This is a genomic window from Nocardia sp. NPDC046763 (assembly GCF_040645495.1).
Lineage (GTDB): Bacteria > Actinomycetota > Actinomycetes > Mycobacteriales > Mycobacteriaceae > Nocardia.
This window is the reverse complement of record NZ_JBEYYI010000018.1, coordinates 1-56,013: the sequence shown is the minus strand read 5'-3', so window position 1 is coordinate 56,013 and position 56,013 is coordinate 1. Positions and strand designations below refer to the sequence as shown.

At 65.8% G+C, this 56,013-nt stretch carries 60 protein-coding genes and 4 pseudogenes; 38 read left to right on the top strand and 26 right to left on the bottom strand.

What is annotated here, in order from left to right; translation table 11 throughout:
- Positions 1-133: 133 nt before the first annotated feature.
- Together ABZ909_RS27000 and ABZ909_RS26995 are read right to left on the bottom strand one after the other, a co-directional pair.
- Positions 134-556, bottom strand: coding sequence for a GNAT family N-acetyltransferase (locus tag ABZ909_RS27000; RefSeq protein ID WP_357004560.1), 423 nt, complete (start codon positions 554-556; stop codon positions 134-136).
- A gap of 411 nt (positions 557-967) precedes the next feature.
- On the bottom strand, positions 968-1,345 hold the full coding sequence (locus tag ABZ909_RS26995) for a MerR family transcriptional regulator (RefSeq protein ID WP_357004558.1): 378 nt from the start codon (positions 1,343-1,345) through the stop codon (positions 968-970).
- A gap of 62 nt (positions 1,346-1,407) precedes the next feature.
- On the opposite strand from ABZ909_RS26995, the gene ABZ909_RS26990 reads away from it, so the two are divergent.
- On the top strand, positions 1,408-2,589 hold the full coding sequence (locus ABZ909_RS26990; RefSeq protein WP_357004555.1) for an MFS transporter: 1,182 nt from the start codon (positions 1,408-1,410) through the stop codon (positions 2,587-2,589).
- Positions 2,590-2,694: 105 nt separating this feature from the next.
- On the opposite strand, the gene fdxA is transcribed toward ABZ909_RS26990, so the two are convergent.
- Positions 2,695-3,030: a ferredoxin gene (fdxA, locus tag ABZ909_RS26985; protein ID WP_357004552.1), complete on the bottom strand. Its 336-nt coding sequence runs from the start codon at positions 3,028-3,030 to the stop codon at positions 2,695-2,697.
- Between the two features lie 111 nt (positions 3,031-3,141).
- Here fdxA and ABZ909_RS26980 point away from each other — a divergent pair.
- Positions 3,142-4,072 (top strand): annotated as a pseudogene (locus ABZ909_RS26980) (LysR family transcriptional regulator).
- Positions 4,073-4,161: 89 nt separating this feature from the next.
- Here the strand turns inward: ABZ909_RS26980 and ABZ909_RS26975 are convergent.
- From ABZ909_RS26975 to ABZ909_RS26965, 3 genes are all read right to left on the bottom strand, one after another.
- Positions 4,162-4,863, bottom strand: a complete 702-nt coding sequence (locus ABZ909_RS26975) for a hypothetical protein (protein WP_357004551.1) — start codon at positions 4,861-4,863, stop codon at positions 4,162-4,164.
- 110 nt (positions 4,864-4,973) lie between these two features.
- Entirely contained in the window at positions 4,974-5,846 is an 873-nt protein-coding gene (locus ABZ909_RS26970; RefSeq protein ID WP_357004549.1) for an alpha/beta fold hydrolase, read from the bottom strand.
- Between the two features lie 452 nt (positions 5,847-6,298).
- Positions 6,299-7,195 carry a LysR family transcriptional regulator gene (locus tag ABZ909_RS26965; RefSeq protein WP_357004547.1) on the bottom strand — a complete coding sequence of 299 codons (897 nt, stop codon included), beginning with the start codon at positions 7,193-7,195 and terminating at the stop codon, positions 6,299-6,301.
- Positions 7,196-7,423: 228 nt separating this feature from the next.
- Between ABZ909_RS26965 and ABZ909_RS26960 the strand changes: the two genes are divergently transcribed.
- Both ABZ909_RS26960 and ABZ909_RS26955 read left to right on the top strand, forming a co-directional pair.
- Positions 7,424-7,909, top strand: a complete 486-nt coding sequence (locus ABZ909_RS26960) for a MarR family winged helix-turn-helix transcriptional regulator (protein ID WP_357004545.1) — start codon at positions 7,424-7,426, stop codon at positions 7,907-7,909.
- 24 nt (positions 7,910-7,933) lie between these two features.
- Positions 7,934-9,229 carry an FAD-dependent monooxygenase gene (locus ABZ909_RS26955; RefSeq protein WP_357004543.1) on the top strand — a complete coding sequence of 432 codons (1,296 nt, stop codon included), beginning with the start codon at positions 7,934-7,936 and terminating at the stop codon, positions 9,227-9,229.
- 433 nt (positions 9,230-9,662) lie between these two features.
- On the opposite strand, the gene ABZ909_RS26950 is transcribed toward ABZ909_RS26955, so the two are convergent.
- Complete coding sequence (locus ABZ909_RS26950; protein ID WP_357004540.1) at positions 9,663-10,217, bottom strand: phosphotransferase; 555 nt, start codon at positions 10,215-10,217, stop codon at positions 9,663-9,665.
- Between the two features lie 237 nt (positions 10,218-10,454).
- On the opposite strand from ABZ909_RS26950, the gene ABZ909_RS26945 reads away from it, so the two are divergent.
- The 5 genes from ABZ909_RS26945 to ABZ909_RS26925 all read left to right on the top strand — a co-directional run bounded on the left by ABZ909_RS26945 (position 10,455) and on the right by ABZ909_RS26925 (position 14,287).
- Positions 10,455-10,694 carry a hypothetical protein gene (locus tag ABZ909_RS26945; RefSeq protein WP_357004780.1) on the top strand — a complete coding sequence of 80 codons (240 nt, stop codon included), beginning with the start codon at positions 10,455-10,457 and terminating at the stop codon, positions 10,692-10,694.
- A 69-nt stretch (positions 10,695-10,763) separates the two neighbouring features.
- Positions 10,764-12,506: a histidine kinase gene (locus tag ABZ909_RS26940; RefSeq protein ID WP_357004537.1), complete on the top strand. Its 1,743-nt coding sequence runs from the start codon at positions 10,764-10,766 to the stop codon at positions 12,504-12,506.
- 162 nt (positions 12,507-12,668) lie between these two features.
- Entirely contained in the window at positions 12,669-12,959 is a 291-nt protein-coding gene (locus tag ABZ909_RS26935; protein ID WP_357004534.1) for a hypothetical protein, read from the top strand.
- Between the two features lie 97 nt (positions 12,960-13,056).
- The gene (locus tag ABZ909_RS26930) at positions 13,057-13,833 is read left to right on the top strand and encodes an NAD(P)H-binding protein (protein ID WP_357004531.1); all 777 of its coding nucleotides are present in this window, start codon (positions 13,057-13,059) and stop codon (positions 13,831-13,833) included.
- Positions 13,834-13,939: 106 nt separating this feature from the next.
- A complete protein-coding gene (locus ABZ909_RS26925; protein ID WP_357004528.1) occupies positions 13,940-14,287 on the top strand; it encodes a DoxX family protein in 348 nt (115 codons plus the stop codon).
- A 57-nt stretch (positions 14,288-14,344) separates the two neighbouring features.
- On the opposite strand, the gene ABZ909_RS26920 is transcribed toward ABZ909_RS26925, so the two are convergent.
- A complete protein-coding gene (locus ABZ909_RS26920) occupies positions 14,345-15,037 on the bottom strand; it encodes a winged helix-turn-helix transcriptional regulator (protein ID WP_357004526.1) in 693 nt (230 codons plus the stop codon).
- A gap of 121 nt (positions 15,038-15,158) precedes the next feature.
- Between ABZ909_RS26920 and ABZ909_RS26915 the strand changes: the two genes are divergently transcribed.
- From ABZ909_RS26915 to ABZ909_RS26895, 5 genes are all read left to right on the top strand, one after another.
- Positions 15,159-15,923 carry a class I SAM-dependent methyltransferase gene (locus tag ABZ909_RS26915; protein WP_357004524.1) on the top strand — a complete coding sequence of 255 codons (765 nt, stop codon included), beginning with the start codon at positions 15,159-15,161 and terminating at the stop codon, positions 15,921-15,923.
- A gap of 307 nt (positions 15,924-16,230) precedes the next feature.
- Complete coding sequence (locus ABZ909_RS26910; protein WP_357004522.1) at positions 16,231-16,908, top strand: hypothetical protein; 678 nt, start codon at positions 16,231-16,233, stop codon at positions 16,906-16,908.
- A gap of 684 nt (positions 16,909-17,592) precedes the next feature.
- Positions 17,593-18,153, top strand: coding sequence for an SUKH-4 family immunity protein (locus tag ABZ909_RS26905; RefSeq protein WP_357004519.1), 561 nt, complete (start codon positions 17,593-17,595; stop codon positions 18,151-18,153).
- Between the two features lie 246 nt (positions 18,154-18,399).
- Positions 18,400-18,513, top strand: coding sequence for a Tn3 family transposase (locus ABZ909_RS26900; RefSeq protein WP_357004775.1), 114 nt, complete (start codon positions 18,400-18,402; stop codon positions 18,511-18,513).
- The gene (locus ABZ909_RS26895; protein WP_357004516.1) at positions 18,514-18,693 is read left to right on the top strand and encodes a hypothetical protein; all 180 of its coding nucleotides are present in this window, start codon (positions 18,514-18,516) and stop codon (positions 18,691-18,693) included.
- A 156-nt stretch (positions 18,694-18,849) separates the two neighbouring features.
- On the opposite strand, the gene ABZ909_RS26890 is transcribed toward ABZ909_RS26895, so the two are convergent.
- The 4 genes and pseudogenes from ABZ909_RS26890 to ABZ909_RS26875 all read right to left on the bottom strand — a co-directional run bounded on the left by ABZ909_RS26890 (position 18,850) and on the right by ABZ909_RS26875 (position 20,383).
- Entirely contained in the window at positions 18,850-18,984 is a 135-nt protein-coding gene (locus ABZ909_RS26890) for a hypothetical protein (RefSeq protein WP_357004514.1), read from the bottom strand.
- Between the two features lie 33 nt (positions 18,985-19,017).
- Positions 19,018-19,215: an SDR family oxidoreductase gene (locus ABZ909_RS26885; RefSeq protein ID WP_357004512.1), complete on the bottom strand. Its 198-nt coding sequence runs from the start codon at positions 19,213-19,215 to the stop codon at positions 19,018-19,020.
- 73 nt (positions 19,216-19,288) lie between these two features.
- Positions 19,289-19,399, bottom strand: a pseudogene (locus ABZ909_RS26880) (SDR family NAD(P)-dependent oxidoreductase); the annotation flags it as partial.
- Positions 19,400-19,876: 477 nt separating this feature from the next.
- Entirely contained in the window at positions 19,877-20,383 is a 507-nt protein-coding gene (locus tag ABZ909_RS26875) for a helix-turn-helix transcriptional regulator (protein ID WP_357004509.1), read from the bottom strand.
- Between the two features lie 86 nt (positions 20,384-20,469).
- Here ABZ909_RS26875 and ABZ909_RS26870 point away from each other — a divergent pair, with 86 nt between their 5' ends.
- From ABZ909_RS26870 to ABZ909_RS26835, 8 genes are all read left to right on the top strand, one after another.
- Positions 20,470-21,486: an NAD(P)-dependent alcohol dehydrogenase gene (locus ABZ909_RS26870; protein WP_357004506.1), complete on the top strand. Its 1,017-nt coding sequence runs from the start codon at positions 20,470-20,472 to the stop codon at positions 21,484-21,486.
- Positions 21,479-22,225, top strand: coding sequence for an SDR family oxidoreductase (locus ABZ909_RS26865; RefSeq protein WP_357004503.1), 747 nt, complete (start codon positions 21,479-21,481; stop codon positions 22,223-22,225). Before ABZ909_RS26870 ends, ABZ909_RS26865 begins: the two co-directional genes overlap by 8 nt.
- 382 nt (positions 22,226-22,607) lie before the next feature.
- The gene (locus tag ABZ909_RS26860; protein ID WP_357004501.1) at positions 22,608-23,684 is read left to right on the top strand and encodes a site-specific integrase; all 1,077 of its coding nucleotides are present in this window, start codon (positions 22,608-22,610) and stop codon (positions 23,682-23,684) included.
- On the top strand, positions 23,681-24,004 hold the full coding sequence (locus tag ABZ909_RS26855) for a helix-turn-helix transcriptional regulator (protein ID WP_357004498.1): 324 nt from the start codon (positions 23,681-23,683) through the stop codon (positions 24,002-24,004). The genes ABZ909_RS26860 and ABZ909_RS26855 overlap by 4 nt, the downstream gene beginning before the upstream one ends.
- A gap of 140 nt (positions 24,005-24,144) precedes the next feature.
- Positions 24,145-25,248 (top strand): integrase, encoded by a 1,104-nt coding sequence (locus tag ABZ909_RS26850; protein ID WP_357004495.1) that lies wholly within the window; start codon positions 24,145-24,147, stop codon positions 25,246-25,248.
- 309 nt (positions 25,249-25,557) lie between these two features.
- Positions 25,558-26,163 carry a hypothetical protein gene (locus ABZ909_RS26845; RefSeq protein WP_357004492.1) on the top strand — a complete coding sequence of 202 codons (606 nt, stop codon included), beginning with the start codon at positions 25,558-25,560 and terminating at the stop codon, positions 26,161-26,163.
- 817 nt (positions 26,164-26,980) lie between these two features.
- Positions 26,981-27,169: a hypothetical protein gene (locus ABZ909_RS26840; protein WP_357004490.1), complete on the top strand. Its 189-nt coding sequence runs from the start codon at positions 26,981-26,983 to the stop codon at positions 27,167-27,169.
- Between the two features lie 10 nt (positions 27,170-27,179).
- Positions 27,180-28,208 carry a helix-turn-helix domain-containing protein gene (locus ABZ909_RS26835; RefSeq protein WP_357004488.1) on the top strand — a complete coding sequence of 343 codons (1,029 nt, stop codon included), beginning with the start codon at positions 27,180-27,182 and terminating at the stop codon, positions 28,206-28,208.
- Between the two features lie 99 nt (positions 28,209-28,307).
- Here the strand turns inward: ABZ909_RS26835 and ABZ909_RS26830 are convergent, their stop codons facing one another.
- The 3 genes from ABZ909_RS26830 to ABZ909_RS26820 form a co-directional block, all read right to left on the bottom strand.
- Positions 28,308-28,508 (bottom strand): DUF6372 family protein, encoded by a 201-nt coding sequence (locus ABZ909_RS26830; protein WP_357004772.1) that lies wholly within the window; start codon positions 28,506-28,508, stop codon positions 28,308-28,310.
- Between the two features lie 65 nt (positions 28,509-28,573).
- Positions 28,574-29,119, bottom strand: coding sequence for a hypothetical protein (locus ABZ909_RS26825; RefSeq protein ID WP_357004485.1), 546 nt, complete (start codon positions 29,117-29,119; stop codon positions 28,574-28,576).
- Between the two features lie 287 nt (positions 29,120-29,406).
- A complete protein-coding gene (locus ABZ909_RS26820) occupies positions 29,407-30,264 on the bottom strand; it encodes a cupin domain-containing protein (protein ID WP_357004482.1) in 858 nt (285 codons plus the stop codon).
- Between the two features lie 87 nt (positions 30,265-30,351).
- On the opposite strand from ABZ909_RS26820, the gene ABZ909_RS26815 reads away from it, so the two are divergent.
- The gene (locus tag ABZ909_RS26815) at positions 30,352-30,771 is read left to right on the top strand and encodes a helix-turn-helix domain-containing protein (RefSeq protein ID WP_357004770.1); all 420 of its coding nucleotides are present in this window, start codon (positions 30,352-30,354) and stop codon (positions 30,769-30,771) included.
- 792 nt (positions 30,772-31,563) lie between these two features.
- On the opposite strand, the gene gcvH is transcribed toward ABZ909_RS26815, so the two are convergent.
- The 8 genes from gcvH to ABZ909_RS26775 form a co-directional block, all read right to left on the bottom strand.
- Positions 31,564-31,944 (bottom strand): glycine cleavage system protein GcvH, encoded by a 381-nt coding sequence (gene gcvH, locus ABZ909_RS26810; RefSeq protein WP_357004479.1) that lies wholly within the window; start codon positions 31,942-31,944, stop codon positions 31,564-31,566.
- A gap of 223 nt (positions 31,945-32,167) precedes the next feature.
- Positions 32,168-32,896 carry a hypothetical protein gene (locus ABZ909_RS26805; RefSeq protein ID WP_357004477.1) on the bottom strand — a complete coding sequence of 243 codons (729 nt, stop codon included), beginning with the start codon at positions 32,894-32,896 and terminating at the stop codon, positions 32,168-32,170.
- 360 nt (positions 32,897-33,256) lie between these two features.
- The gene (locus ABZ909_RS26800) at positions 33,257-33,682 is read right to left on the bottom strand and encodes a hypothetical protein (protein ID WP_357004474.1); all 426 of its coding nucleotides are present in this window, start codon (positions 33,680-33,682) and stop codon (positions 33,257-33,259) included.
- 447 nt (positions 33,683-34,129) lie between these two features.
- A complete protein-coding gene (locus tag ABZ909_RS26795) occupies positions 34,130-34,471 on the bottom strand; it encodes a hypothetical protein (protein WP_357004471.1) in 342 nt (113 codons plus the stop codon).
- Positions 34,472-35,030: 559 nt separating this feature from the next.
- Positions 35,031-35,522: a hypothetical protein gene (locus tag ABZ909_RS26790; RefSeq protein ID WP_357004468.1), complete on the bottom strand. Its 492-nt coding sequence runs from the start codon at positions 35,520-35,522 to the stop codon at positions 35,031-35,033.
- A 149-nt stretch (positions 35,523-35,671) separates the two neighbouring features.
- Positions 35,672-36,811: a sulfotransferase gene (locus tag ABZ909_RS26785; RefSeq protein WP_357004465.1), complete on the bottom strand. Its 1,140-nt coding sequence runs from the start codon at positions 36,809-36,811 to the stop codon at positions 35,672-35,674.
- A gap of 11 nt (positions 36,812-36,822) precedes the next feature.
- Positions 36,823-37,605: an SDR family oxidoreductase gene (locus tag ABZ909_RS26780; RefSeq protein ID WP_357004768.1), complete on the bottom strand. Its 783-nt coding sequence runs from the start codon at positions 37,603-37,605 to the stop codon at positions 36,823-36,825.
- 5 nt (positions 37,606-37,610) lie between these two features.
- The gene (locus ABZ909_RS26775; protein WP_357004462.1) at positions 37,611-38,777 is read right to left on the bottom strand and encodes a hypothetical protein; all 1,167 of its coding nucleotides are present in this window, start codon (positions 38,775-38,777) and stop codon (positions 37,611-37,613) included.
- A gap of 210 nt (positions 38,778-38,987) precedes the next feature.
- Between ABZ909_RS26775 and ABZ909_RS26770 the strand changes: the two genes are divergently transcribed.
- From ABZ909_RS26770 to ABZ909_RS26750, 5 genes and pseudogenes are all read left to right on the top strand, one after another.
- Positions 38,988-39,941, top strand: coding sequence for a helix-turn-helix domain-containing protein (locus ABZ909_RS26770; RefSeq protein ID WP_357004459.1), 954 nt, complete (start codon positions 38,988-38,990; stop codon positions 39,939-39,941).
- 682 nt (positions 39,942-40,623) lie between these two features.
- Complete coding sequence (gene cysD, locus ABZ909_RS26765) at positions 40,624-41,547, top strand: sulfate adenylyltransferase subunit CysD (RefSeq protein ID WP_357004456.1); 924 nt, start codon at positions 40,624-40,626, stop codon at positions 41,545-41,547.
- The gene (gene cysC / locus ABZ909_RS26760; protein WP_357004453.1) at positions 41,547-43,400 is read left to right on the top strand and encodes an adenylyl-sulfate kinase; all 1,854 of its coding nucleotides are present in this window, start codon (positions 41,547-41,549) and stop codon (positions 43,398-43,400) included. Before cysD ends, cysC begins: the two co-directional genes overlap by 1 nt.
- Positions 43,397-44,550 (top strand): annotated as a pseudogene (locus ABZ909_RS26755) (3'(2'),5'-bisphosphate nucleotidase CysQ). The gene cysC and the pseudogene ABZ909_RS26755 overlap by 4 nt, the downstream one beginning before the upstream one ends.
- 209 nt (positions 44,551-44,759) lie before the next feature.
- A pseudogene (locus tag ABZ909_RS26750) lies at positions 44,760-45,014 on the top strand (Tn3 family transposase); the annotation flags it as partial.
- Between the two features lie 220 nt (positions 45,015-45,234).
- On the opposite strand, the gene ABZ909_RS26745 reads toward ABZ909_RS26750, so the two are convergent.
- A complete protein-coding gene (locus ABZ909_RS26745) occupies positions 45,235-45,708 on the bottom strand; it encodes a MarR family transcriptional regulator (protein ID WP_357004450.1) in 474 nt (157 codons plus the stop codon).
- 83 nt (positions 45,709-45,791) lie between these two features.
- On the opposite strand from ABZ909_RS26745, the gene ABZ909_RS26740 reads away from it, so the two are divergent.
- Positions 45,792-46,265 (top strand): SgcJ/EcaC family oxidoreductase, encoded by a 474-nt coding sequence (locus ABZ909_RS26740; RefSeq protein ID WP_357004447.1) that lies wholly within the window; start codon positions 45,792-45,794, stop codon positions 46,263-46,265.
- Between the two features lie 294 nt (positions 46,266-46,559).
- Here the strand turns inward: ABZ909_RS26740 and ABZ909_RS26735 are convergent, their stop codons facing one another.
- Positions 46,560-46,943, bottom strand: a complete 384-nt coding sequence (locus ABZ909_RS26735) for an IPT/TIG domain-containing protein (protein WP_357004445.1) — start codon at positions 46,941-46,943, stop codon at positions 46,560-46,562.
- Positions 46,944-47,390: 447 nt separating this feature from the next.
- Here ABZ909_RS26735 and ABZ909_RS26730 point away from each other — a divergent pair, with 447 nt between their 5' ends.
- The 9 genes from ABZ909_RS26730 to ABZ909_RS26690 all read left to right on the top strand — a co-directional run bounded on the left by ABZ909_RS26730 (position 47,391) and on the right by ABZ909_RS26690 (position 55,600).
- Entirely contained in the window at positions 47,391-49,217 is a 1,827-nt protein-coding gene (locus ABZ909_RS26730; RefSeq protein WP_357004443.1) for a pentapeptide repeat-containing protein, read from the top strand.
- Between the two features lie 739 nt (positions 49,218-49,956).
- On the top strand, positions 49,957-50,733 hold the full coding sequence (locus ABZ909_RS26725; RefSeq protein ID WP_357004441.1) for a hypothetical protein: 777 nt from the start codon (positions 49,957-49,959) through the stop codon (positions 50,731-50,733).
- 307 nt (positions 50,734-51,040) lie between these two features.
- Entirely contained in the window at positions 51,041-51,301 is a 261-nt protein-coding gene (locus ABZ909_RS26720; RefSeq protein ID WP_357004439.1) for a hypothetical protein, read from the top strand.
- A gap of 699 nt (positions 51,302-52,000) precedes the next feature.
- A complete protein-coding gene (locus ABZ909_RS26715) occupies positions 52,001-52,816 on the top strand; it encodes a hypothetical protein (protein WP_357004437.1) in 816 nt (271 codons plus the stop codon).
- A 17-nt stretch (positions 52,817-52,833) separates the two neighbouring features.
- Positions 52,834-53,178 (top strand): hypothetical protein, encoded by a 345-nt coding sequence (locus ABZ909_RS26710; RefSeq protein WP_357004435.1) that lies wholly within the window; start codon positions 52,834-52,836, stop codon positions 53,176-53,178.
- 31 nt (positions 53,179-53,209) lie between these two features.
- Entirely contained in the window at positions 53,210-54,526 is a 1,317-nt protein-coding gene (locus ABZ909_RS26705) for a hypothetical protein (RefSeq protein ID WP_357004433.1), read from the top strand.
- Between the two features lie 68 nt (positions 54,527-54,594).
- Positions 54,595-54,972, top strand: coding sequence for a hypothetical protein (locus ABZ909_RS26700; RefSeq protein WP_357004431.1), 378 nt, complete (start codon positions 54,595-54,597; stop codon positions 54,970-54,972).
- Positions 54,969-55,307 carry a hypothetical protein gene (locus ABZ909_RS26695; protein ID WP_357004428.1) on the top strand — a complete coding sequence of 113 codons (339 nt, stop codon included), beginning with the start codon at positions 54,969-54,971 and terminating at the stop codon, positions 55,305-55,307. The genes ABZ909_RS26700 and ABZ909_RS26695 overlap by 4 nt, the downstream gene beginning before the upstream one ends.
- Positions 55,304-55,600, top strand: coding sequence for a YbaB/EbfC family DNA-binding protein (locus tag ABZ909_RS26690; RefSeq protein WP_357004426.1), 297 nt, complete (start codon positions 55,304-55,306; stop codon positions 55,598-55,600). Before ABZ909_RS26695 ends, ABZ909_RS26690 begins: the two co-directional genes overlap by 4 nt.
- Positions 55,601-55,683: 83 nt before the next feature.
- On the opposite strand, the gene ABZ909_RS26685 is transcribed toward ABZ909_RS26690, so the two are convergent.
- On the bottom strand, positions 55,684-56,013 hold a 330-nt coding region (locus ABZ909_RS26685), incomplete at its 5' end, for a hypothetical protein (RefSeq protein ID WP_357004424.1).

Genomic DNA, 56,013 nt, shown 5'->3' with positions numbered 1-56,013 from the left:
AGAAGCTGTCTGCGGACCTGGACCCGCGCAACCGGTTCGTGCGGGGACTCCGCGAAGACGGAACGCTGATCCGGGGTATTGGCGTGGTAGGCGGAACTGCAATGCTTCCGTCGGAAGTTCGCACTACCTGGCACTAACTTAGGTCCTTGCGTGTGGTGAGTCGGATTGTGCGGGCGCCGAGTTCGCGGGCGGTGGTTTCGGCGCGGCTGAGGAGTTGGGAGGCTCCGCCCTGGCCGCGGTGGTCGGGGCGGATGAACATGCGTGTCAGTTCCAGGGTTTGGGCGTCGAGGTGGCGCAGGCCGAGGCAGCCGGCGGGCCGGCCGTTTCGGCGGGCGAGTAGGAGCAGGCCGGTGGGTGGGGTCAGGTCGTCGCTGGCGTGGCCTTCGGCCAGGTAGCAGCCCATCTCGGCGTCGTTGGTTGGGCGGTCGTAGTAGCGGGTGATCATCTCGGCCAGGTAGAGCCGTAGGAGAGCGGCCGCCTCGGGTGAGTGAGGTGCGGCGGGCTCGATGATCCATCCGGCGTGGGCCCGGACGCGGCCGCGGGGGCTGTCTGTCACCGCACCACTGTCGTTGTTCGGCAGCATTTCTCACCGAGGAGGGATACGTCTGCCATGGCCAGGGCTTGGGCGATCGGGGTGCCCGTGCGTTCGGAGAAGAGGATTCGTTCGCGGACTTCGCGGGGTGTGCGTGGTCTGTAGCCGGGGCCGGTTCCGCAGCAACCTCCGTAGAAGGTCAGGCCGGAATCGAGGACGGTGGCGAGGACTTGCCATGCGGTTTTGTCGACTCGTCGGGGAACTTCGAGGTGTGGGCCGGCGTCGAGGAGTTGGCCTTGGCAGCGTGGGCATGACGCCGGGCCACGTCCGATGGAGGACTTGGAGGAGACCCGGCAGCGCAGGCATACGAGATGCGTCCGGCTCGGGTAGATGCACATGGGGGGAGGGTACGGCTGCGGCTTTGCCGGAGTCGAATTATTTTCCGCCCTTTCGCATTTCGGGCAATATCGACGATTGGGTGGTTGGGGCCAGGAGTTGGTCGAGCATCGATCGGGCGGTGCTTATGCGGTCGATATCGGCGGTCATGCGTTGGCGTTCGTGTAGGAGGCGGTCTCGGCAGGTGGCCAGTAGTGGGGTTTCGCCCGAGGCGCAGGCGAGGATGTCGGCGATGAGGTCCATGCCGAGGCCGGCCGCGAGGAGGGTTTGGATGTGGGAGACGGTGTGGATGGCGGTGTCGTCGAAAACCCGGTAGCCGCTGGGGGTTCGGAGGGGTTTCAGCGCGCCCTTCTCCTCGTAGTAGCGCAGGGCGCGCACGCTGGCGCCGGTTCGGTTCGACAGTTCACCGATCTGCATGCCGTCTCCCGCGCGTCGCCGGACTTGACCCTCACGTTGACGTGAGACTTTAGCGTACCGGCATGGTTGTGCCAGCAGTGTTGATGTTCTGCGTATTCGGCGTCACGACGGGCGAATTCGTCGTGGCGGGGATCCTGCCCGAGGTGGCGGGCGATCTTGACGTTCCGGTCGGCGGCGCGGGGCTGTTGGTCACCGCCTACGCCGCGGGGATGATCATCGGTGGTCCGGTGCTCACCGCGGTGACCGCGACGGTGAATCGCAAGCGCCTGATGCTGATCCTGCTCATGTTTGCCGGGACCGGAAATCTGGTGTCGGCGTGCGCGCCCGGGTTTGCTTGGCTGCTTGCCGCACGGGTTACCACCGCCCTGGTGACGTCGACCTTCTTCGCGCAAGCGGTCGTGGTGGCGGTCCGCTCGGGGCCGCCGGAGCGAGCCGCCACCACGGTGGCCAGGCTGGCGTTCGGCATGAATCTGGCCATGATTCTGGGCGCGCCGGTCGGTACCGCGATCGGTCATCAGTGGGGTTGGCGGGCCACCTTCGCGACTGTGGGAGTCACCTGCTTGATCGGCGCGGCATTGGTCGGGCTGCTGATCACCGCGCCGAGCGAGGACCCGCGACGGTCGGCGCTCGCCGAGCTGCAGGTGCTCATCCGCCGCCCGGTGGTGTCGGCCTTGGCGACCACCGCGATCGGCAATGTCGGCGTGCTGATGGTGTTCGTCTACCTAGCACCGCTGCTCACCGATCTGGCCGGGCATCCAGAGCACAGATTGCCGATCCTGTTGCTCGGCTACGGGATCGGCGCCACCCTCGGCAACCTCGTGGGCGGCACGCTCTATGACAGGAATCCTCGCTTCTGGCAACCGGCCCTGCTCGCCCTGCTGGCCGCCACCCTCGCCGTCACCTGGTTCCTGGCCCGCACCGCGATTCCGACGGCCGTGGCGGTGATCGCCATCGGCGCACTGGGATTCGCCATCGTTCCCGGCATGCAGGCCAGGGTCATTCACGCCGCGGCGGACGCACCGACCCTGGCCATGGCCGCGAGCGCGTCCGCCTACCAGATCGCCGCGGCCTGCGCGGGCCTGATCGGCGGGTACATCGCGGACTCCGGCACCGGACCCCGCCCGATCTATCTCGTGGCCGCCGCCCTCACCGGCGGCGGCGTCCTACTCACCCTCCTCGGCTCTCGCCCGCAACCCGCCGACGTGCGAGGTCGGGGCGCAGTCGACATCGACACCCTTCAATGAGCCCGGATTCCCAGTTCGGCTACGGCACTGGTGCATTCGATCGAGTGCCCCACCATCACCGCCCGGAAGGGACCGCCGACCGTACCGAGCAGACTGCGGAGGTTGCTATGGCCGGTAATCGCGCACGTAGATCGTGTCCACTCCCAGGGCGCCGACTCTCGTTGCCCCGCCCGGATGTCCGAGTGCCGATGGTCGTCCCGGCAGTGGGTCGCTGAAGAAGCGGGCGTTCTCGAGGATGAACTGCTCTTGTCCCGCGGGGACGTCGTCCTCGTAATAGATGGCTTCGACCGGGCAAACCGGTTCGCAGGCGCCGCAATCGGTGCATTCGTCGGGGTTGATGTAGGCCATCCGGTCGCCTACGAAGATGCAGTCCATGGGGCATTCCTCGATGCAGGCTTTGTCCAGGACATCGACGCAGGCGGCGCCGATCACGAACGTCACGATGTGCTCCTCTACAGTTGCCGGCCCGCGTGATGCGGATGTCCTCGATCCTGAAGTCCGCCCACGTCGGTGTGTAGTGATCAAATGCCGATCACGTCATAAGGTGTCCTTTTGACCTTGCCGCCGGGAACGCCGGATTTGGAGGTGCTCGATCTGCTCGTCTCGGTCGCGGAGCTGGGCAGTCTCGGTGCGGCCGCTCGCCGGCACGGCATGAGCCAGCCCGCCGCCAGCATGCGGATCAGTGCGTTGGAGCGGCGGCTGAATCTGCGGCTACTGGACCGCGGGCGCAGCGGTTCGATGCTGACCGATGCCGGGCACACCGTGGTCGACCTCGGCCGGCCGGTGCTGTCGGCCGCGCTGGCGTTGACCGACGGCATCACGGCACTGCACCGTGAGGCGGCGGCCCGGCCTGCGCGTGATGGCCTCGACAACCATTGCCGACCAACGCATTCCGCATTGGCTGACGGCACTGCGGAAAATCCACCCGGACCTGACCGTGGTCCTGGATGTGGCCAACTCCGGGCAGGTGGCCGCGGCCGTCGGCGACCGTGAGGCCGGGCTCGGATTCGTCGAAGGCCCCCACCCGCCACCGGGATTGGGCAGTCGAGTCCTCGCCGCCGACGAACTCGTGGTGGTCGTCGCGCCCACCCATCCGTGGACCACCCGACGCCGCGCCCTGACCCCGCGCGAACTCTCCGACACCCCGCTGCTGTGGCGCGAGAAGGGTTCCGGCACCCGCGACACCGTCTGGGAAGCCCTCGCCATTCACGGCACCCCCGCCCAGCCCGCCGCCGAACTCGGCTCGGCCGCAGCCATTCTCGCCACCGTCCGTGGCGGCGCGGCCCCCGCCGTGGTCAGCCGCCTGATCGTCGCGCACGAACTACGCGCCGGCACCCTCCGCGAGGTCCGCCTGGCCGACTCCCTCATCCTGACCAGAAAATTCCGCGCCATCTGGCACCGCCGCACACCCCCCAACGGCCCCGCCGCGGACCTGCTCGAACTAGCCACCCGCATCGAATCGGCCCGCATGCGCCCGAGGTAGGCGACCGTCGTTCGATGCCCGATTCGAATCTCCGTGCGGGCGTTCGCACCAGGCTGCCCACGATGTTTCGAGTCGGCGCCTCTGCGCAATCATCGTGCGGTAAGCGAATTTTCGATCGCCGACACAATTTCCTGCGGTTGGTACAGCGAGACTATTCGCGTCAATGGAGATCGGGCCAGGCCCGTCGCGTCCGGATAACGAATTCTGTTGTGGGCGTGCGCGATGGAGTCCGCCAAGCGTCCCGAGCCGGCGAGGACGATGAGCACCCGACCGGCCGAGAGGCTTCTGCGCGCGTCGTCCCGAGTGATCAACCCGCCGTTGATCAGCAGAGTCGCCGACGGCGAACCCTCCGCGATGATGGTTGCGGTCGCGGACAACCATGGCGACTCGTCTCCCCACAACCTGCCCGGAACCAGAATCAGGTGACTGTGATGCGGTTCCGGTAGTGCGCCCGCGCGCCGGTCACGATCGCCCGTGCCCGTTACGGTCACGGTTCCCTCGGCGGCGATGCCGACGAGCGGAAACGACGCCCCGGTTCGAGCGTGAGCGCGACCGATCACCCGCATGATCCCGGCGTCGGTTCCGCCGTCGACGATCGCGCCGCCGAGCCGTTCCACCATCGGTATCAACGATTTCACGAACAGGTCGCACAGAATCGGCTTCAACCGCGGGTCCATCCTCGACGCTCCGCCGATCAGCACCAGCACCGGACGGTTCCTCGCGATGCCCGCGCTCCGCACCGCCTGCACCAAACCGGCCATCGTGTCCGCGTACAGAATTCGGGGCGTCATCCTCCCCGAGGATGTGCCAGTGCACCGCGTCGAGGGACAGGCCTTTCGAGTGGGTGGCGGGGCTGTTCGATGCCATCAACCGATGGTCCACCGGAAACCGCCCGCCGCGTTCATCGTTCGGAAAAGTGTGCGACCCGGGCGGTGATGAGGGCGGCCAATTCCACGGGACGTTCCTCCGGGATCCAGTGGGAGGCGTCGAGGGATTCGTGGGTGAACGGGGCCAGGACGTATCGTGCTGTCAGCGTGTCGTTCTTCGGGTGCATGAAGAGGTCTCGGGTGCTGGAGACGTGAGTGGTCGGGACGGTGACCTTTCCGAACGCGCGCCGGGGGTTGGCGATGAGCATGGCGCGGTACCAATTCAGGGAGTATTTCAAGGCTCCGGAGGCAACGATGTCGTGGAGGACCCGATCGAACTGCTCGGCGTCCATGCCCGACATCGCGAGTGCCCGTCGTCGCCGATCGGGATGGGCGGGAGCGTCGATGGCGCGAAACACCTTGGAAATCAACGACTCCGGCAACCAGGGAACCTGGAACAGCACCATGTAGAAGGTGCGGAAGAACTGGGTGGTGGTCAGCATGGTGCGCAGGAAGGCCATCGGATGCGGGACCGAGATCGAGGTCAGGGTGCGGACCAGGTCGGGGCGGGCGGCGGCGGTGGACCAGGCCACGGCGGAGCCCCAGTCGTGGCCGACGAGGTGGACCGCCTCACCCACGGCCTCGATCAGGGCGACCGTGTCGCCGACCAGGGCGCTCATCCGGTAGGCGTAGCGGCCACGCGGACGCGCACCCGGCGAATAGCCGCGCTGGGTGGGAGCTATTGTGCGGTAACCGTGTTCGTGGAGGTACGGGGTGAGCAGAGACCACTCCGACGCCGTTTGGGGCCAGCCGTGCAACAGCACGATCGGGGCGCCGTCGAGCGGTCCCTCATCGATCACGTCGAAGGTCAGTCCGGCATTGGTGAAGGTTGTCAGCCTCGCATCCATGATTCCCCCGTGGCAGCGCGTGCGACTCGTGTGGTGCAACGCTACGACAACTCATCAATTCCTAATAGTGCCGATCCCACGATGGAGTGATGACGAGACGAGTTCTGATGTTGGTCACGGCCGGATTAGCCACCACCGCAACGACACTGGCGTTGGCAGCACCCGCCTCCGCCAAGCCGGACCTGACCATCACGACCACCTCGAGCGCCATCACGGTACACACCACCGGACTGGATTCGAGCTATACCTGCACGCTGAAGGACATTTCGACGGGGAAGTCGGTGGACGGGCCGGTCGGCGCGGACGGCACCGCGACCCTGACGCTCACCCCGGCCCGGCGCGGCCAACACGCCATCAACGTCGAGTGCAGACGCCCCGACGGGATCAAGGTGGTGCTGGCCAACCATCGAACCGCCCCGGTACACGCCTGGTCCGCACCGAAATCCTTTTACTCACAAGGACTTTCGGCGCGACTCGACATACGCGCGCGCGGCGGCGACGAACGCGTGGGTCAACGGGTTCTGGTCGTCGGCGCGCCAGGCCAGGACCAGGGGACTGAGCGGGAGTCCGGTGAGCGGCACGTAGGAGACACCGGGGCGGGGGAAATAGAGTTCGGCACAGGCCGTCGTGAGACTGATGGCGCGACCGGCGGCGACGGTATGGAGTTCGTCGTCGAGGTTGCGGACCTCGATGCGGCGGGGCGGATCGGTGCCGGCGCGGGCCTCCGCTCCGTACCAGAAGTCGACCCACACCCGGTCGGAGCTGGCGCGGTAGATGACCGGATCGGCGAGAAGGTCGGCGACATCCACGGTTTCGCGGTCGGCGAACGGGTGGCTGGAGGGGAGAGCCGCCACGCGCGGGTCGACGCTCAGGGTGAGCAGCCGCAGGCCTCCGGTGTCCATCGGCGGTCGGATGAAGGAGAGCTGGACCTCGCGGCCGCGCAGACCCGCGGTGGGATCCGCCCAGTCGTAGCGGCAGAGCTCGACCTCGACGCCCGGGTGATCGGCCTGGAAGGCGTCCATGATGGCGGGGGTGGCCTCGCAGGCGGCGGCACCGAAATAGCCGACGCGAACCACGATGCCGTGGGCGGAGTTTCGGCATTCCCGCTCGGCCTCGTCGAGCAGCTGCAGGATGTCGCGGGCGCGGGCGGCGAAGTCGGCGCCCGCCGCGGTGAGGGTGACGGTACGGGTGGTGCGGTGGAAAAGGTTCACGCCCAGATGCCGTTCGACCGAGCGGATGCGCGCCGACAACGCCGGTTGAGACATGTGCAGCCGCTTGGCGGCGCAGGTGAAGCTGAGCAGGTCGGCCACCGCGACCACGTAGCGGAGGTGACGCAGCTCCAGATTCATAACGGCAGCGTACAGAATCCGAGCGTTTCGGTCTTTCCCTCACGCCCGCTCCCCCACCTACGGTCGAACTCGGCCCAGAAGGAGGAACAGTGCGCCGAGTAGATCCCGAAACCGCTGCCGTACAGGCGGTTTGTCCACCACCGCCGGCTACCCGGCACCGACTGCATCGCTGATGCCCTTTTCCGCCAGGCTCTTTTGTTTCACGGAATCAACCTTTATAGTTGATACATGGAAGCAAACAAAGAACAGGTATCGCAACTGGCCCGCAGCACCGCCCGATTCGCGGAAGCCATGCGGCAGGGCACTTCTCGCGCCTTCGACCCGGTTCGGGTGGGCGTGCTGCGGTGCGCGGTCGAGTCGGGACCGCTACGAGCCGGCGAGATCGCCGAATGCCTCGACGCACTGCCGTCCTCCATTACCCGCCACATACAGGCGCTCATCGACTCCGGTCTGGTCAGCACCTCCCCCGACCCGGCGGACCGGCGGGCGGTGCTCGTCGAGGCCACCGAGGCCGGGCGGGCGGAGCTGACGCAGTTCCTGGAGGTCGGCGATCAGGTGTTCGGCGAGGTCATCGCCGACTGGCCGGCCGAGGACGTCGAGACCCTGACCCGGCTGCTGGATCGCATGATCCAGGCCTGGGCCACCGCGGGAGCACATCAACAGCAACGGGCGAATCGCAAGCGCCCGGGCGGATTCGGCTGGAGCCGGATCTGAGCACAACGAGAGGACCGAACTTTCATGGCCACCAACGGCCCCCTGCACGTCATCATCGCCGGCGGCGGCATCGGCGGACTCGCACTCGCCAACGGACTGCACCGCGCGGGCGTGAGCGTCAGCGTCCATGAACGCGAATCCCAGCGCACCGACCGCCTCCAGGGCTTCCGCATCCACATCAACCCCAACGGCAGCAACGCCCTGGCCGAACTGCTCTCACCCCCGCTGTACGCCACCTTCACCGCCTGCGCGGGCCACGGTGGCAACGGATTCGGCTTCGTCACCGAACAATTGACCGAACTGCTGCAGATCGACCCCGACGAGGGCGAGGCCACCGCGAGCGGGCACTACGGCATCAGCCGCATCACCCTGCGGCAACTGCTACTGGCCGACCTCGACGGCGTCGTGCACTACGGCAGCATGTTAGAACGCTACGAACGCCTGCCCGACGGACGGATCCTGGCCCACTTCAGTGACGGCACCACCGAGATCGGTGACGTACTCGTCGGCGCGGACGGAGGTACCTCGCGCGTGCGGGCGCAGTTTCTGCCACACGCGAAGAGGATCGACACCGGGATCGTCACCATCGCAGGGAAATACGGCCTGACCCCGCAGTCCCGGGCAGAGCTGGACGCGCGGTTACTACGTAATCCGCTCAGCGTGATCCCGCCCAGCGGCTGCGGAATGTTCCTGGCGCCCCACGAATTCGACATCCCCGAGGGCGCCGAGCAGATCGTCGGAAACCAGGCCGGAATCCCGGCGGGCCTACTACTCGACAACACCCAGCCCTACGTGTTCTGGGCCTTCGCCGCCAAGCGCGAACGCTACGGCGCCGACCTCGAATCACTCTCGCCCGTGGCACTACACGACATGGCGGTGCGCATGACCACGGGCTGGGCACCCGAACTGCGCACACTGATCACCGAATCCGATCCCGAGACCGCCACCCTGCTGCCGATCAAAACCTCGGTACCGATCCGGGCCTGGGAAACCACCAACGTCACACTGCTCGGCGACGCCATCCACAGCATGACCCCCTTCGCGGGCATCGGCGCCAACACCGCCCTGCGCGACGCGCTCGGCCTGTGCCGCGCGATCACCGCCGCCGAACAACGCGAACGCGGCCTCATCGAAGCCCTGCACGCCTACGAAGCCGACATGATCGACTACGGATTCTCGGCGGTGAGCGCCTCACTGAACGCGGCCAACCAATCGGTGTCCGACAGCCGGTTCGCCCGCGGCGCGGGCAAACTCGCCCTCCGCACCATCAATGCCATTCCGGTCATGAAACGACTGATGGTCGCCGACTTGGGCGCCTAACTTAGGCGAAGCCACGGGCACAGCATAGGTGGGGGATGCAGGGGCAACGATCCGATACGGACCTGATGCGGACCTGATCGGATTCTGATGGGGACCTGATCGGATTCGTCGTCCGATCAGAATCGCATCGGTTTGGCCCGAAAATCGGTATCTACCTGCGCCTTCGGCGCCATCATCAAACCAGTTGGTAGATAAAGAATCTGGGAGTTCAGAGGGAGACCATAGAGAACCACAAAGCGGGACCACAAAATGAGGGACCACAAAGAGGGGCTTGGGTGCGAACCTTGCGTTGGTGGAACTGGGCGCGTCAGGATGTCCGCCGCCTACGGCAGCGTGTTCGCGCGTCAGGACGCGCTCAGTGCGGTGGTCAAGCGATCTGCCAGCGCCCAGCTACCAGGAGGACCACAAACAGAGGATCAGGCCCGCCGAGCTGTCAGCGCGGAGTATCGGCCGCCCAGTCGAGGGGCTGCGTCCGAACGTCGTTGATGGACAGGCTGACGCAACCGAAGTTCTCGGATCCGGCGCTCAGCAAGGAATGGAAGGTCTTGGCACGAGCATCGAGACAGTCAGGGTCGGCAGCGATCGCGACGGGGAACCGCCATGAGTCGACCAAGAGCGACTTCCATGTCTCGATCATCCGGTACTGGTCGAGCAGCGTAGCCGGGTCTTCGGCATCGGTGTCGGCGAGTAGGTCTAGCCACTGGGCAGCCGCGTGAGCTTCGGAATCGGCGTCGGGCCAAGGGGTTCGATGCAGGGACACCGCGGCTTCCCAGATCGGGTCGGCCGCCATTGCGAGTTCCCAGTCGAGGATCCAGACGCCGGCCTCGTTCAGCAGTAGGTTGTTCGGGTGCAGATCTGAGTGAACGAGCACGCATCGCCGCGTTGTCTGGGATGGGTCGGGACTCCAGAAGCGTTCGAGAGGCGGGACCTGGAGATCGCGTATGCGGGCTGCATGCACGGCAGGTAGTCCGGAGTACAACTTGCTCATGAATGTTGATATCCACTGCTGTTAGTTGTGTACGTCAGACGGTAGCGATGTCGGCGCGGGATGTTTCTGAAGTCGGCGAACCTGCTCAAGCAGCTCGGGTAACCATGAATCCAGGTCTGGCTGGACCGTTCGCGGCTGATCTCCAGGTAGATTCCCGGGTCCGACGTTGGACAGGGCGGAGATTTCGATCGCTGCGGACGTCCTTATTGGCGACGGTCGATTCGAAACGGTCCGGGAATGCTGTTCTGGTTTGTCGTCGGTTATTTCGGTTTCGTTGCATCGCTGGTGGCTTATTCGGCTCACATGACCTGGCTGCAAGCGCGCAGTAACGACGTCCATCGGTGGCTGGAAGACTCCTACCCACTGCCTGGCTCACAAACAGCAGGCAAAACCGAGATCACGGTGACACTCACCCCCACACCCGGCGCACCGCCCTGGACAGCCACGCAGTACTCGGCCGACTCACTGACGGGATAAGGCTTCACAACCGCGGTCACCTTCTCAGCACCATTTGACCAGACCGTACGGTCGGTATGAAATGACCGGGTGTCCACGCAGCTGCTACCGAGATCCACCGGATATCTCCTCCTCGTTGTCCTGCTGCTCTCGGTGCTCGCACACGATGCCGTGGCGGCGGCCGTGTGCGGTGCGATGCAAGCGGGGCTGCTCGTTGTAGCGCAGCGGTATCCGGCAGCGCGCGCTCAGGTCCTTGCGATGCAGATCGCGGCGACTTGGCTGCCGATCCTGGTGATCGGCGGTGCCGTCAGCACGGATTACTTGCTTGCCGCTACCGCCTTGTTCGCTACGCGCAGGCGATGGCGCTGGGTGGTCTTCGTTCTGATCGTTGTCATTTCCGGTGTTGTGCACGGTGCGTGGCAGCCGGTATGGCCGGGACCGGTGTACGTCGCACTGGGTACGGCCGCGTCCGGTTTGGTCCTGTACAGCCTGCTGCGGCTGCCCGAGCTCCTCGATCGGCTCTCGGACACCCGCTCGGAGCTGGCCCAGGCGACCCTGGTGCAGGAGCGCTTACTGATCGCCGACCGATTGCGCGCTGCACTGGGCGACCAGGTGGCTACAGTGCGAGACCTTCTGGCCGACGCCCGCCGAGAACTGACCACGCGACCCGACCAGGCACGCACGGCGGCCGACCAGGCAGCGTCCGCAACCCGCCGGACGATCCGGGCCGTCCGCGAAATCGCCACCGCCCAGCGCGATCTCGATGTACAGCCAGTGGACGGGGCGCCGATCGCACGGTTGGTTCCGCGGCTGACGATCCTCGCGATAGTGGTCGGCCTGTTCGGCTGGACAGCCAATCAGGCCATGGAGATGACCGATCACCGCCTGTCGATCGCGATCGGCGGAACGCTGCTTTCCTGTTTGTTCCTGGCCGGGCTGTATACGCCTCGTTACGCCCTGCCCCTGCTGACGGCGCAGGCCGTGATCACGCTGCTTCCCCTGCCGTGGTTCGGCGCCTACTGGTCGGCATGGCTGATCCTCCTGGCGACGGCAGTGTTACTGACACTGCGCGGGCCCTGGGCGGTAGCGGTGGTGATCGCGTTGTTCGCACTGCGAGCCACCTACACCAAACCGGGAGTCGCACCCATCGATCCGTCCCTGTGGCTGCTGCTGGCCCTGCAAGCGATGCTGGCCCTGTTCGGTCTAGCGCGGTTCTGGCAACTATCGCAGCAGCTGAACCGCTCCCGTGCCGAACTGGTGCGCAGCACACTGCATATCGAGCGGCTCCGCCTGGCTCGCGATATCCATGATCTGCTCGGTTTGACACTGTCGGTGCTCGCACTCAAAGCGGATCTGATCACCGGGCTGATCACCCGCGACCCGGAGCGGGCAGCGCGAGAGATCGACGAGGCCTCGCGGATAGCCGCAGACGCCCAGTCGGAAGCGCACGCACTGGTGGACGCGGACGCGGCGAAATCGCTGGGCCGTGAACTGGACTCGGCCAGAAAAACCCTCGCCGACACCGTCGCGATCGTCGAGCTCGGCTACGACGACGAACTCCCCGACCAGGCCGGTGCGGTCCTGGCCCCGGTGCTGCGCGAGGCGATCACCAACGTGCTGCGTCACAGTGCCGCCACCCGAGTCCGTATCGAATGCCGTCGCCGAAAAGACCATCTCCACCTCGATATTCGCAATGACGGTGCACGGCGCGCGAGTAGGCCCGGGGGACAAGGCATCGACAATATGCGAGCCCGCGTGCTCGGAGCGGGCGGCTCTTTCACCGCCGAAGTTTCGCGCGGTGATTTCCTGCTGAAAGCCCGCGTTCCCTGTTGAGAATGTGCATTTTGCACACCCGGACAGGCTGCATTACGCACATCCGATGGGTGCCGTCGGCACTACCTGCGAATGGCGTTGCCTGACAGGCTCTTTCCTGTCGAATACAACACCGCGAGACCCGTGCCACCGGGTACCGCCATTCAACGAGGGATATTCACCATGCCTGTGGTCAGGATTCACCACTACCGTGTCGCCGAGGATCAGCTCGAGGCCTTGCTCGCTCAGCGAGCCACTTTGATCGACGGAATCCGCAGAGCCAACCCCGGTTTGACCGAGACGCGGCTGACCCGGCTGGAGGACGGCAGCTACTCCGACACCTGGTGCTGGGACTCCGCCGAGCAGATGCTCGCCGCCATCGGCGCGTCACAGGGCTTCCCGTTGGTGGCAGCCACCATGGCGCTCACCACCGACGCCACGGCCCAAACCGGCGAAATCGTCGACGAGCGATAGACCCCACGACCAGGTGGGCAACGCACGTCACACGCGAGGGGTGTGTGTCGTCATCCCATCGAATCCGAACGAGAAAGCGCGAAAGAGGTAGCAAGCCATGAGCACACGAGTCGCCGTCGTCGGCGCCACCGGCCGATTGGGCAGCCACGTTGTCGAGGTACTGCGTGAACAGGGTCATGAGGTCGTCGAAATGTCCCGGACCCAGGGTGTGGATGTTGTCACCGGAGAGGGCCTGGCACAGGCTTTGACCGGTGTCGATATCGTCATCGACGCCGCCAGCACGCCGTCGCCGGACCAGACCGAGGCCACCGAATTCTTCACCGCCTCAGCACGCAATCTGCATGCCACCGCGCATACTGCTGGCGTCCAGCGCCTGGTTGTGGTCTCCATCATCGGAATCCACGCTGCCGCAGCGGGATACAACCTCGCCAAGCTAATGCACGAGCAGGAGGTGTTGGCAGGTCCGGTGCCCGTTGCCATCCTGCGGGCCGCCCAGTTCGACGAATTCGTCGAACTGCTGCTGCGGTGGAGCATCCGCGGTGACGTCGCCTACCTCCCGCGCATGCGCACTCAACTGGTCGCAGCCCGCACCGTGGCCGAAGAACTGGTCCGCCTGGCCTTCGACCCGAATGCCACAGCGGCCCTGCCCTTCCCCGAGGTGGCAGGACCTCGCGAGGAACGCCTCGCCGAGGCCGCCGCCCTGATCGCCGATCGTCTCGGACTCGACATCCGCATCGAGGAGATCAGCGACCCGGACAACCCGGATACGCCGCTGAACGAGGACGGTGGCCTGCTACCCAGCCCGCACGCACGTCTCGCAGGTCCCACCTTCGCCGAATGGGCCTCCGCCGCATACCCGTCCCGCACCGCCTGACACCACTCCCCAGGGGATGCCCGGCTCGCCACTGCTCCCGATCGCTATGGGACCCGATCGGCGAGCCTCGCGTAGCAACTCCGACTTCTACAGAAATGGAATTCTCATGAACATCGCCTACCACATCGTCGGAACCGTCGCGGCCCTGTGGGTCGGTTTCTCCGGCTACTCCTTGTTCGCACAGAAACAGTTCGTCGTCGATCCGCTCAAAGACTACGGGGTTCCGAGGTCGTGGTGGAACTGGCTTGCCACCGCCAAATCCCTTGGCGCGCTGGGATTGATCGTGGGATTCTTCATCCCCGCCATCGGCATCGCCGCAGCCGTGGGTGTCATCCTCTACTTCCTGGGAGCGGTCGCCACCACCATCCGTGCGCACTCCTACAAGACGACCATCTTCCCTGTGCTCTACATCGTCCCGGTGGCCGCGGCCCTGGCACTGCAACTCGCGAAGTGAGCACGGCCGCCGGTCCAGCGGCGGCCATAGTCTGACGAAATAGACTGGTAGATAACATTATTCGCTGTCGGCGGTGGGTGGGACCGCTATTTCGCCCTCCAGTTGATCGGCATCGTGCGACATCGTGGGTGCACGCCAGGCGAACCAGTCGGAAAAGCCCGCCACGAGTGTCGGTTCCCCGTCGACGTTCACCCGACCGGCGTGAATGGCAGCGTCGAGGATCGAAGTCCCGGCCACCAATCGGTGCAACTCGGCCAGATCGGCATTCACCCAGATGTCGACGTCATATCCGGGGTGTCGATCGCACGCGCTGGTCTCGCCGGGCGCGAGCACGAGCCACGCATGTTCGTCAACCGCGCTACGGAGAACGAACTCGACAACCACCCGCCGGGCAGGTAGGCGGTCTTGGCGCACGAACTGCCGCAGCCGCCAAAGCACCCACGCGCTGTCGAGTTGCTCTTCTTTGGGATCGCCGAAATACCAGCGACGTGCCCAGTCACCCAGTTGCCACACCAATGGCTCCAGTGCGGCCCCGGCAGGTGTGAGCTGGTACTCCGGCCGACCCTCGCTGTCGAGCGTGCGAACGACGAGACCGGTGACTTGCAGTCGCCGTAGCCTTCCTGACAGCAGGGTCCGGCTGATCCCGGGCATGCCGCGATGAAGGTCGTTGAACCGCCGCGACCCGAACAGCAACTCACGTACCAAGAGCAGCGTCCATCGATCACCGACCACCTCGACACCGGCCGACACCGGGCAGTATTCGATTCCTCGTCGCACGCGCACCCCAGTCCAATTCTTGTACCGCCGGATCACAATATTGCACCGGCAAACTGGCGCTGCCCCACCGAATTCGCGAAGGATGTGTCAGCCGATGACCGTAGTAGACGACCACTACGACCGCCTGCTCGCCGAGCACTACACATGGATGCTCGGCGGGGACCTCGAGAGGGTCGCAGATAACCAAGTCGAACTGCTCCGCAGCCTGGGGATGGCTGCGGGTCCCGGCGACACCGCGACCGCGGTCGATCTCGGCTGCGGGCCCGGTCCCCAGGCTCTGGCGCTGGCTCGTCTCGGCTACACATCGGTGACCGCGATCGATACCAGTGCCGCACTACTCGATGAACTGGCCGAGACTGCCGAGCGTCTCGGGTGCGAGTCGATTGTCCAGCCCATCCGCCGGGATCTCCGTGGTGCTCTGCCGGATCTGGCCACGGCCGGTTCGCTCGCGGCTGTGGTGTGCATGGGCGATACTTTGCCGCATTTGCCCACGCGCGCGGATGTGGTGGAACTGATCGCAGACGTTGCAGAGGCACTACGACCGGGCGGAAGCTTCGTTGTGACCTACCGCGACCAGACACTCGCACTGCCCGTTTCGGACCGCTTCATTCCTGTCCGAAGTACTGCCGATCAGATTCTTACCTGCTACCTCGACTACGTCGACGAGGACACAGTGCTGGTCCACGATTTGCTACACGTTCGGCGCGGCGACAACTGGTACCTCACGGCCGGCAGCTACCCCAAACTCCGGCTGTCGTACCGGTGGCTGAGCGAGCAATGCCAAGCGGTCGGCCTCGACGTCCACCACGAAGATAACGGCCCGTGCGGAATGAAGGTCCTACACGCCGTCAAACCCTAACGACACCAACAGGTTTCGAATCAAGGAGTCAGATTGTTCTCCGTACGCAACGGCGCCCGATATGGCGGCGGGTTTCAGGTCTCCGCACTGGCGGCCCGATTCGTTGCCATCATCGGCCCTGGGAATCCTCCGGCGGTGTGACGTGAATCCAGATCGCTCATCGCAAGGTTCACTTCGCTCGTTCGTGATGCCGAGTGTCGGGAGTTCGGGTGCCGGTCGGGCCGGAGTGTTTCCTCGTGCTGTTCAGCCGGCCTCGGCACCGCCCGAGATGCACCATTGGGGTGCCTCGGGTCCACGGGTGATCCTCGTGCACGGTGTCCAAGCTGCGGGGCCGAGCTGGTTCGCGCAGCGGCCGCTGGCCGATCGAATGCGGATCGAGGTCGTCGAACGTCCCGTTCGCCGTAGTGGCTCGCTGTTTCGTGGTGGCGATTATCTACGCGATGCCGATGATCTGGTCGGGTTGATCGGGACCGAACCGGTGCACCTGGTCGGTTCGGGCTATGGCGCGCTCGGATGCGTGGTCGCCGCGGCCGGGAGACCGCACCGAATCCAATCCCTGACCTTGATCGAACCGACCTGTATCGGTGTGCTGGCACATCCGGCGATCGTGACGCTGTGCCGACGCTGGCGGCACGAACGCCCCCAGGATCTGGCCCAATTCGCCGCCGGCCTCTGCAGATTGGCCGGAATACCGACCGCTACGGGGTTCACCGCCGAACATTGGGGCACGATCGAACGGCTGCGCGAGTACCGGCCACCGTGGGACACCCACCTGCCGCTGGAAACCATTGCCCAGTGGGGCATTCCGACCCAGGTGTACTCCGGCGGGCATTCACCGGTACTGACCGCGGTCGCCGCCACCGTGGCCGCCGACCTCGGTGGCGAGCATATCGAGCTGGTCGGCCGAGAACACGCCCTGCAGACGCTGGGTGATCTATTCAACGACCGCCTGCGACGCCACATCGAACACACACAACACACCTGAGGGCAGCGGTCCTACCGTCAGGTGGCGCCGTATGCCCAACCGCAAATCCCGAAATACATTCCTACCCTGGGGAATAGCAAGTCGGCGCGGTTACCGTGCATTTTTGACATACCGAAAGGGGCGTCATGAATCCGGCAGTGACACAGCTGATGGATCGCTGATTCCGTTGCGCTGCTACAGCCAGACCGGTGGCGATCAACCGTATTTCGGAACCACCGGCGTGACTCGCGCGCTCATTCACATCGACCCCGCGCGGACCGGCATCCACCTGGCGGGCGGGAGCCTGCGCCCGAGTCAAACTCCGAAATGAGCTGTGCCACGTGATACGTGACCCATCAATTGGCTGATCTTCCGTTTCTTCGATCGGCACTGCTACCACGGCGCACGAGTCTCGACGCTCGGTTAGTCGACCGCGATCCGGCCCGGCGACGATCGCCGAGTCGGTCTCGATGATCTCCCGCTCGACGTGGCGATGTCACACATCGGAATCGCGTCCCGTCACTCAGGCGATCAAGTAATCGCGACAGAGGAGAGTTATGGAGTTCACATCCCATTCTCTCCCCCAAGCTGCGTGAGTACGCTCAGCGTCGGTCCACCCGAGCAGCAACCCGACAGTGCTCTGTTCGAGGGCTGGCTGCGCGGCCCCGTTCACCGGTGAACCGATCCGATGGGAGGAGATGACGAATGCTGGTGGGAGTGGACTGGCGGGCGGTTCGCACGAGCCTGCCGCCGGGTGAAATGCTCAGATTCCGGGCCGACTTCGCGGAGCGAATCTGGACGACGCCAGATGCGGTGGCGTTCGCGGTGACATTCGGAATCCCATACTCGCGCGGGCTGTTTCGCATATCGGCCGAAGTGGCCGACCGCGATCCCACCAACCCCGATCTGGCCTTCATCGACGACATCGACTCAACGCCGACGCACACACCCGCAGGAGAACTTCAGCCACCGGGCCTGTTGTTCCACAGCCTGCTCTACGTCCGTCCCACGGACGGCACTATCTGGGTATCCGATCCGGACGCGGAGGTGGAATTCGAGTTGATCCACCGCGACCTGTCGTCGCTGGCATACCTGGTGTACAAGGTCGAGATCGAACGACCTGGCCCCGACGAAGACCCGACACCCTTCGACTGGGCCGAAATCGAGGAGATCATCCAGGAAGGAATGAACCGTTGGGACACAACACCTTTCGAGTCCGAGACGAGGTTCTGGACGACTTTTCTCGAATCCTATCCAATGATGTGAACCGCGGAGACTCGCCCCGATCCAGTACCTGATTGAATCCGCTCCTACACCGGGACCTTCGGATCATTCGTCGAGGACGATGACGTGCCGGGCCGAGCAGTACTTCTACCTCATCCGGTGGAAGCGGACAGCCAAACACTCTGACGCCTGTGGAGTTCGTCGCAGAACTGGCAGGCATGATTCTCTACGAATCGGGGAGATAGACGTGGTGACTGTTTCGCGTCGTCAGTCTCTCCGGCGGCGCGAATCTTCCACGGCCGCAAGGGCGAAATCTATCGCGCCTACCACGACGGCATCGAAGACCAACTCTCCTCCCTCGGACTCGTGCTGAACTGCGTCGTACTGTGGAATTCCCGCTAGATGGACCGCGCCTTGGACGCGCTGCGCACCCAGGACTACCCCGTCCGCGACGGGGACGCCGCCCGGCTCTCACCGTTCGTGCGCGAGCACATCGGCCTGGACGGGCGCTACGCCTTCCACCTGCCCGACTTCGGCGACGGTCACCGGCCGCTGCGCGATTCGGACGCCCGTGACGACTAAATCTCGTTGCCGCTCACTGCTTATCCCTGGCCACGAATGCAGGACAGTCAGGTGCTGCAGTTACCGCAGCATGTGAAGGCCAGCGAGGCGTGGTTCCTGCCCCGACATGGTGTGCTGCGTCGTGGCCTGCGATACCAGGAACGGTGCCGATGTAGTTCAGTGGCAGAACTCCTGCTTCCCAAGCAGTTTCAGACTGCCGATCGCCTCGGCGATGACGGTGATCTGGTCATCGAGGTCGAGAATCCGGTCCTGCTGCAGACGGCCGACATCGGCGAGGGTCGACACGATCAACAGCCCGTTCTGCTTAGCCGTAGAAGGGTGACGTCAGATCCATCCGCCAGCGGCGTCGAGGGTGGCGCCGGTGAGGTAGGAGGCGTCCTGTGAGAGTAGGAACGCCACCACTGCGGCTATCTCGTGGGGTTCGGCCCAGCGGCGCAGTGCGTTCTTCGACTCGAGCACCGCCGCGCGATCCAGACCGGCCAGGGCCGGATGAATGTAGCTGTCTGTTGCCTTGGCGGCCATGTCGGTGGCCGTTCCCCCCAGGGGCGACGGCGTTGATGGCGATGCCGCGTTCGGCCAGCTCGGGTGCCAGGTTGAGCGCCATCGCCGACACGGCGGCCTTGCTCGCCGCGTACAGGGTGTGGTGGTGGACGGCGATCCGGGCGCTGATCGAAGAGGTCAGGACGATCCGGCCGGCGCCGGTCATCGCTGCGACTGCGGCCTGTGTGGCGAAAAGCTGGCGCACGTCGTCGCATCAGGCCGACGGCCTGTTGTGGCAGCCGAACAATGCCGCTGTCATCGTCGAAGTCGAGCTCTCACCGAAATCACCTGCACGGTTGACGACCATTCTTCGGTCCCACGCCGAACGGCTCGAGGCAGCCACCGACCCGGCCGCGCATCTGCTGTATCTGACCACGCGCACCGTCGGCCAGCTCGTCGCGCGGGTGTGGCACAAGAATGGCCACGCCGCCGACCACCCGAACCGAATGCAAGTCATTCACGCAGTCGACGACACCACCCTCGGCATCCTGCCGAGATTCGCGCCCATCCCCATCCCCGCTGCATGATCATTGACGAAACCCGCACCGCCGCCGAACGAATCGAACGACCAGCCCCACCCGGATCCCCCACCGACATAGTTAGGCTCCGCGGCGGAACCAGCATCACAGTGCACGCGGCAATGCTATCGATTCTTGTGCTGGGCTGGTCCGGAGGCGCGGGAACAACAACTACCGCGCTCGGCCTGGCCGCCGCAATCGCCACTACGCCACCGACCGGTGCGGATGAATGCCTCTCCCCCGTCGTCGTCGATGCCAGCCCGTGCGGCGATATCAGACGCGGCTGCGACGCAGCCGGTCCCGCGAGCACCGTACAAACCTGGCTGACAATGCAACATCGTTCGTTCGCGTCGAAAGTCGTTGAGGTCTGCGGAGAATCGAGTGCTGAGACCGGTGTGCTGCCGCGGACCGCGGACCCGTTGCCGCTGCGCGAAAGTGTGGATGCGTTCGCGCAGCGTCATGGCGAGGGCGTCCGCCAGTCGGATTACGAGCGCGCGGCCCGGCTGCGAGCGGCCGCTCTCGATGAAGCTCAGGTGGCGTTGCGTCGTCCCGCCGCGTTCCGCCAGGTCCAGCTGGCTCCAGTTCCGGACCTTCCGGCTGTGCCGCAGCAGGTCGCCCAGCGTGGGGTCCATGTGATCAGATATACCGTTCTGTCAGTCGCGCAGCTATTCCCTCGCGGGAATTGTCGATCACGTCCGGTCCTCCCAGGATCGTGGTCATGAAGAGCTATCAGCTGACCGCGCCAGGCGCGGGTATCGATGGTGTAGTGCTGCGCGAACATGATGAACCGACGCCGGGTCCGGATCAGGTTGTAGTCAGAGTCGCGGCGAACTCGGTGGGCTACCGTGACCTGCAGGTTGTCGCGGGCGACTACCCGCTGCCGGTCCGGCCCGGAGTTGTCCTGGGCTGTGAGGGCACGGGCGAGGTCGTCGCGGTGGGTAGCCGGGTCAACCGGGTCGCTGTCGGCGACCGGGTGGCGGGGGCGGTGTTCCCCCGGTGGATCGACGGCCCGTTCAGCCGGGACAACGCGGCACAGCTGGGCACCATGCTCGATGGCATGCTCACCGAATACGCGGTGCTGGGCGAGGACGGCGTTGTCCCGATTCCCGAGCACCTGTCGTATCCGGAGGCGGCGGCGTTGCCGTTGTCCGCGGTGACCGCGTGGAACGCACTCACGGAGGGCCGGCCGCTGCACAGCGGTGAGACAGTGCTGACTCTCGGGTCCGGTGCGGTGTCGACCTTCGCACTACAGTTCGCCAAGCTGGCGGGTGCGCGGGTCGTGGTGACCACCTCGAGTGCGGAGAAGGCCGACAAGCTCACCGCACTGGGCGCGGACGCGGTGATCGACTATCGGCGAAACACGCAGTGGTGGCAGGAGGTTCGTGCGCTGACCGGTGATCGCGGCGCCGATCGGGTGGTCGACGCCACCGGTCCGCTCGGACAGTCGTTGCAGGCGGTCGCGGCGCGAGGAGAGATCGCCTTTGTCGGATACTGGGTCTCCGGCGCGGCGGGGGCGCAACCGATCGAGCCGGCGAGCCTGTTCAAGTCCGGCGCGATCGTGCGTTGTGTGGCCACCGGGAGTCGCGCCCATTTCCTCGCCCTCAACCGCGCGGTCGAGGCGCATCGCCTGCGTCCGGTGATCGATCGGGCGTTCGGGTTCGACGAGGTGCCCGAGGCGCTGCGATACTGCCGGTCGGGTCAGGGGTTCGGCAAGATCGTCATCACCCATGAATGACGTTCGCGTCGACGTGTCGGGTGACCAGGGCCCTGAGCAGCGGCGTGCCCTGATCACCGGGGCCAGCCGCGGGATCGGTGCGGCCATCGCCCGCAGGCTCGCGCCGACGTACAACCTCCACCTCGGCGGGCGCACCGCAGCGTCGGTGGCGCCGATAGTCCGGGAATTGCCCGACGCACAACCATGGCCGGTCGACCTCGCAGACCACCCGGCTCTGATGGCTGCCACCGTGGGGTTCGACCGGCTGGATGTTCTCATCCACAGCGCCGGTGTCGCCGCGAGCGGACGGGTGGACGAGTTGTCGGGGCAAGACTGGCGCGGCGTCATGGAGACCAACGTGATCGCCGTCGCGGAACTGACCAGGCTTCTGCTGCCGGGGTTGCGCGCGGCCGGCGGGCATGTCGTGCTGATCAATTCTATTGTCGGGCGGCGGGTCACACCCGGGTGGAGCGCCTACTCCGCCAGCAAATTTGCCGTGCGCGCCTTCGCCGACGCATTGCGGCAGGAGGAGCCGCTGCTGCGGGTGACCTCGGTCTATCCGGGGCGTGTCGACACCGAGATGCAACGCCGCATCGTCGCTGCCGAGGGCCAGCCGTACCGGCGCGAAGAACTGCTCGAACCGGATACCGTCGCCCGCCATGTGTACCAATTGGTCAGCACATCCACCGACGCCCACCCCACCGACCTGGTGCTGTGGCATCGTGGCGCGAGCCCGCACGAACAAGTCCGTGAACGCTAACGTGCCATAACCGCGGCTACTCCCCCGACGTCGTCTCCGTCGGGCGTGCTACTCAAATGGGGAACCCATCGACAGCACGCGAGGATGTACATCGTGCACGAGAGTGACCACACCGAGGTCGGTGTCGGGAGGCTGAGCAGATATTTCGTCGGGTGCGGGGCGACCTGGTGGGCTTTGATGCCGTCCGGCAGCGCTACCAAACCTCGAAGCCCGTGGCAACGCGGCACCAACGAGAACACCAATCGCCCCTTGTCGAGGACAAGCTCGCCCACTGTTGCTCGACGAGGGTGGCGCGCAGCTGGGGACCGATGCTGGATCGGCCGAGCGGCGCCGCGGCGCTGCCGAAGGTTCTTCACGGAGAGTGAAATCGAGGAGGCGTGGGTTGGTGTTGTCGGCCGTGCGGGACCTGCGCGAGTTCCGTGCTCCGGCGACCGAGGATGAGATCGCTGATTTCGAGACCGATGTGCTGTCGGGGTTCGTGTTGGCTCGGGCATCGGCAGGGCTGGTCGACTCGACCATCCGCAACGACGTGAATCACCTTGAGCTGATGCGGGATTGGTTCGGGCGGCCGTTGTGGGAGATGCAGCCCGAGGACGCCGACACCTATTTCGGCAAGGTGCTGCGGGAGGCGAAGCCCGCGACGCGCACCGGCCGCGCGGCCGCGTTGACGGTGTTCTTCCACTTTCTGGAGCTGCGCCACAAGGTCGAGCTGCATAACCTCACCGGCCGGGTTGTCGAATGCCCGCTTGATGAGATCAACCGGCCCCAGGCCGCGGTGGATCCGCAGTTGCGGATCCCGCCGACGGTCGAGGAGATCGATGTGCTGTTCGCTGGGTGGCGTGAGGAGCTGGCGACCTGCCGCAAGTTCGCCCCGACCGCCCGCAACTACGCGGTGGCGCGGCTGACCGCCGACGTGGGGCTGCGCATCAACGAGGCCCGCATGCTCGATCTGGACGACGTGCGCTGGGAGTTGGGGAGGTTCGGGAAACTGAATGTCCGTCACGGCAAAGGATCTCGCCGCAAGGGGCCGAAACCCCGGCTGGTGCCGCTGATCAACGGTGCTGACCGGAGTCTGCGCTGGTTCATCGAAGATGTGCTCGGCCAATTCGACATCGACGCGGCCGGTCACGGGGTGCCGCTGTTCCCATCCGAACGCAACAACGCCGATGGCAGCGCCGGGCGGGCGACCGCGGATGTGTTCCGTCGAGCTCTGGCCGACGCGGTCGATCGGCATCTGCCGGCGTGGTCGGGGAAGCTGACACCGCATGTGCTGCGGCATTTCTGCGCTTCCCAGCTCTATCTGGCCGGGATGAATCTGTTCGCTGTTCAGGAATTGCTCGGTCACGCCTGGACCGGGACAACGGCCCGGTATATCCACGTCCATGCCACCCATGTCGAAGACGCCTGGGTGACCGGACAGCGTCGGGTCGCCGACCGATGGAAAGGACTCGCCCAATGAAATGGAATCTGCGCTTGGCCGCAGCGAATCGGGGCATCTGGAAGGCCAGCGAGTTCCAGCGGATGCTCGCCGACCGCGGCCTGGTCATCAGCACCGGCAAGATGTCGGGCTTGTGGTCGGGCAGCCCCAACGTGGTCAAACTCGAAGAGCTCGACGTCTTCTGCGCCGTCCTCGGCTGCCGGGTCGATGAGCTGCTGATCCTCGAACCGGAAACCGTCGCCGCGCCCCGACCGGCCACCGAGGATACCTCCATGGCGGTCGGGCAAGCCCGACCGGTCGTGCCGCGCGGACGTGGGGGCAGGTCGCTGCCACCGAGGTGACCTGCCAATACTGCGCCACCCCACTGCCGGACAAACGGTGACGGAACATGATCTATTGCAGCAGAGCATGTTCCGCGTTGGCGTCGCTCTACCGGCGCAAACTCGGTCAGTCCGTCCCACCACGATGGCAACATCCGGCGTTGAGTTCGGAGAACCCCGTCCTGCGATCGGCTGCCCACCATGCCCACGAGCTCGGCCAGGCTCGCGGCTGGAGCCCCTCGACCACCAGATGCGTGCTCGATGGACTGACAACGGTGCTGCAGGACCGGCCCGCCGGAGAGCCCGTTCCGCTCAGCGAGGTCCGGACCCGACCGCATCGGCACGTGTCACGGCCACGATTGACCGAAGTGCTCGCCGATCTGGGGCTGCTCCAAGACGATTCCGCCACCGCGATCAGATCCTGGATCGACCACATCACCCGCGATCTCGCCCCCGGATTCGCCGGTCCAGCACGGCACTGGCTCACCGTTCTACTCGATGGCGACAACCGCGCCCAGGCTCGCTCACCGGGCAGTCTCTACGTCTACTTCAGTTGCGCCCGACCATTTCTCGAACAATGGGCAATCCGCCACGACCACCTGCGCGAGGTCACCCGCTCCGACATCACCGCAGCACTCGAGCCGCTGCGCGGTTCGCAACGGTCCAACGCCATCAAGGCCCTGCGGTCGCTGTTCCGGTTCGCCAACAAACGCGGCCTGGTCTTCGCCAACCCAACCACCGGGCTCAAAGTCCGCGACACCGAATCAGACCTGCTGCCAATGACTTTCGACGAGATACGCGCCGTCGAAGAACTGGTCACCGACCCGGCATGGCGGGTCATCGTCGCCTTGGCCGCGGAGAATGCCGCGCGCACCGGAGCCATCCGCCATCTCGCACTCGACGATGTCGACCTCGCCAACCGACGCATCACTCTCGCCGGGCGGCGTCAGCGTCTCGGCGACATCGGCCACCGAGCCATCCGACGCTGGCTCGACCACCGCCACGCCACCTGGCCGCACACCCCCAACCCGCACCTGCTCATCAGCCCGAAGACCGCACTCGGCACCACCCCCATCAGCCAGATATTCGTGAACCTGCGCATGCAGCAGGTCGGCTGCACCGTCCAGCGGATACGACAAGACCGCATCCTGCACGAAGCACTCACCGCCGGGCCCGGACCCCCTGCACCTGTCACTGGTCTTCGGCATCTCCCACCACGCCGCGACCCGCTACGCGGCCGCCGCCGAGCATCTCCTCAGCGATGAACTCGAACAGCCACCCGAGGAATGATCACCCGCGCGAAAGTGCATGGATCCCTGACGAACTCGCCGCCGATCCGGGGCTGACGGCGCGAACTCACGTGAGGTACCAGTGAAACTCCGTCAGTCCGGCTGAACCCACGGCGGACGCGTCGGTAAGAAACGTGTCACCTGGTACATGAAGCCTGCGTGAATCGGGATTGCGAACCTGTTGGTGCGGTGTAGCTTTCGCGCGTGATGAGGGAGCCGGACGAGGACGAGCTGATCGACCGGTGGACGTTATGCTGCCCGCAAGCAATCAGGCAAGGAGATCCGATGGCGCCGGCAGCAGCTCGATGGACCACAGGGCAGGCCCTCGACCGAATCCTCCAACTCGGACTGGCGACCTCCGACCAGGTCGCCGAGGTGACCGAAGAGTACCGACTCGGTGACGAACTGGACCTGGCGTTGCTCGACTCGTGCGAGTCGCTGCCCCACGCATTGGTGAGCCTGATGGAGCAACTCGGAGTCGGATTCGGTGTAGGTACCGACGACGGCGTGACCCCGGGCGCGGAGGCCGATGCCTACCAGGCAGTGCTGCAGGACGCCGCACAGTGCACCGGCGGCCTGCTGACCATCACCGATGTCGAACTCGGTCCTGACGACGAGTTCGACATGTGCCTTCTGTTCCAGTGCAATAACGAGCCTCAACGGTGGCCAATCGAACTGCGTGGCAAGTATTTCGACCTGATGGCGTTCGTTGAGGGAATTGACGATCTGGACGTGCCGCCGCATGTGTGGGACAGCATCGACACCGATGAGAGCGACGGCTGCGATCCGTACGACCTCGAACTGAGAAACTTCTATTTCTTCGGCGAGCCCGGCGCGCTTCGCCTGCTCACTACAGACTTCGGCGTCAAACTCCTCCGGCATGGGGATTGAACCCAGCGGTCGGCCGAAACTGCCTCTCGCCGCGCGGAAAACGATCCACCCCGCTACCACGACCCCGCCGACGACGCGACGGTTTGGTGCAGTGAGTGTCCTGCATAGGTGTGGGCTCGTGCTGTCGCGTCCAGGGATCTACCGAGGCTGGTGGGGGCTGGTTAACGTCGAGCCGGGCCAACGATCGCGCTGCCTCGAGCCCTGCGGATAGGTGCCGTAGGGCTCGTGGAGGTGTTCCGAGCGCGGTCGTTGGTCGCCAATCCTGCGCAAGGAGGCCGGCATTGACGGAAGCGAGGGAGGCACCCAGCAGTAGGCATTTGTGCCGCATGGGATTTCACCTCCAACTGCTGCCCGGATCGACTGGGTTCCCGCGGCCACGGAAATCCCGAGGTTGGGGCCATCACATCCGGTCCGACGCATAGCCCCGCCGCCCATCGAGGACGACGCACTCAGGATGACCGCGCCGGCCTCGCGGCGACAGGGGCGGCAACGACCTCGGACAACATCGGAACAATGTTGGACAGCCGAGCTCGGACCTGTGGTTCTTCGGGGTTGTCCGGGTTGTCGAATGGACAATGGACAAAGCGAATGTCCAGCACACGCGGCGGACACAATCACCGTCAATTTCCGCTACCCGCACATACGTGGGGCGGGCGACGATGGCAACGTCACGGCGGGCGATGTACTGGGCGGCCACCCGGAAGAACCCCGCTACCGGTCCGACAAGGAAGTGGGTGTCCTTTCATGGGGTCCCCGAGGGTCTATCCCAGTAGCGAGACGAACTGCCTGCCCACGTGGTGGTGGTTCGCCAGGCTACGTGTTCGTATTCACGCTCTTCGCCGTGTTCGTCGGGTTCCTCGTCCTGCATGGAGTGAATCCGCTTGTCGCGGTGGGTGTTCCGGCCACGCTCAGCGGCACCGCGCTCGGCGTGCTGCATTTCCTGCGCGGCGGCCGCGGCTCTGCGCCGACGGTGCCGGCGCAGAGCCTGCCCGCTGCGGGTTCGTGAGGGCAATGCGATGGGCAGGAACGAGAAGCCGATCACCGACACCGGACCGATCGGCAAGTTCGCCACCGCGCTTCGCAAGCTCAGGGGCGACGCGGGCCTGACGTATCGCGAGATGGAGGCCATGGTCTTCGTCCGGCGTTCCACTCTGGCGCAGGCCGCCAATGGCCGCGACTTCCCGACCTGGGAGGTCACGGCCGCCTACATCACCGCCTGCGGCGTCGACGAGGACTCGAAAGTCCAGCAATGGCGCGGGTTCTGGGATGAGACGCAGTTGGCGAGCACCCGGCTGTTGTGCAAGGTCGGCGAGGCCGTGATGACGGTGGGCGGCACCGCCACCGTGGCCGGGCCAGCCGGGCGCGGCAAGCTGCGGCCGGTCACGCCCGACCTCGCCGAACCCGGACAGTGGCATCCCCGCCCGGACACGGTGCAGACCTTCGATGATCTGCGCCTCGAACTGAACCGGCTCAAGCTCGCGATCGGCAACCCGGGGCTGCGCCCTCTGTGCAGGGGGATGGCTGTCGGTGGCCACGACTGTTACTCGGTGACGGCGCTGAGCGATGTGTTCAACGGCAATCGGGTCCCGAACAACCTCACGCTGTATCGGCGACTCGTCCACGTCATGCTCGCCGAGGCCACCAAGATCTACCGCGACCACGGCGGCGACCTGCCGTGGCGCTCGGCCCAGTCCTGGACCGACGCGTGGGTGCTCGCCGAGTACAACCGGTCCCGGCCCGACCTCAGGGTCCGCCGGCGGTTCGGCGATATCTACCTGGTCGTCGAGGACCAGGACGAAGGCCCGGCCGCCGCCATCTTCGAGGCGATGGACACCGACAAGGCCGCCGCGCTGCTGTCGAGCTTGGCACCGCAGATCGCTCAGGAGATCATCATCGGTCTGTCGCCGAAGAAGACCCACGCCGTGGTGACGTCGATCCAGAGGATGCACCGGCGCGCCGCTCCCCAAGCGCCCACCGCCCAATCCGATGCCGGTGAGCAGGGCACCGATGGCGCGATGCTCACCGTCGTATCGGAGGGCGCCTGATCGCATTCGGGCCTGGCGGTCTCCCAACTGTCAGACCGGAGATGTCGGGGCTGGGCACAGCCGTTGGATGTTCGGAAAACGATCAGTTGGCGGACCGACTCACCGTGGTTGGTGATCTGCGATCGCGTCGTAGCAACGGCGGCACTGGGTCAGCGGTCCTATCGTTTCGCCGTCAGCTTCGACTCGGATCAGCAGGCCCGGCTCGGCCGCGGCAAGGCAGGTCGACGCCCCGTCACCAGGGTGGTAGAACGCGCACACGCATCGGCAGCCACCCGGGCGGTGCTGCTCCCAGGAGACCATCGCCCACGGACGGACGGTCAGTATCGGCGGCGGCAGGTCGGCCATAATGTCGCGGCTCCTGACCGTCAGCGGGTGAGCCGGGACCACCGTTCGTGTGCGGATTGGCGGGTCATGCCCGCGGCCTTGCCGATCGCGTCCCAGGACGCGCCCTGCGCACGTGCCGCCAGCACGGCTTCGGTGAGGCGGGTCTGCGCCTCGGCCACCTCGTTCGCGGCCAGCTCCACCGGATAGGTGCCCAGGGTGGGTGCGATGTGCTCCTCCCAGGCGTCCAGGATCAGGTCCTCGATCTCCTCGGGCAGCCTGGCCTTGTCCGAGTAGATCCGGAGTTCGTCGAGATTCTGCGCCGCCGGGGTCTGTGCCCGCTTCCACAGCGGGCCCTGCCAGTGGGTGCTGCCGCGGGTGGTCATGCCGGAACAGTCCGAACAGGTCGCGCGCCAGCCGATCACCTCGGCCTCGGGGCGGTGCTGCCAGTCGGCGTAGTCGAGCTGCTTGCCGTCCGGCCCTTTGGTCGCGATCGCCGTGCCGGCGGAGTACGAGCCGCCAGACATGCCATCGGCGAAGACGAACGCGACATAGCCCTCGTGGCGCCCGTCCTCGGTCTGCCGCCCCATGACCCCTCCCAGGTGATGTAAGGACTTCCTGACATCATATCATAGCGTCAGGCTTTCCTGACAGGATTCAGGGGAGGTCTGCCTGTTCGGAAAACGATCAGCGGGTGATCTTTGACCAGCGTTCGTGAGCGGACTGGCGAGTGGTGATGTTCGCGGCCTGGGCGATTGCTTCCCAGGAGGCGCCGACGGCACGGGCTTGGGTCACGGCCTCGACGCGCCGCTGCTCGGCGTCCCTGAGGGTTGGCTGACTGTCGGTTGGCCGGCGGCAGTCGTGTCGGACACCGTGATCACTGCGGCGGTAGTTGGTCGGTGAACACGACGAGGCCGTACCTATTGAACAGGTCCTGGTGTGCTGCGTCGTCGCGGGAGTCACCAGCGCCGATCGAAAGGAAGTACCCCTCGACCTTGCCCGGGGTGTTGGTGATGATCACCTCGCTCGAATCGGCGAGGGTCCTGAAGGTGTGCGGTACGAAGCGCGGGCCGAACGCGTATGCGCCGGCTTCGACGTCGATCGTCTCGCAGGTGTCGATGGTGCGGCCGCCGAACCAGAACCGCACGGCACCGGAGAGCACGATCCAGGCTTCGTCCTCGCGAGTGTGCACATGCAACGGGGGCGCCGCCTCCGGATGCACGTGGACACGCATCGCGGTGTGCGCTCCCCGGGTCTCGCCGTCGCCGACCACCTGCTCGTTGGTCTCGGTGTAGTAGTCGCTGAGCGCGCCGGTGCCGCGATCGCGCGCGATCACCGATCCCAGCTCTCGCCATCTGCGCTCGGCCAGACCCCGTGCCGCGTCGAGTGCGTACTGGTCGACGTCGGAGCCTGCGCTGCTTTCCCGTACCGCCTCGGTCGCCCCGCCGTTTTCGGTGAGGTTCCACGCGACGTGGGCCCCTGCGGCGCGGTCGCTGATCGCGAACTCCCGTCCAGGGTGCGACGCGGTCACTTCCCAATGTGAGGTGGTCACTGTGTCGCTGCTGCCGACGAGTACGTACTGGGTGACGAGATCGCCGGTCTCCGCGGGCCTGCCGGTCAGCACGCGCCCCTGCCGGGTGTGTTCGACGCCGATGCACGCCGGGTTCATTTCGACCCAGTTGGTGGGGGTCGAGATCACGTGGTGGAAGAACTCTGGAGATGCCTCGATACGCAACGCTGTCGTTCCCTTCCTATTGCTCTCATATTGGGAGTACTCTCGATACGAGAGTAGGCGTTACTCTGTGGAAGGACTGCGGGTGTGATGGATGACATGCGGCCGGGACGCCGGGTGCAAGCACGTGAGGTGCTCGAGCGGGCGAGTACGGTGCGGGCAGCCTTCCAGACGATCGCCGAGACGTGGTCGCTGTTGATCCTGCTCGCCCTGCAGGACGGCACCCTGCGCTACAACGAGCTCAAACGCGCGGTGGGCGGCGTCAGCGAACGCAGGCTGTCGCAGACGCTCAAACTGCTCGAGCGCGACGGGGTGGTGGACCGCAACCTCGTGCGCGCCGTTCCCTCCCACGTCGAGTACAGCCTGACCCCGATCGGCGAAGAAGTCGTCGACTCCCTCGCCGCGCTGCTGTCCACCATCCTGAAGCACTCGCCCGACGTGGTACTCGCGCGGCAGCGCTACGACGCGCAACACTCGCAATCCCAACAGGGCTCGGCCCAGGAAAGATGAGATGGTCTGGAGCGACGTCAGGAGCGCGATAGCAGAGTTACGTCGGACCGGATGGGCCGAGAGCTGCGGGCGCCGGCTAACACCCCCACATCCTGTTCGAGAAACGATAGGTTCTCGGCTTTTGATGCGGTAGGCACGCCGAAGCCGTATCAGGACTGAGGTGGGGGTGTCGCTATGTGCCGATCGAGCCGGTTCTGGTCATGTGGGTGTGGGTGGCTCGCCGGCGGGATGCATGACGGCGTGCCACCACGATTCGAGCCGACTCGGCTCCGGCCAGCGCACCACTGGCACATCGTCATCGGAACCGCTGGTGATGGCAGGTGGCGTCGTATGCCGCTTGCCCGGCCGGTGAGCGTGTCTGTCACCGCGTGGTTCGCGTGGGGTTGCTGTCATGGCGCACCTCCGAATCCCTGCCCGACGCCCGGTCTCGCCGGGCGGGCTGGATTCGCAACTCGCGGCGGCGGTGTACGCCGAGGTCGACCGCGCGCGAGGAATGCCACGAAGGCCCAATGGACGATGCCGAGGGGTCTGTGTCACAACGGAAGGGGGCCGACGTGCGCCAGCGTAGGCATTCAAGGTCAACGGAAGGCTACGTTCGAGCCGATCGATGATCACCCGATGACGGGAAGCTGGGCGGCCCGGACGCTGTGGGATGGGCGTCCGGGCCTGGGTCCGGGCGATGGCCGCTAGCGCCGCGGCCTGCCCGGGAGGCCGACCGACACCTGATTCGAACCGCGCATTATGCGCATAGCGGATGTTCGACCAGATCGTCCGCGCGGTTCGAACCTGATGTCAGCTCACGAGTTTCTTGTACGCGGCGGCGTCGAGCAGGTTGTCGGCCAGGACCCCGCCGTTCAGTTTGATCCGGAACAACCACACCCCATAGGGATCGCTGTTGACTTCTTCCGGGGCGTCCACAGCGTCGGAGTTGATCTCGACAACCTCGCCACTGGCCGGCGTGTAGATCTCGGTGGCTGTGACGACCGATTCCACCATGCCGACGGCGTCACCTGCTGCGACCCGCTTGCCAACCGCAGGCAAATCGAGGAGCACGAAATGGCCGAGCACATGTTGTGCATGATCGGTGATTCCGACAGTCAGACGGCCATCGGACTCGGTCCGGACCCACTCGTGATCGTCGGTGTATTTGAGGTCGGCCGGTATCGAGGACATCGCGAACTCCCATCGGCAGTTGGTTACTAAGTCCCTGCGGGTTCTGGCCCCCGGTGAAGAAGGGGTAGCGCCGGATGACGGAGCATGGGCGGCAAACGAAGTGCTTCGGAAGCGATTGTCCGAACCGGCAGGGGCCGAGACCGTCCCCCCGGTCGAGGGTCGATTCGACCGCGATCCCCTCGGTGTCTGGGTTTTACCGAGGGGATCCGGTGGTCGACCTGGGTCAGCCGATGAGGTCGGACCAGGCGCGTTTGCGGAACACGGTCTGCGAGCCGAACGGGTCGTCGCCGGTCCCGTGTCGGATCGCTACCAGGTAGGCCCGGCGTGCTTCTGGGGTTTGCATCCTGATGCTGCCGGTGTTGTCCTCGTCGGAGATCCAGGCGTCGCCCTTGCCGCCGATGTCCATCCACAGGCCGAACCGAATGCCGTCGTCGTAGGCGTGGCAGGTGCGAACTCCGTGCATCGGCCACGCACTGCTGTTGTTGTCCGGGTTGACCACCGCGATGTAGTAGTCCTGCCCTTTTCGCTGCGAGGGCCGCATCCAGGAACCCGTACCCCGCCTCCACTCCATCGGGATCGCCGGGTGAGAAGGCGGCCCGCTGTTGGAGCTGAGATCGGAGGCCTTGAGCGGCTGCCCGCTCTTCGTCGCGAAGCGGATCTGGAGGATGTCGTTCTTGCTGACCTCGACCTTCGGGCTGAAGTCGCGGTTGTCCCACAACCCGACCGGGTAGAAGTCCGAGCCGCCGCGCATGCACCAGTACAGGAGAAACGGCTGGAATCCCAGCAGTTCGGACTTGACGTTGTTGGGTCCGCGGAAGTGGATGTAGCCGGTGTACGCGGAGAGTTCCGGCTGCGGTACCTCCGGTTCCTCGTAGCCGGGGTTCTCCACGTCCTGCGGTGCGACTCCCGCGCCACCGCTAGCGCCCATCGCGGTCTGCTGTTTCGGCTTCACTGAACCCACCCTTCCGAGTTGTCGTTGCGCACCTGGCGGACACCGGGCGCGCTGAACGTTCTCCCGCGCCGGTCCCCTCGGGCGACCGACACAGATGGTTCATGCCTTGGCCGAGCGAAATCGATTCGACGACCACCCAAGGGTGTCTCCCCCGGGTGGACAAGGGGTCTCGCCCCAGCGTCCCGGTGGGCATGTGGGGCGCGGCCCTCGTATCGGCTCAGGCGTCGGGGTTGTGTGCTGGGCCGACATCTCAGCGCACACCAACAGGTCGGCCTTCTCAACCGGTCGGTGCCCGATCGTGGCCGACCGATGATGAGGTCGTTACGGACACCGAGATGGCTACGCCGCTGCCTCAAACCCTCATCGGTCGAGCGCACCGTCACCGGCCTGCTCGACCTCGTTTCCGTCAGTCGCCGATGACGCGGAGCGAATCACGTGGCTGTAGTTGGTTGTACCGGGCGGCAGACTCCGCCTGAACATGCTGTGGTAAGTCCAGCCGCCGCCGAACGTCATCAGGGCCTTGGAGCTGGCGGTATGCGCCAGGTACAGAACGTCGGTCGTCCAGAAATCGGGGCTGGTAGCGCCGGGGCCCACCAGGTAGATGTTGCGGTAGGCGCCGTCGGCGTGCCGGAGGATCGTGATGCTGGCCGGCAGATCGTTGTAGATCCTGGCCAGCGCCGCACGAGATGGGTCGGGTTCATCGGGCTCGTCCCCGCCCATCTCCGACAACGGCACGAACACGTCCTCGCCGTCGCCTTCCAAGCCTTCCAAGTCGATCTCGCTCACTTGCGCCTCCCTCGGTTGTGTGCCCTCGAACAAGGAATCAGCGGCGCGAACGCTGGCCGGATGACGTTGAGCCACGCCGACTTTGGTCGTGAGAACCCGGCCGAACAAGTATGAGTCCCGGCTCACACCCAAACGGCCATTTCGGTCACTGCGCTGTTCCGGCACTGGCATGCAGCTGTTCGGAAAACGATGATCGAACGAACGCGATCGGCCCCGTCCTGCACGTTCGCGTCTGTGCATGAATCGGTGTTCGAAAGCCCGTTCATCAACGAGGGCCGGCGGGTGCGTGAACTGCTCGGGTGGTATCAGAGGTACGGGCGGCCTTCGATCTGCTCGTAGACAATCGTGCCGTCTTCGGCGTCGAAGCGCTCGAGGTAGTTGCGTGCACCGCACAACGGGCACCGAACACCCGGTTCGAAGCCGGGGTTCGGGCCGATAGCCGGTGGCTCAGGAGCCGAAACTGCCGGTGTCGCCGCAGCCGCTCGAGGTGGGAGTCGGGATCGTGGTGCCGGGCGGGGCGGGTTCGACGGTGACCGTCAGAGTCTTCACCGACCAGTCCTCCCTGACCTGCAGTGTGTGCGTGCCGGCGGACGTCGGTGTCCAGTTCAACACCTTGATGCCGGTGCCATTCGCCCCGATCATGTCGTGCAGGACGCATTGACCGTTGTCGTAGAGGTAGATCGAATTGGGGTGGGCGAGCGGGTTCGACGAACCGACGTATGTCGTTTCCCCCGACGTGCTCAGCACATCGTCCACCACCTGGTAGGTTCCGCCCACCTGCACGGGCATCGGGCTTCCTTGGATCGTCAGGCCCGAGTCCGCCGCAGCCGATCCCGCCGACCCGATCACGGTCGCGCTCGCGACCGCCAATCCACCTGCAGCCCAGCCGATTCGAGTCAGAATATGGCTCAGTGTCATTTGTCCCTCCCGGTCGTTCACCCCGCACCTGCGCGAGGACAAGCGAACACTAACGCCCCCAACTATGAAGTGTTGGCTTTTCATAATTTGTGACAGTGGACCGGCGTTGGCGGGCGCACCCTTCTCCTTGTCTCTAAAACGATCGTTTTACCGACACTCGCAGTTCGAAACGGAATCAGCAGTCGGACAAAGGATCTGCCTGTCCAGAAAATGTGTTGTCGTAGAGGTTGGTGGTCAGCTTGGCCAGCGCTGTGTCCCCCCGGGCCTCAACTCCTCGGTCAGCAAGACCAATGGGCAACGGATCTGCCGGGCACAGCCTTTTCGGACCAGGGCAAATACCCGTTCCTACGCAGCAGTTCGTACATCGCGGGCGTCAATGTCCCGGCCCTCAGCGCCCGCAGCGCCTGGGCGATCTGGTATTGCAGTGGGTTCAGCTCGGCCCCTTGGCGATGTCGTAGGCGGCCTCCAGGAGTCGTTGTGCCTCGGCGGCATCGCCGATCAGCGAACTCCACGTCAGTCCGGAGGGCACGGTAGCGGCCGGCAACGCCGCCGGGGCCGCGGCGGCTCCGATAGCGGGCGCCTCCTCGGCGAGGAGATACCAGGCCACCCCGCCGCCGATCGCGATGACCACGATCACGCCGATCCCGATCCAGATCCACAGATTCTGGTGCGAAGGCGGATTCGACTGCGCGGCGGGCGATGTCGCGGGTGCACCGAGGGTCAGTGCGGGCAGTGATTGTTGGGCCGACGGCACAACGTTTTCCGGTGGCGGCACTGCCGGGGGCAGCGCCGCCGAGGATTGCGGCACTGCCGAGGTAGGTGCCGCGGAGCCCGGAAGCAACCCGCAATCGAAGGTGTTGGTGCGGTTGTAGGGCGTCCACTGCTGCGGCGGCAGACCAACCGAGCTGGCCGCTGTACACACAGCCCGCGGCGTGGTGAGTGGTCCGGTGTCACTGAGCGGGATCGGATCACGTTCTCATCGCGACCGGAATCCGGTTCCCGACCACCGCTCTGCCCGGCCGGCCGACCACCGTGCGCGGGGCCGGCCGGGCAACTGCTCCGGATCGGCGATCAGTGGAGTGCGAATCTCTCGCCGACCTGAGCGTCGGTCAGGCCGAAGTCGGCCAAGCTGTAGCTATGTGCTGGTTTGCGGTCGCCGCGGCGACTGGTGTCGTGCATCGTCTGGATTGCCGACCACGCCGGCTCGGTCAGTTCGAGTTCGAAATGGTTGTAGATGCGTGCCACGGTGCCCATGGGGTCGGCGACGAAATCTGTGTAGTCCACATCGAAGAACCGCCGAGGGTCGTAGGCGCTGCGAGCACGGGTGAACGCGGCCAGTCCCCGGGACCAGAGATCGAGCTGGGTCCGACCGATGGTGGGCGGATCGAATGCCTCGGACAGGCCTTTTGTCGCTTCGGCATTGACGCTGCACATCGATGCGATCGCCTGGCCGGGGGTGCGGTGGGTGTGGATGATCAGCGCGTCGGGGTAGACCCGCATGATCTCCTCGAGGGCGAAGATGTGGCTGGGGTTCTTGAGCACCCACCGCCGGTGGGGGTCGTTTGCGCCGATCAGTTGGAGGTTGCGGCGATGGCGCCGGTAGGTGGTGGTCCAGTCCTGCGTGGCCAGCCACGCCGAGTAGGACGGGATGTAGGACAGGCATTCGAAGGAAATCGACTGCATCGACTGGTGCAGCAGGCGCCAGCATTCTTCGACCTCGCCCGCGTCGAGAAAGTGCATCCCCATGATGTCGGGGTGAGTGGCGCGGTGTGCCCGGTACTTCGCGTCGACGGGCCCGAAGTCGGTGTTCGATGCCCACCGTTCGCGGGGTGGACGTGGCTGCGGCCGTTCGGTCAGCCACATCTCGAGACCCTGGTGGGCAGGATCAGCGGTCAGCAGGCGGTGCAACGCCGTGGTCCCCGTTCTGGGGAGTCCGGTGACAAAGATCGGTCGGTCGATCTCGACCTCGGCGTGTTCGGGGTGTCGTTTCCACGCGGCCTCGGCCAGCGCGCGGGCGGTCAGCGCCCCGCAGACGGCGTCTTGCGCGACGGCGGCGCCCTGGGGTGTGAGCCGGGCCTCGTGCCGGTAGGAATCGAGCAGGATGTGCAGAGCTTCGTGGTAGTCGTCGGCACCGAAATCGGTGAGTCCGGTAGTGCCGGTGACGATGTCGTGGAGTTCGCCGGCGGTGGCGACGGCACTGGATGTGTGCATCGTCGGTCCTTTCAGTGGTGGTATTCGCCGCAGTTGACGTCGAGGCACTGGCCGGTGACCGCGGCGGCCATGTCGGAGGCGAGGAAAACGATCGAGTCGGCGATCTGGTCGGGCTCCGGCAGCCGCCGCAGATCGGTCCTGGCCGCGGTGGCCTGGTAGACCTGTTCGACGGAGCTGTCGTTCTCCTGCGCGAGGGCGCGGAAGTAGTCCTCGAGCGAATCGGCCCAGATATAGCCCGGGGCAACGGTATTGACTCGGATTCCCTGCGGCCCGAGTTCGCTCGACAGCGATTGCGACATGGCCAGCAGCGCGCTCTTGGCGACTTTGTAGCTGCCGTAGATGGGGTCGGAATGACGGACGACCATGGAGTTGACCATCACGATCGATCCGCCCGTCGCGGCGAGTGCGGCGGTGCACCGTTGGCTCATGCGCAGTGCGCCGATCACCGACAGTTCGATGCCGTCGCGGATGCTCTGATGGTCGGTGTGGGCGAAGTCGGCCATCGAAGGCTTGAGGAACGCGTTGTTGACCAGGGTGTCGATCTGTCCGAAGGCCCTGGTGGCCGCGGTCACCACCGTTTCCGCCGAGGCCGGATCGGTGATGTCGGCCGCGACGGTCACCGCCCGCCGGCCCAGGGTGGTCACTTCTCGGGCGACCTGGGCCAGTTTCGCTTCGGTTCGCGCGACCAGGACCACGTCGGCGCCGGCGCGGGCGCTGCGCACCGCGATCGATCGGCCCAGGCCAGGGCCGACTCCCGACACCACCACCACTTTGTCTTGCAGCAGTCCTGCCATGGCGCTCACCCGAGCATCCGGGTGGCGAAGGCGGCCTGGCGGGCAGCGATGCGGGAGGCGAACTGCGCGTCGGTCACCTGGTTGTGCTCGAAATAGGGCAGCGTCGAGGGCAGGTCCGCGACGTTGACGATCTCGGTGGTCGGCCCGTCGGCGACGGTGAGCGCACGCGCGAGTCGTTGCCACCGGAACTGCAGATATCCGCGGGTATGGCCGAGGGTCTCGAGCCAGTTGGCGATGCCGGGGTTGGCTCGACTGACCACGAGCCGGATGTAGCCGTCGGGATCGGTGCCGGCCTGGTCGGTGGTCAGTGATGTCTGGTGATTGATGTAGTCCAGCGACAGATACCACAGGCTGCCGAGCTGGAATCCCTGATAAGGGGCTTCGGACTTCGGAACGGTGATGATCAGGGCCTCGTCGTCGGCGAGATCGTAATGCCCCACCGAGGAATACTGCGTGGCCAACCCACCGGGGGTCAGCCGCGGTTCGGTCAACGTGTTCACCGGCAGGTTCAGATAGAACCACTGCGGAAACTGCAGCCACGTGCGGATCCGGGTCACCAGCGCCGAACCGGCCGCGGCGAATCGGTGCTGGACCGAGCGCGAGGTCAGTGCGGGAATCGGCGAGCCGGCGGTGTCGGCGCGGCGGATGCTGATGATGCCGCGCTGCTCGGACCAGTCGCTGTAGACCTCACGAACCAGCAGTTGGCTGGAGCCGGGTGCGAGGGTGATGTAGTTGCTTCGCCCCGCGGCCGGTTCGGGGCCGAAACGGATCTCGAAGGAACCGTCCGCCGCGATCACCAGATCGCGGTCGTCGAACGCGGCGACGCTGGCGGGGACCTCGGTGTCGGTGTATTCGCCGGCGAGGATCTGGAAGCTGAGATCGGTTGTGGTGCCGCGCTGTCCGGTCACCACGTATTCGGTGTCGTCGCTGATTCCCGCCGAGAAGTACAGCGTGTCGGGGTTGTCGAGACCCTGTTTGGTGAACGGCCCGGCCCCGGTGATGAACATCGGCGAGGCGAGTTCGGACGCCCACGCGGCGTGCAGGGTCGCCAGGATGCTCCCCGCCAGGTACTGGTAGCCCTCGTTGAGGTCCTGCTCGGTCCGGACATGGGGTGCGGTCTTGATGAGTTCTTCGGCCGCGGCGATATCGGCGGCGAATGCGGTGGTGACCATCGAAGCCCTTCGATTGTTCGAAATATGGAACAGAGGGGTAGAATTGTGATGCGGACGACAGTGAAGCATGACCGGGGAATCGATGATCGGGGTCTGTCCCGGTCGGTGGGACTCCCGCTCACCACCCCGACTCCATTCGAAATATGGAATGACTCGACAAGGTGCGAGACCCGCGCCGCCGGCGACACCGCAACGAAGGGATTACCGCTCATGAGCCAGAGCGCGTCATCGACAACCGCCGGGCAGGACACGCTCGAACGCACCTCGCCACCCACAGCACGCGTCGTGCGCGTACTCGACTTCCTGGTCGCCCATCAGGGCCGGCGATTCGGATTGGCCGAGCTGTCGCGGCGCTGCGCCATCAGCAAGCCCACCTGCCTGGGCATCCTCACCGAGCTGGTCGCCGCCGGTTACCTGACGCGTGAGCCGCAATCCAAGACCTACGGACTCGGTCCGGCGCTGATCGCCGCGGGTCGCGCCGCTCGCCGTGACCTGCCGGCTTCACCGCTGGTCCATCAGGAACTCGAGACGCTCAGTGCCCGGTTCGGCACGATCTTCACCGCGTCCGCGGTGATCGGGGACCAGATCGTCGTCATCGACATCGTCTCTCCCCCAGGCATGTCCGCGCCCGCGAGCATCGGTCAGACCTATCCGTTCGCTCCCCCGGTCGGCCTGATGTACGTGCTATGGGAACCCGACGAAGACCTCGACCGGTGGCTCGCCCGGGAACCCGCACTGCCGGTCGACCTCGACCGCGACCACCTACGCCGCGTCGCCGCGGACTGCCGTGCCACCGGCTATCTCGTCGAAGGCACAACCAAGGAAGCGATGCGGCTGCACACGCTCATGGCCGGCATCGGCGCACGCGACCTTCCCGCCGACGTACGGTATCTGCTCGGCGAAATGGTCTCCGGCCTGAGAGACCGCAGCTATTTCGCCGACGCACTCGGTGATTCCGCCGGCTCGCACCGCGTCGGCCTAATCGCCGCCCCGGTATTCGACGCCGACGCACGCCAGATGCTGGTACTCAACATGTACGTCGACCGAGTTGTCGCCAACCCGGAGATCATCACCCTGGGCGCGGCGCTCCGCGAAGCCGCCGACCGCATCACCAACGAAGCAGGCGGCCGGGATCCGTTCACCACAACATCGAACTCACGGTGAGACAACCCGCCGACGACGGCGAAAGATCAACTTGCCCATGGGCGCCAATCCTCTGATGGCGCTTGCCAACAACCCTGCGGCCCGGCTCGCGACCATTCCGGGCAACATCCGCATGCAGGCAGGAAACCAGCAGGTCAGCTGGTCTTAGAGAGGGTGCTCGGGCTTGCCGAAAATGTAAGCCCTGCCGGGTTTACAGGATTTTCGGACAGTTGCGGGCGCTTGCCATGGAGTGACCAGGTCACTGCCACAACACAATCGGCGACACTCCGACAAACAGAACAAGCAGCGCAATTTGCCGCACCGCGACAGGCCACGATGCCGCACGCACAGAGATCACCGCACTGACACCTGATTTCACCGAGCCGACCATCGATGCGTCCCCGATCAGGCCGGTCGCTGATGTGCGTCGCGCACGGGACAACCCTTTCGCGCACGGCGAGAAGCGTTGGCACGAGCAATGATCCCAGCAGCTCGCCGCAGCATGCGCGGATGCCCGAGCAGGAGATCGAGCGGTCGCGGACCGATTCTCCCGACTGCTGAACCGACGTCCAGCGCCGTCCCACTGACAGGGAACCCGGATGGACGGGCGGTGACCCGGCTCATACCTTCGCCGTATTCCCCATATCGAACAGTCCATTCCATATATGGAACATCATGCGGGGTCTGTCAGGAGGAGCCGCCCGTGAAATCCCCCACCGTCCCTGCCTACGAACTCACACACCTGCAGTCTCTGGAAGCAGAAGCGGTCCACATCTTCCGCGAAGTCGCCGCCACCCTCGAACGCCCGGTCCTGCTGTTCTCCGGTGGTAAGGACTCCGTGGTCATGCTGCACCTGGCCATGAAGGCGTTCTGGCCCGCGCCGGTCCCGTTCCCCGTCATGCACGTCGATACCGGCCACAACTTCGAGGAAGTCATCGACTTCCGCGATCGCATGGTCGCCATCCACGGACTGCGCCTGCTCATCGCCAGCGTCCAAGACGAGATCGATGCCGGCCGAGTGGTCGAAGAGACCGGCCCCCGCGCCAGCCGTAACCGGTTGCAGACCGCCGCGCTGCTACGTGCCCTCAACCAGGGGGGCTTCAACGCGGCGTTCGGCGGTGCCAGACGTGACGAGGAAAAGGCCCGGGCCAAGGAACGAATCTTCAGTTTCCGCGACGAGTTCGGGCAATGGGATCCCAAGAACCAGCGCCCCGAGCTGTGGAAGCAGTACAACGGACGTCATCGCCGCGGCGAACACATCCGTGTGTTCCCGCTGTCGAACTGGACCGAGCTCGACATCTGGCAGTACATCGCCGACGAGCAGATCGAACTGCCCTCGCTCTACTACGCCCACCACCGCGATGTCGTCGCCCGCGACGGAATGCTGCTCGCGCACACCGAGCACCTGGCCCTGCTGCCCAACGAAACTCCCTACAGCGAACTGGTGCGATTCCGCACCGTCGGCGATGCCACCTGCACCGGCTGCGTCGAATCGGCCGCGACCACTGTCGAGGACGTGATCGCCGAGATCGCCGCGACCCGGCTCACCGAACGCGGAGCAACCCGAGCCGACGACCGAATCTCCGAATCCGGAATGGAAGACCGCAAGAAAGAGGGGTATTTCTGATGTCGCAGATGCTGCGCCTGGCCACCGCCGGAAGTGTCGATGATGGCAAATCGACCCTGATCGGGCGACTGCTGTTCGACTCGAAAGCAATCTTCGAAGACCAACTCGAGGCTGTCGCACGCACCAGCGCCGACCGCGGCCACGAGCACACCGACCTCGCACTGCTCACCGACGGCCTGCGCGCCGAACGCGAGCAAGGCATCACCATCGATGTCGCACACCGCTATTTCGCCACCCCGAAACGCACGTTCATCATCGCCGACACCCCAGGACACAGCCAGTACACCCGCAATATGGTGACCGGCGCCTCTACCGCCGACCTGGCGCTGATCCTCATCGATGCCCGCAAAGGCATCGTCGAGCAAACACGGCGGCACACCTTCATCGCGACCCTGCTCGGGATCCCCCACCTGGTGGTGTGCGTCAACAAGATGGACCTGGTCGACTGGTCCCACCAGCGATTCGACGACATCTGCGACCAGTTCCGGCAATTCGCGATGAAGCTCACCATCGGCGACCTGACCTTCATTCCCGTCTCCGCGCTGCTGGGCGACAACATCGTCGAACCCACACCCAACATGCCCTGGTACGAGGGCACCTCGCTGCTGCACCACCTCGAACACGTCCACATCGCCTCCGACCACAACCTCGTCGACGCCCGCCTGCCGATCCAATACGTGATCAGGCCCCAGCAGCAACGCGACGCCACACTGCACGACCACCGCAGCTATGCCGGCACCGTCGCCAGCGGAGTCTTCAAACCCGGTGACGAAATCGCCGTCCTCCCATCGGGCGCCACCACCACGATCAAGAAGATCTGGGGCCCCGGCGGCCGCGTGATCGAGGAAGCATTCGCCTCCTGCGCGGTCACCGTCGAACTCGCCGACGACATCGACATCAGCCGCGGCGATCTGCTGTGCCGACCCAACAACCGCCCCCACATCGGACACGAAATCGACGCGATGGTCTGCTGGTTCAGCGACCACACCACACTCACCCCCGGCTCGCGCTACCTCATCAGCCACACCGCACGCGAATCCAAGGCACGCGTCACCGCCATCGACTACCGACTCGACGTCAACACCCTGCACCGGGATGAATCCGCGGCGCACCTGGAACTGAACCAGATCGGCCGGATCCGTCTCCACACCCAGCACCCACTGCTGTTCGACCCCTACCGGCTCAACCGCACCACCGGCAGCTTCATCCTCATCGACGAAGCCTCCAACAACACCGTCGCCGCCGGCGTCGTCACCGCACCCACACGAACGTCGACGAACGTCGCATGGCACAACAACGCCGTCGACCGCCACGACCGCCACACCCAGGGCAGGACGATCTGGCTGACCGGCCTGTCCGGTTCCGGGAAATCCTCGATCGCCGTCGAGGTCGAACGCGCACTCATCGCCTCCGGCACACCGGCGTACCTGCTCGACGGCGACAATTTGCGACACGGCCTGACCAGTGACCTCGGGTTCACCGCGACAGAGCGTGCCGAAAACGTCCGCCGCGTCGGAGAAGTCGCCAAAATCCTCGCCGATGCCGGTCTCGTCGCCGTCGTCTCACTCATCAGTCCCTACAGCACCGAACGAGACAGCGTCCGTCGACTGCACCACACCGCTGGGCTGCCGTTCACCGAGGTCTTCGTCGACACCCCACTGCACATCTGCGAAGAACGCGACCCCAAACGGTTGTACGCCAAAGCGCGCGCTGGACAGATCACCGGATTCACCGGTATCGACGCCCCCTACGAACGGCCCACCAACCCCGACTTGACGCTCGCACCACACGACGGCACGCCCACCACGCAAGCCCGGATCATCCTCGACCACCTCTTCGGACTCGGCCGATGACCACAGACGCACACCTGGCGCTGCGCCTGGCCCGAACCGCGGGAGAACTCCTGCTGCAACTACGCCACCACGCTTCGGCCGACCCCACCGAGCTCCGCCGCCGCGGCGACCTGCTGTCCAACACATTCCTGCTCGAACAGCTCGCCGCCGAACGCCCCGACGATCCCGTCCTGTCCGAGGAATCCCCCGACGACACCACACGACTGACCGCCCCACGGGTCTGGATCATCGACCCCCTCGACGGCACACGCGAATTCGCGATTCCCGGACGCACCGATTGGGCAGTGCACGTCGCGCTGTGGGAACGCGACCACGGCATCCGGGCCGCGGCCGTCGCCCAACCCGCGCTGGGCGCCGCATACTCCAGCCAATGCCGCCCCCCGATACCGCCGCCACACCAGCGACGCCCACGAATCGTCGTCAGCGACTCCCGCCCACCCGATTTCGCCACCGCGCTCGCTGAAACCATTGACGCAGAACTGGTTTCGATGGGCTCGGCTGGCGCGAAAACCATGGCCGTCCTACGCGGCGACGCCGAGGCCTACATCCACGCCGGCGGCCAATGGGAATGGGACTCCGCCGCCCCGGTCGGCGTCGCACGCGCCGCAGGGCTGCACACCAGCCGCATCGACGGATCACCACTGCTCTACAACGCACGCCACCCCTACCTGCCCGACCTCATCATCTGCCAACCCCACCTCGCACCCCAACTGCTGGCCGCACTGCGCGACCACGCAACGACCGCCTCCTGACCGCACCCTTGAAAGAAGCACCCGTGAACACCGACACCGACAGCCCACGAATCACCGCCGCCCGCGCCTACCTCGAATCGCTCATCAGCCACGACACCAGCGCCGTCCGACTGGCCTCGAACACCGTCCGCGTCGAGAACGGCCAGCCCTGCGGGACCACAGGGCTCGAGATCCTCCAACAGCTCGAAACCGGCGAACAATACAAACCCCTACGCCGCATTCATCAGCTGACATTCCGAGAGTGGGACACCAACGTCGTTGCACGGTATCTGCTCGACATGGAACCCGTCCCGGGCAACATCACAACGGTGCACATCACCGAGCACTTCCAGATCGACACCGACACGATCAACGCCATCACCGTCGTCTACGAGCCGACCCCACCCTCCATCGCCTGAACAGCTCACCTCGACCGGGGAGCAACGCCGAAAGGGTCTGTCCAGTTAGCTAGCGGTGTAAATCGGTTCGGGTAGAAGCTATTTCCGTCCGGCGGTCACGCGGCCGTCGAAGGTGATGTCGAAAGCATTCAACGCCGTGAACCAGCGGCTGGTCCAGCGGCGCTGGCCCGCGCCGGCACGGCTCTGCGGATGCGGGCGTTGATGGATTCCGCGCCCGCCAGCTCGACGACCAGACCGAGCAAGCCTGGTGCCTGACCCTGGCCACGAACGCGGTAATCGCCTGGACCACAGAGTATTACGGGCTCGCCGTGGAGCAGATGCGCCGGGCCGGACGCCGGATCGATGATGATGTGCTGGCACACATCAGCCCGGCACACAGCGAGAACATCAACTTCTTCGGCGCGATCGAGGTCGACATCGAAGCCGAACTCGCCCAGCTCGGTTCGACCGGTTACCGGCCCTAGCGGGTGCGCGACACCCTCTTCTAACCTCGCCACCGCCCTCCGAGCCACGCGATCGAAACCGGACCACTAACGCGGCCGGCCGCCTCCTGCGCACGCCTGCTGCGCCGAAACTGGAACGACTGCCTGGGCAGGCCCCTCTACCGTGCTGGCGTGGCTTGTTTCGCCGCGGGTCGCACCCGCCGCTGAGTTGACGGTCCCGGCTGGTATGGCCCCCGGAGGTTTAGGAACCCGTCGACTGCTGGTTAGTCGTGAAGGGGTGTTGTTTGGCAGCCTCGGTAAGTCGTGCGAGGAACTCGGCGACGCTGTCGAGCTGGTCGGCTTCGTACTCGCCGAGCACTGCCGCAAGGGTCTGTTCATGTGCGTCGAACATGCCTCCCACGCGCTTCAGCGCATCCGGGTTGGCCGTGACGAGGACCTTGCGTCGGTCCGCGGAGTCGCGTTCGCGTCGGATGTAGCCGCGCTCTTCGAGTCGGTCGAGCACCCCGGTGGTGGTGCCGGAGCTCAGGCCGGTGGCGCGGGCGATCTGGCCTGCGGTCCGGGAGCCCTCCAATCCGAGGAGGTTCAAGACTTCGCTCTCTGTGCCATTGAGCCCGAGCGCCGAGGACGCCTGCTGGCTGTAGACGACAGTGTGGATCGCGAGCAGCCGCAGTTCGCGAGCGATGCGCTGGGCGACGTCGTCAGCGGGCTGAGTCATAGGGCGTTCCACTCCCTTGTATTTATCTCGTATATCCGAAATACTCGGTTTGCAGAGATAAATCTACTCTACTTGGAGGAGCTATGAACACCACCCCGCAGACCCATCACGACGCCGATCTCTCGGCGATCCGCGCCATCTTCGCCGATCTGTCCGACACGTGGGCCAGGGGTGACGCCGCCGGCTATGCGGCTCTGTTCACTCAGGACGCGCAGTACACGACCAACTTCGGCTTCACCCTTCAGGGGCGAGGGCAGATCGAAGAGGGACACCGACTCCTGTTCGAGAGCCCCCATCGCAGTGAGGAGCTGGTGCTCCTGTTCGGGGAAGAACCGCAGATCCGTCTCGTGCGCCCCGACGTGGCTATCGTGCTCATCGGCAGTGGGACCAGCGACGGTGGCGAGGTGTCCTTGCGCGAGAACAGCGCACGGTCCACCGTCGCCTACGTGATGCTTCGAGAGCCGGCCGGCTGGCTCATCAGCATGTTTCAGAACACCCGCCGCACACCCATGCCGGGCGCCGAAGAGTGGTCCGAGCGCTTCGCACAGCCAGCATGAGCGCAGCCACGAGTTTGAGGCCAAGAGGGAGCATCCCTCTCGCGCCCCACATCCCGGCGGGCCTGCACCGGTAGTCCAATGTCACTTCCCAGGCGCTCGAACCGAGGACTTGGCCATGAGGCCGCGATCGCCGACCGCAGAGCGCAGATAATCCTGGCATTATCTGCGGTAGTGCGGTGTGCGAAAACGGGGTCCGCAGGTCGGTGCGACTCGGTGAGTTATCTGCGGTAGTGGGGCAACCGCCGGATTCCGGGGACCTGCACCACTACCCCCGTCCAGATCGGAAGATCGAGGCTAATAGCCGAGGTCGAAGTCGCTCACGAAAATCCGGTTGGAGCTGTCTTGAACCTTCACCGCGGTGCCACCGCCCGTGCCTTTGGTGCTCAGGTTGTCTCCGTCCGGGACTACGGTGTTGACCAGCGGGGTGTTGGCCGCTTTTCCGTTGACCATGACCATGACCATGAGATCGAATGAGCCCATTGTGCCGCCGGTGTTAGGCGTGTACAGGGTGATCTGGCTGTCACTGTCCACCGTGTAATTCACCACGGGATAGCGCGCCAGGTTCTGGTCTTGGAAGAACAGCTCGCTGGCCCCCTGCAGACCCGATCCCGTCACGGTGATCTTGGTGCCGCCCGCTGTCGTAGCCTGATTGGGGCTCATCCCTGTGATCAGAGCCATCGTCCTACCCCTCCTTCGAATCGACTGTGAGCGCACCGCCACCAAGCCCTACCGCTGCCAGGCAACGCCGCGCCGATACCGAAACCAACCCATAGCTAATCTTCAGCAATCAAGTAAAGCGGGCTCGCTATCCTGCCGGACCGCAATCGCCGCGGGCCCTGCATGTCCACCCCGACGTGATCTTCGCCCCGGACTGACCACTCACCCTGCTCGCCGCAACCGATAGCCCGGGCTACGCACGCGGGCAGTCTCCGGTCCTGGCGGTCGATGATGCCACCGACAGGTTCGTCTGACGTTCGGAAAACGATGGTTCCCATACGCCGGCGGTCCTTGGTCCGGGCATCCCGCGCCTGCGCATGAAGCGGTGTTCGAAAGCCTGTTCATCAACCGCAACAACGGGCCGACGAATCGCGAGCGGTGGGGCGTGGTGTCGAGCACAATCGAGCGGTGCTCGTGTGGGTGGGAAAGCGCAACAAGGCAATTGGTCGCTTCGCTGGACGGATCGGCCTGTTCCCCGCGGTCTTCCTAGCACTGTGCGGCGGACTGCTCGTAGCGTTCGCCGCCTACCGATTCCTGCGCTGGATCACCCCGATCGATCCGAGCAAGACCGCCGGTGACATCGATGTCACCCGGATCGCGTTGACCGTGGTTGCTGGAGTCGGTGGTGTGGTCGCATTGGTGATCGCCTACCGGCGGCAACGTGATATCGAGCAGGGCCGGTTCGTCGAACGCTTCGGTGCCGCCGCCGCACAGCTCGGCGCGACCGATGTCGCGGTCCGCATCGCCGGGGTCTACGCCATGGCCGGTGTCGCCGACGAATCGAGTGGACTGCGCCGTCAGCAATGCATCGACGTCCTGTGCGGCTACCTGCGCCTGCCCTACAGTCCCGAACTCGGGGCCAACCACCAGAGCAAGCTGGTCCTCAAACACCACCGCGCGACCACCGACGGCACCCGCGCCGACGACTCCGAGCGCCACCTCGAGTACAGACACAACGACAGAGAGGTACGCGTAACCATCGTCCGCGTCATCGCCGACCATCTCCGACCCGCCGCTGAGTACAGCTGGTCAACAAGCGATTTCGACTTCCGTACCGCATACCTCGAAGACATCGACTTCACCGCCGCCCAGTTCTCCGGCACCGCCCGGTTCGAGGGCGCGACCTTCTCCGGCGACGCCAGGTTCGGGCGCGTGACCTTCTCCGGCGACGCCAGGTTCGGGGACGCGACCTTCTCCGGCGGCGCTGAGTTCGGGGGCGCGACCTTCTCCAGCGAGGCCAGGTTCGGGGGCGCGACCTTCTCCAGCGGCACCTGGTTCGAGGGCGCGACCTTCTCCGGCTTCGCCTGGTTCGAGGACGTGACCTTCTCCAGCGGCGCCCAGTTCGGGGACGCGACCTTCTCCAGCAACGCCTGGTTCGGGGACGTGACCTTCTCCGGCGACGCCTGGTTCGGGGACGCGACCTTCTCCGGCGACGCCCAGTTCGGGGACGCGACCTTCTCCGGCGACGCCCGGTTCGGGGGCGCGACCTTCTCCGGCACCGCCTGGTTCGGAGGTGTGACCTTCTCCGGCGGCGCCCTGTTCGGGGGCGCGACCTTCTCCAGCATGGCCTGGTTCGGGGACGCGAACTTCTCCAGTGACGCCCAGTTCGGGGACGCGACCTTCTCCAGCGACGCCTGGTTCGAGGGCACGACCTTCTCCGGCGACGCCCAGTTCGGGGACGCGACCTTCTCCGGTGCCACCAAGTTCTGGGGCGCGACCTTCTCCGGCATCACCCGGTTCGGGGGCGCGACCTTCTCCGGCACCGCCTGGTTCGAGGGTGTGACCTTCTCCGGCGACGCCCAGTTCGGGGGCGCGACCTTCTCCAGCATGGCCTGGTTCGGGGACGCGAACTTCTCCAGCAACGCCCAGTTTGGGGACGCGACCTTCTCCAGCGACGCCTGGTTCGAGGGCACGACCTTCTCCGGCGACGCCCAGTTCCGGAACGCGACCTTCTCCGGCACCACCAAGTTCCGGAACGCGACCTTCTCCGGCACCACCCGGTTCGAGGGCGCGACCTTCTCCGGCACCGCCTGGTTCGAGGGCGCGACCTTCTCCGGCACCACCAGGTTTGCAAAGGTGGATTTCGGTGCTGAAGTCATTTCGTTCGCTGATCCGCGGCAATGGGGCCCGCCAGCACCAAGGTTCGACTGGGACCGGGACCCTGGTCAGAAGCCGAACAACGTCGAGCCTCAGGACTGGCCGCCAGCTGTCGCTCCGCCACGTGCGACTGGATGAGTGGCGAGAATCGATCGGTTCCCAACACCACGGCACCCGAACATGAATCGGCAGGATTGTGGTTCGGGCGCCGTGTCGAGAAGTGTGTTGCGAAGTCGGGGTGCTGGTTACACGATCAACCAGCCTGCCGGTCTGTGGGATCGGCGCGGTCGGCCCTGCGACCAGCCGCGGGCTGGCTCGTACATCGGAGGACGGTGCGCGCGTCGCGCCGGCGGATGGGGGTCGGGGTGCAGGACAGCGATAAATCCAGAGACGAGGCGGACCAAGCCATCGTGGCGCAGCCACATGCCCAGAGTGCCGGTCACGCCCAAGCCACCGCACACGGTGAGCAGCTCCATCACGGGAGTGAACCTATCGACCGGGGATGAGCTGAACTACCAACATTTTTGGTAATCCTTGTCCGGGCAGCCGGTTGACGCACCGCGGCTGGACGGTGCGCGCGTTCCGGACTGGCCAACGATCGAAAACCCTGGCCCACACGGCTGTTCGGATCTCATAGGTGAAGTTCTTGGAACCCCGTCTCCGAATCAACGTTCCCAGTGCCCGTGCTGCGGGCCCCGACCCCGCCGATCGGCGGTGCCGGGCGCGTGCCCGACCCCGTGCTATTCGGAGAACGATCAGATGCCGACCATGACAAGGACTCCGGCGGCCGAACGCTGTCCGGGGCAGGACCTGCCCCGTTCGAAGGACACAGTTCAAATGCTGATGTGCCGCCGGTGGGCACGGCATCATCGTGCGTATGTTGTTGCTCGCGGACGGGCACGGTTCCTGGGTGGATACCGGCACCATGGTCGGCACGATCGCGGCTGCCGTGATCGCGCTACTGGCATTCCTGCTCGCCACGAAGGCCGCCGCCGACGCGCACCGCCAGGCCGACGCCGCATCCAAGTCGGCGCAGGCCGTGGCCGACCAGGTGAACGTGGCCAAAGATCAACTGGCACAGGATCGCAGCGCCTTCGAGACCTCGATCCGGCCGATGATCGTGGATGCTCCTATCCGACGCGACCGCCGCCATACGACCGACGAAGACGCCGACACCAACGTGTGGTGGAACGTCGCGCTGTCCACGAAGGACATCCGCGGCGCGGGGACCGCTGGGGTTGTCATGGAACTACGCAACGTGGGTGCCTCGGTCGCGTTCGTGCAGGGAGTCCGGATCGGTGCGGTCGACATCCATACCGGCGATCTCGACCGACAAGTCGTTCCCGCCGGCGAGAGTGCACGTTTCGAGTATTTCGTTCCCAAAATCAAGTACAAAACGGTCGGCAACCTGGTCAAGGCGCTCGAAGACGGTACGGCCTACATCGCCGTCGCGTACACCGACCTTCCTGGGCGTCAGCGTCTGCTCACCAAGATCTGGATAACCGCCGACACGAGGATCGGGCTACCACCGCTGCGGGATATGCGGAAGCCGCTGAAGGTCGGCAGGGTCGACGTCTACCACTGTGCCGACGACTGGACACCGGACAAACATCCTTTCGCGACCACCGACTGGAAACCCGACAGAGCCCGATAGTCGTTGCGGCGCCGGGTCCTCCACGTTCGGAAAACGATCATCTGACGAACCCGGGCCCATCGCCGGATCCGGCGGTCGTTTCTGCAGGGCGAAGTGTTCGGGAACCTGTTTCTTTTCGCGCTGGTTGTCCTGTCTGATGCACCCCGGCGAGCTGGCGTGGCGCAGCTAGATCTACTGCGGGACCGAGGTGTTTCGACCACCCCAGTCCCGTTTTCGTCTCTGCCAACTGAGCTAAGAGCGTGCGTTCACCGATCTACGCCGCTGCCAGCCTGACACTCTGGCCGTAAGACCAAGGGAGGCAAACGAAATGAGTCGGAAAGACTACGAGCGCGGCTTTGCGGAGGGCTTCAAGGATGGGGTGAAGGACGGCAATCACCCCAAGGGGGCGAGAACCCCCGGTGACCACAACAAGTACGTCCAAGACGCAAGCCTGGACATGGACCCGCTTACCAACAGCATGACGGATGTGGGTGTGGGCTACGACGACGGATATTGGGCGGGTTACGAGTCCAAGGGCGGGAGAAGGCCCCACCCGCCAACGGGCTACCGGCCGGGCGGGTACTACTGATCGCGCGACGGTGAGCTTGCCGGCACCCGCTGACCGAAACGATGGAAGTCAATGTCAATAGCCGGTGCCTCCAGAGAAGTAGCCGTAACCGGATGCCCCGTCGCCGGACGACGAACTCCCACCATTCTGGCTTCTGTTCCCGTGGACGCCCTTCAGGTGTTGCGGGCGCTTGTCGACCGGCTGGTCCGGTTGCAAGAATCTGCGGACGCGGCGAACCCAGGAGCCCGAGGAATCTGAGGGACGTTGCCGGTGGGCCTCACTCTTGCGACGGTCCCACCCATGCTCGGCGTCGGCAGGGATCGGTGGAAGACGGGATTCTCCTGGATTTTTCCGCAGGAACTCGCTGTACTCCCTCAGCGCCCTTTCCGCCTCAGCCTTGTTCCGCGCCCATTGCCGACTCGACTCACGCATGTAATCGCTCATATCCCAACGTAAGCCCACAGCCATAGCCGAGGCGCATCTCCCTTCATGATGTCGTTTTGGGGTACACCCCAGCGCCACAACCCCGACCGGGCCGGAATGCGTCAGATTGAAGTCGGTTTCCGAATTTCCTGACACGATCGGGCCCGCGGTGCACGAGTCCCATGTGTCCCGACCTTTTGTCCCGCAACGGGTTACGGTTGTCAGCGACTCCACTCACCGGTACCGAAATGAGTGGTCGCCCGTGTGGGCGTGCTGAATGGAGGGGGAGCAGCAACCTTGGCGGAATCCGAGCCACTGCCACACTCGCGGGATTTGCTGCCCGAGCCGCTGGCCCCGGAAACCGATGACCCGGAGTCGGATTCGGGCGGGTCGTGGGAGTCGTGGCTTCCCGGTCGTGCCGCGACCGAGCACGGCGAAACCTACTCCGACCACGCCCGCGCCGCGTTCGTCGACCGCTCCGGCGGGGTCGGCGCCGTGGCACGTGCCCGCCTCAAACGCCGCCGCGATCCCGGCAACGACAGTCCCCGTGAGCGTGGCCGCGGGCCCGCGCTTCTCGTGATGGCGGGCGTGGCCGTGGTGGTCGTGGTGGTGCTGACGGCCAACCTCGGGAACAACTCACCCAAGAGCAGCGGCCCCTCGAAGGCCGCGCCCGCCTCGACCGTGGCCGCCACCCCAGCGGCGCCGGCGACGACGGAGGGCTATCCGCATGCCACCACCGATTGCTACCCGACCAAGACCGCTGATGCGGTGGTCGGTGCCGGTCCCGGCGACCCGGGCAGCGGGCCGGGCGCGATTCTGGGGTTCGAATGGGCCTATTACGCCGATCGTTCCGGTGCGCGGGCCCGGGACTGGGTGAGCGCAGATGCTGCGGTCCCCGATGCTGCCGCGATCCAGGCCGGGATCGATTCGGTGCCCGTGACCACGAAGTACTGCGTCCACATCAGCAAAGCCGACGGGGCGGCCGACACCTGGAATGTGGTGCTGTCGGAACAGTTCCCGACCGACACGACCCCCCAGCAGTGGGCCCAGACCATCACCACCCGCACCGACCACGGTCGGGTGCTCATCACCGCTATCCGGAAAAACCCCTGACAGACAGGAGAATTCGCATGGATACCAACGCCAACGATCGGGTCGTGTTCGACTATCCCGCCGCCGCCGCGTACGTGAGCGCGGCCAGCGACGCTGCCGCCCTGCTGGGCACCGCCAAAGACCACGCCCAGACCGTGGCCGGCATCGACCTGTCCGGGCTGGGGACCCTCGGCAACGGGTTCGCCGCGGCCTGGTCGGACGCCTGGAACACCCACAGCGGCCACCTCGGCACCGCCTGCGCGCTCACCGACGCCTACGGCCAAGGGATCACCACGTGGGGCACCGTGCTCGGCGGGGTGGACAGCGACTCCGCCGACCGGATCGCGGGCGCGGTGCCCGGCACCGACGAAATCCAGGCCTAGGGCCACCAGACAAGCAGGGGGACAACCAATAATGCAGACCCGAACCCACCCCGGTGACGCCGTGACCGTGGTGCCCGAACTCGCCCTGGTCACCGCGTTGGTCGCGCCGCTGGTGAAACTACGCGCGGCCCTGGGCGACGGCGCCCGCCCCGACGGGCGGGCCCTCGCGGCGATGGCGGCGGTACCGGCCACGGTGCGCGCCTCCGACGACACCCACCGGGCCGGAATCACCCACCTGACATCGACCGAGACCGCCACGGCCGCGGTCCCTGCCATGACCAAGACCGGCGGTGAGGTCGGCGCCCTAGCTGGCGTGTCGGAAAGTCTTGCGCCGCTGCTGACCTCGGCCTACGACACCCGCGACAAGGCCGCCGACGCCCTCGACACCCTCATCGCCGATTTCCGGGCCCAGGCCACGCCGCTGGTGAAAGCCGCCCGCTCACAAGCCGATCTCGACCCGGTCGTGTCGCTGGCCGCGGACTACGTGCGTGACGGCGTGGGTGTGGTCAAAGCCGCCGACGGCCAGATGGACACCCTCACCTCGAAGGTCAAAGACATCTCCGACGGTTCCGGAGTGAGCGTGCCCGCCGCCCTGCCGACCGACGGCGGCGCCACCCAGCCCCCCGCCAACACCAACACCCAGTACCCGAATCCGGGCGCCACCAACACCCAGTACGGGACCAACGGCCAGAACAGCTACTACGGCTACGGCAACAACGGCTGGAACAGCGCCAACAACTACAGCGGCTGGAACAGCAACGGCTCCAACACCCAGTACGGCGGCGACTACACCAACTCCACGCTCGCGCAGTCCAATCCGGAGCTGGCCGCGCAGCTGACGATTCAATCGGCGTTGCTCTCGGCCGGTGTCACCCTCGGCTCGGCGCTGATCACCGGCGCGGTCACCCTCGGATCCGCGCTGATCGACAAGGGCTCGACCGTGCTCACGACCGCCATCGAAAAAGGTGAGACCTACGCGGAGAAAGCCCTCGCCGCCAACACATCCGGAGGCGGTACGACCCCGGGTGGCACCCAGACCGGCGGCGGCGTCCAGACCGGCGGCAACAGCTTGACGCCCGGCTTGGCCGATCCGGGCCCCACGACCCCGGTCACCGATACCGGCGGCGGTGCCCAGACCGGTGGCAACCTCACTCCCGGCCTGGCGAACAGCGGCGGCGGCCAGAACCCCCAGCCCGCCCAACCTGCTCAACCCCAGGCCCAGCCGCAGGCCGGGGCGGCTCCCGACGGCGGCGGCGCGGTCGTTCCGCCGATCACGGGCAAGCCCACCCAGCCCGGCAACGACGACACCAGCAAGAAACGCAACGGACAGGCAGGCACCACCACCTAGCACCGCCGACCGCGCCCCGGTGGCCCCTCCTCATTCCCACCGGGCCCGCGAGAAAGGCTCAACCCCTCATGACCCTGTTCGACCTGCCCGGATTCGCGGGCGGCCCGACCGTCTCCCCACCCTCCGAACCCCGGGCCCCCGCCCCGATGTGCCCGGCGGCGGCCGGTGACCTGGACTTCGAGGTCACCGGTGACATCCGGGACCACTCCTGGGACGACCTACCCACCGCCCAGCCTGGACACCCGACCTCGCTGTGGGGCAACCCCGAACGCGCCGCCGCCCTGTGGGGCCCGATAACAGCCACCGATCCGGTACTCGGGGCCGACACCACCACCGAGGCGGGCACCGTATGCATCGAGAAGCACACCAGCTACCACGAGATCGAAAAGCACTCCACCGCCGAGTATTCGACGTCTTTCACCATCGAGATCAAGGCCAACCCATGACCGACCCCGACGTGCCGGTGTTCACCACCACCAGCAGCAACCGCACCATCACCGTGACCGCCACCGACGCCGGCCAGATCACCGAACTGCGGTTCGAGGCCAGCGAATACGGCCACGGCGCCGCCTCCCTGGCCGCCGAGATCGTCCGCCTCGCCCAACGCTGCACCCTGCTCGCCCGCGGCCGCCGCCGCGACGCCCTCGCCGCGATGGGTTTGGCCGGCGTGCTGCTGGACCGCCTCGGCCTGCCCGACCCCGACACCGTCGCCACCGAACTCGCGCGGCTGGACGCCCGCACCGCCGATGCGGCCCCGCACAGTTGGGTGCGTGCCCTGTGAGTGCTGACATACAGACCCTGATCGCGCAGGTCGGCGACCAGCTCGAAGCCCTCACCCTCACCGCCGACGGCCTCACCCGCGTAGGCGGGCACGCGACCAGCCTGGACGGCGTGATCACCGCGCAGGTCGCCGGGGACGGCTCATTGGCCGGGCTGACGTTGGCCGAGTCGCTGACCGCGTACCCGCCCGAGCACGCCGCCGCCGCGATCCTGGCCACCATCAACGAGGCCACCCTCGACGCAGCCCGACAGCGTGCTGGGCTCCTCGCGGGCCTCAGCGACGCCCTCACCTAGGCGATCAGCACGCACGACCAGGTCCGCTGCTACCTCGTGTGTTCGTGGCCACCCGCCGAGGCCACGAACACGCGACCGTGGCCTCATGGCACACGAGCGGGGCCCTGGCTGGTTCCGGACGACAACGGATCATCCGGCTCCACCCGGCTGGACTTCCGCCGTCGCACGAGGATCACGCCGGCGAACCAGACAACTGTTATCCCGCCGGCATAGGGCCACAAGCCTCGGGCCAGAGGCACGACTGGTGCGAGATTGTGGACCGCCGCCGTCACGACCAGGCCCACCATCACGAGGATCGCGGCGAACACCGTGACCGTCCGGAATCTGTCAAACCGGATGAGACGGGTCAGGCTGCCTGTTCTGTGTCGGCATTCTCCTTCGGAGGCGGGTTGATCCAGGCCGCTTCTGGGAGC

Excerpts from the sequence above, each read along its gene's own strand:
- ABZ909_RS26830 (WP_357004772.1), bottom strand. The coding sequence starts at position 28,508 with ATGGTCTCCTGGGAGCAGCACCGCCCGGGTGGCTGCCGATGCGTGTGC.
- ABZ909_RS26745 (WP_357004450.1), bottom strand. The coding sequence starts at position 45,708 with ATGACTCAGCCCGCTGACGACGTCGCCCAGCGCATCGCTCGCGAACTG.
- ABZ909_RS26960 (WP_357004545.1), top strand. The coding sequence starts at position 7,424 with ATGGAAGCAAACAAAGAACAGGTATCGCAACTGGCCCGCAGCACCGCC.
- ABZ909_RS26990 (WP_357004555.1), top strand. The coding sequence starts at position 1,408 with ATGGTTGTGCCAGCAGTGTTGATGTTCTGCGTATTCGGCGTCACGACG.
- ABZ909_RS26740 (WP_357004447.1), top strand. The coding sequence starts at position 45,792 with ATGAACACCACCCCGCAGACCCATCACGACGCCGATCTCTCGGCGATC.
- ABZ909_RS26885 (WP_357004512.1), bottom strand. The coding sequence starts at position 19,215 with ATGGCCGCCAAGGCAACAGACAGCTACATTCATCCGGCCCTGGCCGGT.
- ABZ909_RS26770 (WP_357004459.1), top strand. The coding sequence starts at position 38,988 with ATGAGCCAGAGCGCGTCATCGACAACCGCCGGGCAGGACACGCTCGAA.
- ABZ909_RS26785 (WP_357004465.1), bottom strand. The coding sequence starts at position 36,811 with ATGCACACATCCAGTGCCGTCGCCACCGCCGGCGAACTCCACGACATC.
- ABZ909_RS26945 (WP_357004780.1), top strand. The coding sequence starts at position 10,455 with ATGCTGTTCTGGTTTGTCGTCGGTTATTTCGGTTTCGTTGCATCGCTG.
- ABZ909_RS26955 (WP_357004543.1), top strand. The coding sequence starts at position 7,934 with ATGGCCACCAACGGCCCCCTGCACGTCATCATCGCCGGCGGCGGCATC.
- cysC (WP_357004453.1), top strand. The coding sequence starts at position 41,547 with ATGTCGCAGATGCTGCGCCTGGCCACCGCCGGAAGTGTCGATGATGGC.
- ABZ909_RS26855 (WP_357004498.1), top strand. The coding sequence starts at position 23,681 with ATGAAATGGAATCTGCGCTTGGCCGCAGCGAATCGGGGCATCTGGAAG.
- ABZ909_RS26995 (WP_357004558.1), bottom strand. The coding sequence starts at position 1,345 with ATGCAGATCGGTGAACTGTCGAACCGAACCGGCGCCAGCGTGCGCGCC.
- ABZ909_RS26700 (WP_357004431.1), top strand. The coding sequence starts at position 54,595 with ATGACCCTGTTCGACCTGCCCGGATTCGCGGGCGGCCCGACCGTCTCC.
- ABZ909_RS26905 (WP_357004519.1), top strand. The coding sequence starts at position 17,593 with ATGCTGGTGGGAGTGGACTGGCGGGCGGTTCGCACGAGCCTGCCGCCG.
- gcvH (WP_357004479.1), bottom strand. The coding sequence starts at position 31,944 with ATGTCCTCGATACCGGCCGACCTCAAATACACCGACGATCACGAGTGG.
- ABZ909_RS26915 (WP_357004524.1), top strand. The coding sequence starts at position 15,159 with ATGACCGTAGTAGACGACCACTACGACCGCCTGCTCGCCGAGCACTAC.
- ABZ909_RS26835 (WP_357004488.1), top strand. The coding sequence starts at position 27,180 with ATGGGCAGGAACGAGAAGCCGATCACCGACACCGGACCGATCGGCAAG.
- ABZ909_RS26950 (WP_357004540.1), bottom strand. The coding sequence starts at position 10,217 with ATGAGCAAGTTGTACTCCGGACTACCTGCCGTGCATGCAGCCCGCATA.
- ABZ909_RS26710 (WP_357004435.1), top strand. The coding sequence starts at position 52,834 with ATGGATACCAACGCCAACGATCGGGTCGTGTTCGACTATCCCGCCGCC.
- ABZ909_RS26780 (WP_357004768.1), bottom strand. The coding sequence starts at position 37,605 with ATGGCAGGACTGCTGCAAGACAAAGTGGTGGTGGTGTCGGGAGTCGGC.
- ABZ909_RS26975 (WP_357004551.1), bottom strand. The coding sequence starts at position 4,863 with ATGACGCCCCGAATTCTGTACGCGGACACGATGGCCGGTTTGGTGCAG.
- ABZ909_RS26865 (WP_357004503.1), top strand. The coding sequence starts at position 21,479 with ATGAATGACGTTCGCGTCGACGTGTCGGGTGACCAGGGCCCTGAGCAG.
- ABZ909_RS26895 (WP_357004516.1), top strand. The coding sequence starts at position 18,514 with ATGGACCGCGCCTTGGACGCGCTGCGCACCCAGGACTACCCCGTCCGC.
- ABZ909_RS26705 (WP_357004433.1), top strand. The coding sequence starts at position 53,210 with ATGCAGACCCGAACCCACCCCGGTGACGCCGTGACCGTGGTGCCCGAA.
- ABZ909_RS26930 (WP_357004531.1), top strand. The coding sequence starts at position 13,057 with ATGAGCACACGAGTCGCCGTCGTCGGCGCCACCGGCCGATTGGGCAGC.
- ABZ909_RS26720 (WP_357004439.1), top strand. The coding sequence starts at position 51,041 with ATGAGTCGGAAAGACTACGAGCGCGGCTTTGCGGAGGGCTTCAAGGAT.
- ABZ909_RS26935 (WP_357004534.1), top strand. The coding sequence starts at position 12,669 with ATGCCTGTGGTCAGGATTCACCACTACCGTGTCGCCGAGGATCAGCTC.
- ABZ909_RS26825 (WP_357004485.1), bottom strand. The coding sequence starts at position 29,119 with ATGGGGCGGCAGACCGAGGACGGGCGCCACGAGGGCTATGTCGCGTTC.
- ABZ909_RS26735 (WP_357004445.1), bottom strand. The coding sequence starts at position 46,943 with ATGGCTCTGATCACAGGGATGAGCCCCAATCAGGCTACGACAGCGGGC.
- ABZ909_RS26845 (WP_357004492.1), top strand. The coding sequence starts at position 25,558 with ATGGCGCCGGCAGCAGCTCGATGGACCACAGGGCAGGCCCTCGACCGA.
- ABZ909_RS26725 (WP_357004441.1), top strand. The coding sequence starts at position 49,957 with ATGTTGTTGCTCGCGGACGGGCACGGTTCCTGGGTGGATACCGGCACC.
- ABZ909_RS26965 (WP_357004547.1), bottom strand. The coding sequence starts at position 7,195 with ATGAATCTGGAGCTGCGTCACCTCCGCTACGTGGTCGCGGTGGCCGAC.
- ABZ909_RS26815 (WP_357004770.1), top strand. The coding sequence starts at position 30,352 with ATGGATGACATGCGGCCGGGACGCCGGGTGCAAGCACGTGAGGTGCTC.
- ABZ909_RS26870 (WP_357004506.1), top strand. The coding sequence starts at position 20,470 with ATGAAGAGCTATCAGCTGACCGCGCCAGGCGCGGGTATCGATGGTGTA.
- ABZ909_RS26775 (WP_357004462.1), bottom strand. The coding sequence starts at position 38,777 with ATGGTCACCACCGCATTCGCCGCCGATATCGCCGCGGCCGAAGAACTC.
- ABZ909_RS26970 (WP_357004549.1), bottom strand. The coding sequence starts at position 5,846 with ATGGATGCGAGGCTGACAACCTTCACCAATGCCGGACTGACCTTCGAC.
- ABZ909_RS26925 (WP_357004528.1), top strand. The coding sequence starts at position 13,940 with ATGAACATCGCCTACCACATCGTCGGAACCGTCGCGGCCCTGTGGGTC.
- ABZ909_RS26695 (WP_357004428.1), top strand. The coding sequence starts at position 54,969 with ATGACCGACCCCGACGTGCCGGTGTTCACCACCACCAGCAGCAACCGC.
- ABZ909_RS26795 (WP_357004471.1), bottom strand. The coding sequence starts at position 34,471 with ATGCCCGTGCAGGTGGGCGGAACCTACCAGGTGGTGGACGATGTGCTG.
- ABZ909_RS26875 (WP_357004509.1), bottom strand. The coding sequence starts at position 20,383 with ATGGACCCCACGCTGGGCGACCTGCTGCGGCACAGCCGGAAGGTCCGG.